The organism is Cohnella sp. OV330 (assembly GCF_900112065.1).
In the GTDB taxonomy this organism is placed as follows: domain Bacteria; phylum Bacillota; class Bacilli; order Paenibacillales; family Paenibacillaceae; genus Cohnella.
In genome coordinates this window covers 142,309-199,979 of sequence record NZ_FOKE01000012.1, presented here as the reverse complement: position 1 = coordinate 199,979, position 57,671 = coordinate 142,309, and the positions used below count along the sequence as shown (strand labels likewise).

At 61.1% G+C, this 57,671-nt stretch carries 52 protein-coding genes and 4 tRNA genes (1 of these 56 running past the window's edge); 49 read left to right on the top strand and 7 right to left on the bottom strand.

Annotated elements, in window-relative coordinates:
- Window positions 1-9: 9 nt before the first annotated feature.
- From msrA to BM235_RS25395, 3 genes are all read left to right on the top strand, one after another.
- On the top strand, window positions 10-639 hold the full coding sequence (gene msrA / locus BM235_RS25405; RefSeq protein ID WP_177244285.1) for a peptide-methionine (S)-S-oxide reductase MsrA: 630 nt from the start codon (window positions 10-12) through the stop codon (window positions 637-639).
- A gap of 69 nt (window positions 640-708) precedes the next feature.
- Window positions 709-2,157, top strand: coding sequence for a DEAD/DEAH box helicase (locus BM235_RS25400; RefSeq protein ID WP_090117046.1), 1,449 nt, complete (start codon window positions 709-711; stop codon window positions 2,155-2,157).
- Between the two features lie 167 nt (window positions 2,158-2,324).
- Window positions 2,325-3,170: a hypothetical protein gene (locus tag BM235_RS25395; RefSeq protein ID WP_090117045.1), complete on the top strand. Its 846-nt coding sequence runs from the start codon at window positions 2,325-2,327 to the stop codon at window positions 3,168-3,170.
- 21 nt (window positions 3,171-3,191) lie between these two features.
- Here the strand turns inward: BM235_RS25395 and BM235_RS25390 are convergent, their stop codons facing one another.
- The gene (locus tag BM235_RS25390; RefSeq protein WP_090117044.1) at window positions 3,192-4,037 is read right to left on the bottom strand and encodes a WYL domain-containing protein; all 846 of its coding nucleotides are present in this window, start codon (window positions 4,035-4,037) and stop codon (window positions 3,192-3,194) included.
- The gene (locus BM235_RS25385) at window positions 4,012-5,325 is read right to left on the bottom strand and encodes a helix-turn-helix transcriptional regulator (protein ID WP_090117043.1); all 1,314 of its coding nucleotides are present in this window, start codon (window positions 5,323-5,325) and stop codon (window positions 4,012-4,014) included. The genes BM235_RS25390 and BM235_RS25385 overlap by 26 nt, the downstream gene beginning before the upstream one ends.
- A gap of 795 nt (window positions 5,326-6,120) precedes the next feature.
- Between BM235_RS25385 and BM235_RS25375 the strand changes: the two genes are divergently transcribed.
- From BM235_RS25375 to BM235_RS25305, 16 genes are all read left to right on the top strand, one after another.
- Window positions 6,121-6,195 (top strand) — tRNA-His (locus BM235_RS25375).
- A gap of 5 nt (window positions 6,196-6,200) precedes the next feature.
- A tRNA-Gln gene (locus tag BM235_RS25370) sits at window positions 6,201-6,274 on the top strand.
- A 23-nt stretch (window positions 6,275-6,297) separates the two neighbouring features.
- Window positions 6,298-6,375: transfer RNA gene (locus BM235_RS25365), tRNA-Glu, on the top strand.
- Window positions 6,376-6,438: 63 nt separating this feature from the next.
- Complete coding sequence (locus BM235_RS25360) at window positions 6,439-7,035, top strand: ribonuclease H-like YkuK family protein (protein WP_090117041.1); 597 nt, start codon at window positions 6,439-6,441, stop codon at window positions 7,033-7,035.
- Between the two features lie 118 nt (window positions 7,036-7,153).
- Window positions 7,154-7,218 (top strand) — tRNA-OTHER (locus BM235_RS32175).
- Window positions 7,219-7,409: 191 nt separating this feature from the next.
- A complete protein-coding gene (locus BM235_RS25355; protein ID WP_090117040.1) occupies window positions 7,410-8,909 on the top strand; it encodes a TROVE domain-containing protein in 1,500 nt (499 codons plus the stop codon).
- A gap of 18 nt (window positions 8,910-8,927) precedes the next feature.
- Window positions 8,928-9,389, top strand: coding sequence for a DIP1984 family protein (locus BM235_RS25350; RefSeq protein ID WP_090117039.1), 462 nt, complete (start codon window positions 8,928-8,930; stop codon window positions 9,387-9,389).
- Window positions 9,390-9,662: 273 nt separating this feature from the next.
- Window positions 9,663-10,448, top strand: coding sequence for a nucleotidyltransferase domain-containing protein (locus tag BM235_RS25345; RefSeq protein WP_090117038.1), 786 nt, complete (start codon window positions 9,663-9,665; stop codon window positions 10,446-10,448).
- Window positions 10,449-10,488: 40 nt separating this feature from the next.
- Window positions 10,489-11,715 (top strand): RtcB family protein, encoded by a 1,227-nt coding sequence (locus tag BM235_RS25340; protein WP_090117037.1) that lies wholly within the window; start codon window positions 10,489-10,491, stop codon window positions 11,713-11,715.
- A gap of 44 nt (window positions 11,716-11,759) precedes the next feature.
- Entirely contained in the window at window positions 11,760-13,025 is a 1,266-nt protein-coding gene (locus tag BM235_RS25335; RefSeq protein ID WP_090117036.1) for a class I SAM-dependent methyltransferase, read from the top strand.
- Between the two features lie 3 nt (window positions 13,026-13,028).
- A complete protein-coding gene (locus BM235_RS25330) occupies window positions 13,029-15,617 on the top strand; it encodes a metallophosphoesterase (RefSeq protein WP_090117035.1) in 2,589 nt (862 codons plus the stop codon).
- 133 nt (window positions 15,618-15,750) lie between these two features.
- Window positions 15,751-16,686, top strand: a complete 936-nt coding sequence (locus tag BM235_RS25325; RefSeq protein WP_090117034.1) for a 5'-nucleotidase — start codon at window positions 15,751-15,753, stop codon at window positions 16,684-16,686.
- 23 nt (window positions 16,687-16,709) lie between these two features.
- Window positions 16,710-17,609 (top strand): glycoside hydrolase family 43 protein, encoded by a 900-nt coding sequence (locus BM235_RS25320; RefSeq protein WP_090117033.1) that lies wholly within the window; start codon window positions 16,710-16,712, stop codon window positions 17,607-17,609.
- Window positions 17,610-17,885: 276 nt separating this feature from the next.
- Entirely contained in the window at window positions 17,886-18,086 is a 201-nt protein-coding gene (locus BM235_RS25315) for a cold-shock protein (protein WP_090117032.1), read from the top strand.
- A 99-nt stretch (window positions 18,087-18,185) separates the two neighbouring features.
- The gene (locus tag BM235_RS25310; protein WP_090117031.1) at window positions 18,186-18,425 is read left to right on the top strand and encodes a cold-shock protein; all 240 of its coding nucleotides are present in this window, start codon (window positions 18,186-18,188) and stop codon (window positions 18,423-18,425) included.
- 151 nt (window positions 18,426-18,576) lie between these two features.
- Complete coding sequence (locus BM235_RS25305; protein ID WP_090117030.1) at window positions 18,577-19,965, top strand: MATE family efflux transporter; 1,389 nt, start codon at window positions 18,577-18,579, stop codon at window positions 19,963-19,965.
- Between the two features lie 472 nt (window positions 19,966-20,437).
- Here the strand turns inward: BM235_RS25305 and BM235_RS25300 are convergent, their stop codons facing one another.
- Entirely contained in the window at window positions 20,438-21,268 is an 831-nt protein-coding gene (locus BM235_RS25300) for a sugar phosphate isomerase/epimerase family protein (protein ID WP_090117029.1), read from the bottom strand.
- 215 nt (window positions 21,269-21,483) lie between these two features.
- Between BM235_RS25300 and BM235_RS25295 the strand changes: the two genes are divergently transcribed.
- The 6 genes from BM235_RS25295 to BM235_RS25270 all read left to right on the top strand — a co-directional run bounded on the left by BM235_RS25295 (window position 21,484) and on the right by BM235_RS25270 (window position 26,576).
- Window positions 21,484-21,996: an acyl-CoA thioesterase gene (locus BM235_RS25295; RefSeq protein WP_090117028.1), complete on the top strand. Its 513-nt coding sequence runs from the start codon at window positions 21,484-21,486 to the stop codon at window positions 21,994-21,996.
- 115 nt (window positions 21,997-22,111) lie between these two features.
- The gene (locus tag BM235_RS25290; protein ID WP_090117027.1) at window positions 22,112-22,516 is read left to right on the top strand and encodes a hypothetical protein; all 405 of its coding nucleotides are present in this window, start codon (window positions 22,112-22,114) and stop codon (window positions 22,514-22,516) included.
- A gap of 5 nt (window positions 22,517-22,521) precedes the next feature.
- Window positions 22,522-23,349 (top strand): ribose-phosphate pyrophosphokinase, encoded by an 828-nt coding sequence (locus BM235_RS25285; RefSeq protein WP_090117026.1) that lies wholly within the window; start codon window positions 22,522-22,524, stop codon window positions 23,347-23,349.
- Window positions 23,346-24,842 carry a nicotinate phosphoribosyltransferase gene (locus tag BM235_RS25280; protein ID WP_090117025.1) on the top strand — a complete coding sequence of 499 codons (1,497 nt, stop codon included), beginning with the start codon at window positions 23,346-23,348 and terminating at the stop codon, window positions 24,840-24,842. The genes BM235_RS25285 and BM235_RS25280 overlap by 4 nt, the downstream gene beginning before the upstream one ends.
- Before the next feature lie 25 nt (window positions 24,843-24,867).
- On the top strand, window positions 24,868-25,635 hold the full coding sequence (locus BM235_RS25275; protein ID WP_090117024.1) for an NUDIX hydrolase: 768 nt from the start codon (window positions 24,868-24,870) through the stop codon (window positions 25,633-25,635).
- A 17-nt stretch (window positions 25,636-25,652) separates the two neighbouring features.
- Window positions 25,653-26,576, top strand: coding sequence for an ADP-ribosylglycohydrolase family protein (locus tag BM235_RS25270; RefSeq protein WP_255374594.1), 924 nt, complete (start codon window positions 25,653-25,655; stop codon window positions 26,574-26,576).
- Here the strand turns inward: BM235_RS25270 and BM235_RS25265 are convergent.
- On the bottom strand, window positions 26,573-27,490 hold the full coding sequence (locus BM235_RS25265) for an ArsR/SmtB family transcription factor (RefSeq protein ID WP_090117023.1): 918 nt from the start codon (window positions 27,488-27,490) through the stop codon (window positions 26,573-26,575). The genes BM235_RS25270 and BM235_RS25265 overlap by 4 nt on opposite strands.
- A gap of 152 nt (window positions 27,491-27,642) precedes the next feature.
- Here BM235_RS25265 and BM235_RS25260 point away from each other — a divergent pair, with 152 nt between their 5' ends.
- Window positions 27,643-29,415 (top strand): glycoside hydrolase family 2 protein, encoded by a 1,773-nt coding sequence (locus BM235_RS25260; protein WP_090117022.1) that lies wholly within the window; start codon window positions 27,643-27,645, stop codon window positions 29,413-29,415.
- Window positions 29,416-29,491: 76 nt separating this feature from the next.
- Here the strand turns inward: BM235_RS25260 and BM235_RS25255 are convergent, their stop codons facing one another.
- A complete protein-coding gene (locus tag BM235_RS25255; RefSeq protein WP_158544087.1) occupies window positions 29,492-30,268 on the bottom strand; it encodes a DeoR/GlpR family DNA-binding transcription regulator in 777 nt (258 codons plus the stop codon).
- A gap of 305 nt (window positions 30,269-30,573) precedes the next feature.
- Here BM235_RS25255 and BM235_RS25250 point away from each other — a divergent pair, with 305 nt between their 5' ends.
- The 12 genes from BM235_RS25250 (at window position 30,574) to BM235_RS25195 (ending at window position 43,388) form a co-directional block, all read left to right on the top strand.
- Entirely contained in the window at window positions 30,574-31,425 is an 852-nt protein-coding gene (locus BM235_RS25250; protein ID WP_369803550.1) for a creatininase family protein, read from the top strand.
- A 56-nt stretch (window positions 31,426-31,481) separates the two neighbouring features.
- On the top strand, window positions 31,482-32,255 hold the full coding sequence (locus BM235_RS25245; RefSeq protein WP_090117019.1) for an ABC transporter ATP-binding protein: 774 nt from the start codon (window positions 31,482-31,484) through the stop codon (window positions 32,253-32,255).
- 36 nt (window positions 32,256-32,291) lie between these two features.
- A complete protein-coding gene (locus tag BM235_RS25240; RefSeq protein WP_090117018.1) occupies window positions 32,292-33,647 on the top strand; it encodes an FAD-binding oxidoreductase in 1,356 nt (451 codons plus the stop codon).
- Window positions 33,644-34,525, top strand: coding sequence for an ABC transporter permease (locus tag BM235_RS25235; RefSeq protein WP_090117017.1), 882 nt, complete (start codon window positions 33,644-33,646; stop codon window positions 34,523-34,525). The genes BM235_RS25240 and BM235_RS25235 overlap by 4 nt, the downstream gene beginning before the upstream one ends.
- A 40-nt stretch (window positions 34,526-34,565) precedes the next feature.
- Window positions 34,566-35,906, top strand: a complete 1,341-nt coding sequence (locus BM235_RS25230; RefSeq protein ID WP_255374593.1) for an amidohydrolase family protein — start codon at window positions 34,566-34,568, stop codon at window positions 35,904-35,906.
- A gap of 61 nt (window positions 35,907-35,967) precedes the next feature.
- Window positions 35,968-37,107, top strand: coding sequence for an ABC transporter substrate-binding protein (locus BM235_RS25225; protein ID WP_255374592.1), 1,140 nt, complete (start codon window positions 35,968-35,970; stop codon window positions 37,105-37,107).
- 100 nt (window positions 37,108-37,207) lie between these two features.
- Complete coding sequence (locus BM235_RS25220; protein ID WP_090117016.1) at window positions 37,208-37,903, top strand: NAD(P)H-dependent oxidoreductase; 696 nt, start codon at window positions 37,208-37,210, stop codon at window positions 37,901-37,903.
- 19 nt (window positions 37,904-37,922) lie between these two features.
- Window positions 37,923-39,257 (top strand): amidohydrolase family protein, encoded by a 1,335-nt coding sequence (locus BM235_RS25215; RefSeq protein ID WP_090117015.1) that lies wholly within the window; start codon window positions 37,923-37,925, stop codon window positions 39,255-39,257.
- A gap of 184 nt (window positions 39,258-39,441) precedes the next feature.
- Window positions 39,442-39,906: a beta/gamma crystallin-related protein gene (locus BM235_RS25210; RefSeq protein WP_090117014.1), complete on the top strand. Its 465-nt coding sequence runs from the start codon at window positions 39,442-39,444 to the stop codon at window positions 39,904-39,906.
- Between the two features lie 221 nt (window positions 39,907-40,127).
- On the top strand, window positions 40,128-41,126 hold the full coding sequence (locus BM235_RS25205; protein WP_090117013.1) for a cell wall hydrolase: 999 nt from the start codon (window positions 40,128-40,130) through the stop codon (window positions 41,124-41,126).
- A gap of 115 nt (window positions 41,127-41,241) precedes the next feature.
- The gene (locus tag BM235_RS25200) at window positions 41,242-42,141 is read left to right on the top strand and encodes an aldo/keto reductase (RefSeq protein ID WP_090117012.1); all 900 of its coding nucleotides are present in this window, start codon (window positions 41,242-41,244) and stop codon (window positions 42,139-42,141) included.
- A 209-nt stretch (window positions 42,142-42,350) separates the two neighbouring features.
- On the top strand, window positions 42,351-43,388 hold the full coding sequence (locus BM235_RS25195; protein WP_090117011.1) for an Rpn family recombination-promoting nuclease/putative transposase: 1,038 nt from the start codon (window positions 42,351-42,353) through the stop codon (window positions 43,386-43,388).
- 64 nt (window positions 43,389-43,452) lie between these two features.
- Here the strand turns inward: BM235_RS25195 and BM235_RS25190 are convergent, their stop codons facing one another.
- On the bottom strand, window positions 43,453-44,241 hold the full coding sequence (locus BM235_RS25190) for a YheC/YheD family protein (RefSeq protein ID WP_255374591.1): 789 nt from the start codon (window positions 44,239-44,241) through the stop codon (window positions 43,453-43,455).
- A 183-nt stretch (window positions 44,242-44,424) separates the two neighbouring features.
- Between BM235_RS25190 and BM235_RS25185 the strand changes: the two genes are divergently transcribed.
- From BM235_RS25185 to BM235_RS25135, 11 genes are all read left to right on the top strand, one after another.
- A complete protein-coding gene (locus BM235_RS25185) occupies window positions 44,425-45,639 on the top strand; it encodes a phenylacetate--CoA ligase family protein (protein WP_255374590.1) in 1,215 nt (404 codons plus the stop codon).
- Window positions 45,640-45,652: 13 nt separating this feature from the next.
- A complete protein-coding gene (sbnA, locus tag BM235_RS25180) occupies window positions 45,653-46,675 on the top strand; it encodes a 2,3-diaminopropionate biosynthesis protein SbnA (RefSeq protein ID WP_090117010.1) in 1,023 nt (340 codons plus the stop codon).
- A complete protein-coding gene (locus BM235_RS25175) occupies window positions 46,672-47,643 on the top strand; it encodes a 2,3-diaminopropionate biosynthesis protein SbnB (RefSeq protein WP_090117009.1) in 972 nt (323 codons plus the stop codon). The genes sbnA and BM235_RS25175 overlap by 4 nt, the downstream gene beginning before the upstream one ends.
- Window positions 47,644-47,868: 225 nt before the next feature.
- The gene (locus BM235_RS25170) at window positions 47,869-48,366 is read left to right on the top strand and encodes a chemotaxis protein CheX (protein WP_255374589.1); all 498 of its coding nucleotides are present in this window, start codon (window positions 47,869-47,871) and stop codon (window positions 48,364-48,366) included.
- Window positions 48,367-48,370: 4 nt separating this feature from the next.
- Window positions 48,371-48,751 carry a response regulator gene (locus BM235_RS25165; protein WP_090117008.1) on the top strand — a complete coding sequence of 127 codons (381 nt, stop codon included), beginning with the start codon at window positions 48,371-48,373 and terminating at the stop codon, window positions 48,749-48,751.
- Window positions 48,748-50,586, top strand: coding sequence for a methyl-accepting chemotaxis protein (locus tag BM235_RS25160; protein ID WP_090117007.1), 1,839 nt, complete (start codon window positions 48,748-48,750; stop codon window positions 50,584-50,586). Before BM235_RS25165 ends, BM235_RS25160 begins: the two co-directional genes overlap by 4 nt.
- Window positions 50,587-50,636: 50 nt before the next feature.
- A complete protein-coding gene (locus BM235_RS25155; RefSeq protein WP_090117006.1) occupies window positions 50,637-51,059 on the top strand; it encodes a chemotaxis protein CheW in 423 nt (140 codons plus the stop codon).
- Window positions 51,060-51,072: 13 nt separating this feature from the next.
- Entirely contained in the window at window positions 51,073-53,238 is a 2,166-nt protein-coding gene (locus tag BM235_RS25150; protein ID WP_090117005.1) for a chemotaxis protein CheA, read from the top strand.
- A gap of 29 nt (window positions 53,239-53,267) precedes the next feature.
- Window positions 53,268-54,866, top strand: coding sequence for a methyl-accepting chemotaxis protein (locus tag BM235_RS25145; protein ID WP_090117004.1), 1,599 nt, complete (start codon window positions 53,268-53,270; stop codon window positions 54,864-54,866).
- A gap of 17 nt (window positions 54,867-54,883) precedes the next feature.
- A complete protein-coding gene (locus BM235_RS25140; protein WP_304441421.1) occupies window positions 54,884-55,675 on the top strand; it encodes a CheR family methyltransferase in 792 nt (263 codons plus the stop codon).
- Between the two features lie 37 nt (window positions 55,676-55,712).
- On the top strand, window positions 55,713-56,786 hold the full coding sequence (locus BM235_RS25135) for a protein-glutamate methylesterase/protein-glutamine glutaminase (protein WP_090117003.1): 1,074 nt from the start codon (window positions 55,713-55,715) through the stop codon (window positions 56,784-56,786).
- 126 nt (window positions 56,787-56,912) lie between these two features.
- On the opposite strand, the gene BM235_RS25130 is transcribed toward BM235_RS25135, so the two are convergent.
- Window positions 56,913-57,671: the final stretch of a beta-N-acetylhexosaminidase gene (locus BM235_RS25130; protein ID WP_090117002.1), read on the bottom strand. 1,170 nt of this gene lie beyond the right edge of the window; only the last 759 of its 1,929 coding nucleotides appear in the window; the start codon falls outside the window, past its right edge; it ends in the stop codon at window positions 56,913-56,915.

The window sequence follows — 57,671 nt, the reverse complement described above, 5'->3', positions numbered from 1 at the left end:
GCGGGATTCATGCACGGGAAACAAACGATTACGCTCGGCATGGGCTGCTTCTGGTCGCCGGAAGCGCTGTTTGGCTCGTTGCGGGGCGTCGAGGAGACGCGCGTGGGATATGCGGGCGGCACGACCGAGCAGCCGACTTACCGCGAGATGGGGGATCACGCCGAGACGGTCGAGATCGGCTTCGACGCCGAGCTGATCTCTGTCGACCGACTGCTGGAGACGTTCTGGAATAACCATAACCCCGTTAATATTAACGGGTATAAAGGAAGACAGTATCAGTCTCTGCTGCTATACCGCGACGAGGCTCAGGCGGAGGCGTTTAACCGGGTTAAGCAGCGGATGGGGTCGGCTATGGGACATACGCTGGAGACGGAGATCGCGCCCTTCGCGGCGTTTTATCCGGCCGAATCCCGGCACCAGAAGTATTATCTGAAAAGATACCCGGACGCGATGGACAAGCTGAGCGGGCTGTACGGTTCGGAAGAAGCGCTTATGCGTTCGACGATCGCGGCAAGGCTCAACGGCATCGCTAAGGGCTTCACGAATCTGGCGCCCGTCCTTCTGGAGATTGAAGCATGGCCGATCGAACCGGGCGAGCGGAACGCCTTGATTGAACGGGTCCGGCAGATTCGATGGTAGATGGTAAAGCACGGGTAATTATCGTATCATGAAGAACCGACAATCGCGGATATACAAAGGGGAATCAGAATGAGCGAACCCAGCTTCAACGATTATCAATTAAGCGACGACATACGCCGGGCTTTGGACAGCATGGGTTACACTAAGCCGACGGAAGTGCAAAGCAAAGTCATTCCCGTCGCGCTTCAGAAGAAGGATATGACCGTCAAGTCCCACACGGGAAGCGGGAAGACGGCTGCATACGGAATCCCGATTTGCGAGCTGGTGGAATGGGAAGAGAACCGTCCGCAAGCCTTGATCCTGACGCCGACGCGCGAGCTGGCCGACCAGGTCAAGGAAGATATGATGAACATCGGCCGCTTTAAGCGAATCAAGGCAACCGCGATTTACGGCAAGCAGCCTTTTGCCAGGCAAAAGATTCAGTTGGCGCATAAAAACCATGTCGTCGTCGGTACGCCGGGTCGCGTCATGGATCACATCGAAAGAGAAACGATCGACCTCGAGCAAGTGAAATATCTGGTCATCGATGAAGCCGACGAGATGCTGAGCATGGGATTCATCGAGCAGGTGGAGAAGATTATCCGCGAACTGCCGAAGGATCGCGTGACTCTGCTGTTCTCGGCGACGCTGCCCAAAGATGTCGAACGCCTGTGCCACAAGTATATGAAGCAGCCGCTCGATATCGAGATTCAGACGGAGGGCAGAACGACAAGCCAGATCGAGCATGCGCTCTACACGGTGAAGGACGACGACAAGCTGAATGTGCTCAAGGACGTCGCCACGGTCGAAAATCCGGATAGCTGCATTATTTTTTGCCGGACGCAGGTCAGGGTTGACGTCGTATTCAAGGAACTGCACAAGCACGGATACCCCTGCGATCGCATCCACGGGGGCATGGAGCAGGACAACCGCTCCCAGGTGATGAACGAGTTCAAGCGAGGGGAATTCCGCTATCTGATCGCGACGGATGTCGCGGCCAGAGGGATCGATATCGACAATATTAGTCTTGTCATCAATTACGACTTTCCCCAGGAAAACGAAAGCTACGTGCATCGGACCGGCAGAACCGGACGAGCAGGCAACAGAGGGAAAGCGATCTCCTTCGCCACGCCGAACGAAGAGAAGTTCGTAATCAACGTGGAGCGGTATGTCGGCTTTGAAATTCCGCGGAGGAATAACCCCTCCAAAGACGCGGTGGCATATGCCCAAGCGTCCTTTGATGCGAAGATCAAGAGCAAGGCAGGCGTCAAAAAGGACAGGAGCTCGCGATTGGACGAGGAGATCCTGAAGCTCTACTTCAACGGCGGGAAGAAAAAGAAGATCCGGGCGGTAGACTTCGTCGGCACGATCGCCAAGATCGAAGGCGTAGCGGCGGAGGATATCGGGATCATCACGATCGAGGATAACGTGTCCTATGTGGATATTCTCAACGGCAAAGGCCGCCTGGTGTTGAACAAGATGCAGGAGACGACGATCAAAGGCAAGCTGCTGAAGGTACGCGTAGCGAACAAGAAATAGAAGGTCGTATCAGTCTCGCAGCCAACAAATTTTAGCTTTTCAAGCGCGGGCGAATATGGTTTAATGTACTTAATATTTCCAGCGGTGAAGCACACCCTGGCAGGACGTCCGCGGACGTCTTGTCGGGGTGTTTTGTTTTGCCGGGACATTTTAAGGAGGCGTGAGGCATGAAGCAGGCAAGATTGTACGATCAGCCGGAAGCGTTCGCGGAGATGATGAAGCGGCAGTTGGCGGAAAGTCTGCAGATCGACGTGAGAATGACGGAGGGCGAGCCGCTGCTGCTCGAGATGGACGACAAGATCGGTACGGCGCAGGTCAGTCTGCACGATACCTATCGGATGTATATGGCCGGAGGCGATCTGAATGCCGCGGTCGATTACCTGAACAACATCGTGCGCAATTCAAGGATTGCCGCCGAAAAGAAAGATGAGATCGAGAAGCTCGATCCGTTTTATATTTACCCTGCGCTGCGGGAGGAGGCTTACGCGGAGGCGCTGCGCAAGCAGGCGGGCGGATTGTCGGCGGATCGGCTGCCGGGCCTGCGCGAGATGTATCTCGAGATCAAGGACGGGCTCACGAAGGTGATCACGACGGGTATGCTGGAGATGAATCCGGACGTGCGGGAGGAAGAGCTAAGGAAGATCGCCTACCGGAATCTTCGGCGGGAGGGCTGGCAGGAGCCGCAGATGAGATTGCCCACGCTGCTGGGCAGTTGCAGGCTTGAGGTATACATGCATGATACGCACCCGGCCGAGTGCCAGTTTTTGGATCCGGAATTAAATAAGCATCTCGGACGCAATCCGTATCTGGTCGCGTTCACGAATCGCAAGACAGTGATGGTGCTGCGCGCGGACGAAGCGATGGAGACGCTCCGCCAGGCGCAGCGGCTGGCGGAGGAATCCGGCTTCCGGACGATGGCGAAGCGCAGCGTGGCGCTCATGCCGAGCCCGGTATCGGACCGCGTATATTGGGTGCGGGACGGCAAGGCGGGCCTGCTGCCGCCAAGCAAGTAACGCTGCCTGCCTCGGACAATGTCAGGATGCGGAGTCGGCCTCTTCTTGGGACGGGGCTGCGGGCTGCGGGTCAGGCGTTCTTTCGTATCTCGCCAGCGCCCAAGCCGCCGACTCCTGCATTCGCCTCTGGAGCTGTTCGCCCTCGACGATTCGAACCCGGCGTCCGAGGAACCGGATTTTGGACAGCAGGAACTCGCTCTCGTCGGCCAGGCAGGAGACGCGGATCCGGTATAAGTCCCGATTCTCTTCGTAGCTTACGGTTTTATCGAAGCAGGAGAAGGCATAGAGGATCCGGGAGAGCTCCGCATTGTATTCGCGGACGATCTCGATCACGGCGTGGGTCCGGCGTTCTTCGAGGATCGCGAACGCCCGGCTTCGCAGTGCTTCGGCGCGATCCGGCTGCAGCGCGATGGGCTCCGCGGAGACGATATGCCGCAGCTTGCTCGACATGAGGCCGCGCGCGCTGTACCAGAGCAGGTACCACTCTCGCTTGACCATATTGTATTCCAGCTTGACCGGCAGTCCATTCTGATTCGCTTGGATGCCTCCGTGTTTCAGCCTTGAAGTGAGCCGAATGCCGCGACCTTCCTGGATCATGCGGCGAAGGGGGCGGAGCAGGGGGTGATAAACCTGCCTTTCCCGGCTCTTGGCTTTTTCGGCGATGTATTCGCGGCTCTCGATGGAGATCTCGTCTTGCAGCAGGTCGCGAAGCAGGAACAGCGTCTCCGCGGCGAAGGCATCGGCGGACGCGGGATGCTCGAGCATCGTCTTGAGCCACGAACGCTCGTGTGCCGTGAGGGCGATCGAATCCGCTTCGTCCAGCCGCGATAGAATCTGATAGTTAAAGATCTTCTCGAACGGGTTCATAATAAGCCTGAATCTCCTTCCATTCGGCGACCAGCTCCCGGCGCAGCCATGCCGGCTCCAGCACTTCGCAGCTCGAGCCGAAGCTGCGCAGCCACGGCTTGATCTCGTAGATGCCGTTGACTTCGATCTCGTACAAGAAGGTCGTGTCGGATTCGTCCGTCACGACGCCCCATTGGCCTTGGGCCGCGACGCGTTCGCGCACGAAGTTCGCGCCTGCCCGTCCAGGATTGTAGAATCGCGCCCGTATCTTCACGCGCCTGTGGGTGTCCGTCACCCAACTGTGCTCGAGCTCCTGTTCGACGGCTTCAAGCCGCCGGTCGAAGGTTTCCGCGTCTACGGCATCCCCCAGCGCAATCTGGGTGACGCCCTCCATGCGATACTTCATCGTGCCGAGCCGGGGGCTGTGTCCGATCAGATACCAGCGGCCGTATTGATGGTCGTACACCGCGCGCAGCGGCAGCGTCGTCTCGACGCGGCCCTCCGTCTCGCGCTCGAACAGGGGGTTCGTGTTTTTGGACGCATAGTTCTTTCCCTTTTTGGGCGACAGGTAGAGGAAAGTTAATTTTCTACGCGCCCGAATCGCCTCGAATACCGTGTAGAGATGCGCCTCGTCGAGGATTCGCGTGTGATAGTGATATTTGTACAGGTGGACATCGAAGGTCTCGGGCCCGTATCCCCGCCTCGTCAGCGCCTTCTTCAGCGTATCTCTCAGCAGATAGCCCTGTACGGCGGGCACCTGCGTGTTCGCCATCACGTCGACATAGTCGTAAAGGTCGAGCAGCTCCTCGTCCGCCAGCCGATCGATCAGATCGATGTCGGCACGGTACTTGTACGGTCGTCCGCCGTCCAAGCGGCGAATGACGCCGACCTCTTCCAGATACTTAAGGTCCCCGCGCACGGTCTTCTCGTCGGGACAGGCATAGTCGGACGGCATGCTGTCGCTGCAGGCGTCCAGCAGTTCTTTGGCGGTCAGCGCTTCGCCCTGCAGCAAGCCGATCAGAACCGCGAGCCGGACGCTCTCCGAGTCCTTCAGCGACTTGGATCTGAAGAGGAAGAGCAGCAGCGGGTCCGCGGATTCGTAATGGTTGTAGCGCAGGCCTTCGGCAAGGTCGTCGGTTGCGTCCGAGGACAGCATCGTCCGCATGTCTTTGATGTAGCGCAGCGTCTTGTCGTACGTATGCACGGAGATGCCGAGCCGGTCGGCGAATTGCTGCCTGCTGTAGGCGCCGCCCGCCAGCGCGAGCATGCGAAGAAACTGAACCTCTTTATCGAAGCTTTCCCGTGCCATTCGCGCACCTCCTGCCAATCTTTGCTCCATTGTATCAAGAGAAAAGGCAGGGGAATATGGAAACTTTTTACGCGTTGCCATACTTTCGCCCTGTTCGATCGATGCGAATGCTGCGAAAATCAGGTTGTGAAGCCGAGCCGCAAGGCAGCGGGTTCACGGGATCATGGAGGCGCAAGGAAGGGTTACTTCGACCAAACGCTTTGGTTAGGCCCGATACCTAACCGCTTCGATCCAAACGAGATCGGAGTAACTAACCTTTCCAACCCATTTCCTCCATGATACTTATTCAAGCCGTTTATGGTTGACAGCGTTAAACGCTCGATGCTAGGATTACCAGCAACATACTGAATTGGAGAAAGGAGTGCGGCACATGCGCGACAGAAATTTTATCTATGAACGTCAGTACCATCGTAACCCAATGTCCCAGATTAAAGGCAGCCAGCGAGAGATAGGCTCGTTCAACACGCATGATCTGTATCTCCAATCTCATAAGGGCATTCTTTACAGGCGCAAACCCGCTTCGGTTCGTCGGTTGTTTCCTACAGCCTGACGCCTCCGGCGACGGCATACATATGCGTACCCGTAAAGACTGCTTGTAGCCGAGCGGTCTTTTTCTATGGCTGAATTCAGCCTTAGAGGAAGATCCGAGGGCGACAGGGGTCTTTTTTTTCATCCTTATGGACCCCTGCAAAGTACATACCGCGTCAAGCGATATTAAAAACGAGGAAAGGTAGCGGCGCGCTCCTGCCATAGGGCAGGGGCGGGGCCGACGGCAAAGAAGTGCTTTCTATTATGGAGACCATGGCGAAAAGGCGAACGCAGCGGACTGTGAATCCGCCAGTACCGGTTCGAGTCCGGTTGGTCTCCCCAAACGATGCCCGGTAGCCAAGCGGCAAGGCAGATGACTTTGAATCATCCACCGCAGGTTCGAATCCTGCCCGGGCAGCCACTCGATTTACATTGAACCGCCGCGGCGTGGTGGTGAAACTGGATGAACACACGGGCCTTTCACGTCCGGATCTGCGGGTTCGAGCCCCGTCCACGCCTCCAACTTCATGAACACAATTTTAAATCAGAAAGGAAGAAGCCTGCCTTGCGCTACAGGTGACACTTATGAAAAGACACGTATACCCCATGCTTCACGAACAAGTCTTCCGCAACCTCTCCGAGCAAAATCTGTCGCTGGACGATGTATTCGACCGCATTCAAAGCTTCATGGCTCGCGATCCGCGCGCGGCTTACCAGTTGGTCGTCGGAACGGACGCGCAGGTGCACGCCGGACATACGAAGTTCGTGACGTCCGTCGTGATCCACCGTCCGGGCCGGGGCGCCTGGTTCTGCTATCGCCAAGTGATCGTCCCGCGGGAACTGCGGTCGCTGCGGGAAAAGCTGAGCCTCGAAACGACATATAGCCAGGAGATCGCAGCCTTTTTCGATACCGGGAAGCGAGCGGCGCTAGAGGATATGCTTCTGCCCTATGCCTACCATGGCGCGAGCCTTGCGATGTTCGTCGACATCGACGCAGGCACCGACGCGAGGCGCAACCGGACGTCGGCGATGGTCGCGGAGCTGGTCGGAAGAATCGAAGCGATGGGGTTGTCGGCCAGAGTGAAACCGGAAGCGATCGCGGCTTCGTCCGTTTCCAATCGCTATACGAAAACCCCGTACAGAGGCGCTCTAGCTTCGAAAGCGGCTTCGAATTTCGGATAAATTTACAAGTCGTCATACTTGCGCCATGTTCGCGGCAGCGGATGTGCGCGATGATAAGAGCAAGCAAAGCAATAGCGAATGCAAGATGAAAGCTAAGTTTTCGACGTTCGTTCGTTGAGGCGCATGGAAGGGCTACTTCGACTTTTAATCGGCTTGTCGTTGGTTCGAGTCCAACTCCCGCCTGGCGGGATAGCTCAGATGGTAGAGCAGCATGCCTTTCCGACCTTTTCCTCAACGATTGTAATCAGCAGACGGAGCGAGGCGAACGAGAGGGATACTTCGATATAAGGGACGGACGTGGCCATACGCTGGCCTTCCGCGAACCTTCTCGGCCATGTTCCTCGCTCCGCTCTCTTTTAAGGAGGTTAATTCCCATGAGTTTCGCTAAAAAGCTGTTCTTGGCCGTCCGGCCGACGACGTTCAACCAGGATGGCTATCCCGCCTACGAACGCTCCGCCGAGGAGCGGTACGTGCAGACGCTGGTCACCAATACGATGGGCAACACGTTTTATGCGGACGGTCAGTCGCTGCTGGCCGAAGCCGAAGCGACTCACCGCGAGATGGCGCAGCGCGATCCGCAGTTCATGGCCAAGGCGCTCGTCTATGCGCGGGGCGAAGGCTACATGCGGCTTCAGCCGCTGTACGGCCTTGCGATCCTGTCGGCCTACCGGCCCGACTTGTTCGCGAAGATCTTCCTCAAGGTCGTGCAGATTCCGTCCGACCTGTCCGACTTCCTGACCCTCCTCCAGGGGATGGGCCGGGGCGAGGGCGGCCGGGCCGTGAAGCGGCAGGTTAACCGCTTCTTGGCGGGCGTGTCCGAATACTGGGCCGTCAAGTACAACGGCCGGGGCCGGGGTTACAGCCTCGGCGACGCGATCGCGACGGCGCACCCGAAGCCGGCGGACCTGAAGCAGCAGGCGCTCTACCGGTACCTGCGAAGCCAGGCAGCGAATCTGTCGCTGCTGCCGCAGGTTCATGCGCTGGAGCAGCTGAAGCAGGCGACGACCGAGACTGAGCGGCTGTACTGGATCGAGACGGGTAAGCTGCCGCACGAGGTCGTCACGGGTGCGGTGAAGCCGACCAAGGCGATCTGGGAAGCGCTGATCGGTCAGATGCCGACGTTCGCGCTTCTCCGGCATTTGAACGCGCTCGAGCGGGCCGGCGTGCTGGAGGATCGGCACAATTTGCAGGCGGTGACCGATCGGCTGACCGACCGGCGCGCGCTTGCAAAGGCGAGGATCCTGCCGTTCCGGTTCGCCAAGGCGTTCCGGCAGGTGGCGCATCCGGTTCTGCGGGACGCGCTGCGGGACGCGGCGGAGTATACGTTCGAGCATCTGCCGGATCTTGAGGGCCGCACGGCGATCTTCCTCGACATCTCGGGCTCGATGACCGGCGATTATTTGCAGATCGGCTCAGTGTTCGCGCTAGCCCTGTATAAGAAGACGGAAGGCGACTCGCTGTTCTGGCTATTCGACACCATCGCCGAGGATGCGAAGCCTTCGCGCAGAGACAGCATCCTGTCGCAGGCGGAGCGCATACGGGCGCGAGGCGGCACGGATACGGGCGCGCCGGTGCGCAAGCTGCTGGCGGAGCGCCGCAAGGTCGACCAGATCGTCATCGTCACGGACGAACAGCAGAATGCGGGCAGTCCGTTTTACGAGGCGCTGGCGAAGTACAGGGCTAAGGTCAACCCGGGCGTCAAGGCGTTTATCGTCGACGTCTCGCCTTACAGGGGGGCAATGGTGCCGCAGCAAGATCCCGGTACGTTCTATATCTACGGCTGGAGCGATACGGTGCTGAGCTACATCGCGCAGTCGGCCAAGGGCTACGCGTCCATGGTCGAACGGATCGGGGCATTCGATATCGATAACTAATAGAAGAGGTGCATCAAGATGAAGCTGGCGGAAGCGCTGGTCCGTAGGGCGGACAGCCAGAAAAAAATCGCGCAGCTGCGGCAGCGGCTGGAGCGCGTGGTGAAGGTGCAGGAGGGCGAAACGCCGGCGGAGGATCCGGCCGCGTTGATATCCGAGCTGGAGCAGACGCTCGCCGAGCAGACGGTCTGGGTTCGCCGGATTAACAAGACGAATGCGGCCACGCCGTTTAACGTCGAGTTGAGCATCTCGGACGCGTTGGCGGAGCGGGATCGGCTCATGCAGCATCGCAAGCTGCTCGCCGAGCTGCTCGAGCAGGCGTCGATCAAGCAGGACCGGTTCAGCCGTTCGGAGGTCAAGTTCGAGCGGACGGTGGACGTCGTGCAGATTCAGGCTAGCGTGGATGCGCTGTCCAAATCCTACCGGGAGATGGATTTTCGCATTCAGGAGATGAACTGGACGACGGAACTCATCGAGACGTAGCTGCGAAGGTAGTCCGGATCGGCCGAGGCGTGCACAAAACCCAGCCAACGGGGCAACGTTGGACTCGAACGGACGCGGGGCCATGTCCAACCCTATGAATTATGAGCCCAGCAATGTGACGAGCGTAATGTGCACCAATCAATGTAACCACCGCGTGCAGGTCGGCAGGATTCGGGCGAGGGCGGGAATGGGGAATTTCGCAGCGCAATATGACAGCAGGGCGGAGGCTTCGGCGTATCGGAGCCGCCGTTCTACATAGAGGTGATTTTTAACATGGAAACGATCAGAAAAACAATAGGCGAGCAATTGGAGCGATTGGAGCGGGAAGAGAACGTCCGCATCCTGTATGCATGCGAATCGGGCAGCCGGGCGTGGGGGTTCCCGTCGCAGGACAGCGACTACGACGTGCGGTTCGTTTACGTGCGCGAGCCGGATTGGTATCTGTCGATCTACGATAAAAGAGATGTTATTGAGCGGCCGATCAGCGACAGCCTGGACATCAGCGGCTGGGATCTGCGCAAGGCGCTTAACTTGTACCGCAAGTCCAACCCGCCGCTGCTCGAATGGCTGCAGTCGCCGATCAAGTATGCCGAGCGTTACACCGTGGCAGAGCAACTGCGCGCGATCTCGCCGCTCGCCTTTTCGCCCAAGTCCTGCATGTACCACTACCTGAACATGGCCCGCGGCAACTATCGGACGTACCTGCAGGGCGATCGGGTCAAAATCAAAAAGTACTTCTACGTGCTGCGCCCCGTGCTGGCCTGCGAATGGATCGAGCGGTACGGCGGCATGCCGCCGATGGCGTTCGACGTGCTGACGAACCGGCTTCTCCCGCGGGATGGCGAGCTGTGGCGTACGGTCCAGCAGCTGCTGGATCGCAAGAAGGCGGGCGAGGAGCTCGACTACGAACCGCGGCTCGCCGTCGTCAACGATTATTTGGAGGAGCGGCTGGATCATCTGGAGCGGAGCGCAACCTTGCAGTCTGCGGAGACCGAGCGTTTGGACGAACGGCTGGACGCGCTGTTCCGGTCGGCGCTGCGAGAGGTATGGGGCGCATAGCGGCATTTGCAAACTAAATAAAGGAGCGTAAAGATACAACATGACTTACCAAACGATAGACGGCGTGCGCGTCTGGGGGAAGCCCGACGAGAGCGCGCTGTCGCAAGCCAAAACCTGCGCGTTGCACGGCCACGTCGTTCAGGCGCTGCTGATGGCCGACCACCACAAGGGCTACAGCCAGCCGATCGGCGGCGTGGTCGCGTACGACGGCCAGATCTCGCCTTCCGGCGTGGGTTACGACATCGGCTGCGGCAACAAAGCCGTGCGCACGAATCTGATGGCGAGCGACGTGCTGCCTCACCTGACCGGCATCATGGACCGGATCGCGCGCAAGGTGTCCTTCGGCATCGGCCGCGCCAATAGCGAGCCGGTCGATCACGAGCTGTTCGACGATCCGGATTGGAGCGCGTATGCGGCGATCGGACGGCAGGAGCACGACAAGCTGAAGAAGCTCGCGCGCGATCAGCTCGGCACGGTCGGTAGCGGCAATCATTACGTAGACTTGTTCGTCGAACCCGCCACGGGCCGACTGTGGATCGGCAATCACTTCGGCAGCCGGGGCTTCGGCCATAAGACGGCCAGCGGCTTCCTTAACCTTGCGGCGGGACGCGAATTTCTGGGCAACGCACCCGGCGAAAAGATGGATCAGCCGCCGGTATTGTTTGATCTCGATAGCGAGCTCGGCGATTTGTACTACAGGGCGATGAAGCTGGCCGGCCGTTATGCGTATGCCGGGCGCGACTACGTGATCCGGCAAGTGCTGTCGATCGTGGGCGCGGAGGCGGACTTCGAGGTTCACAATCATCATAACTATGCGTGGCGCGAGACGCACGGCGGCAAGGATACGATCGTCGTTCGCAAAGGCGCTACCCCTTCGGCGCCGGGTCAGCTTGGGTTTATCGGCGGCAGCATGGGCGATATCTCGGTCATCGTGCGCGGGAAGGATACGGCGGAAAATCGCGATTCCTACTATAGCACGGTCCACGGTGCAGGCCGCGTGATGAGCCGCACGCAAGCTGCCGGTAAGATGAACTGGAAGACGCGCACCCGTTCGGGCGGACAAATCTCGCCGGAGCAAATGAAGCGGGCGGTCCGCGAATTCGGCGTCGAGCTGCGGGGCGCAGGGACGGACGAGAGTCCGTTCGTTTATCGCCGGCTGCAGGAGGTGCTGGACGCGCATGCCGAGACGATCCAAGTGCTGCACGTGCTGAAGCCGATCGGGGTGTGCATGGCGGGCGCGGACGAGTTCGATCCGTACAAGGATTAACCGATGCCTCGCCTTTTCGCGTCCCATAGAGAGGATGATTTTCATTGGCCATCGTTCAACTCAAGTCGAGCAACCCGCAGTTTACGTTTTTAATCCGGAAAAATCCCTCCACCGGCATGCAGCTTCGACAAGTACGCCAAGGCATGACCTATGGTTGGTACTCGGACGAGTCGACGTATAACGTTTATTTCAAGGATGCCGACAACGATATTTCTTATAAAAAGCAGGAAGACGAGAGCTTCGAGTACTTGAACGTCTCCAGGTACAATACGCCGCTCTTCCCGTTGAACGCGATCAACGATTACTTTGCGGCGCCGTTCAAAAAGCATGACGACCGGGACGCGGAAGGCTTCGAGCACGCTTTTTTCATCAACATGATTCATATCGACCGGCTGCGGTATATCGATTTTTTTGAAAAGCATCTGACCGAGTATTCCTTCACGCTGGAGCATCGGGCGCACAAAAGCTATGCTCTGACGATCGGCACGCGAAAGAGCCTGTATGGTCTGCTGCATGTCGCAAGCGTGCTGTGCCTGTTTCTGTCGATGTTCGGAGACGAGCAGATCGATATATCGGACGCTGTGCTGGACAAATACATTCCCAGCCTGAACGTCATCGATGCGCCTTTTTACATTCGGAGCTTGTTTGCGAGAAACTTCCTTCATTCGCGAGACCGGTTTAAGAAGTACAAGGCGGATGTGGAGCGGACGGACCGATACGCGATTGAACTGGGATTCGGCGGTACGGCCATGCAGCGGCGCAGCTACATCGCAGGCGTGCTGTCTTTCGACAAACCGATTCTCGACATCGGCTGCGGCGAGGGCTTTTACGCGATCCCTTTTGCGGGCAAGCTCGAGAGCGCTTATTATGCGGTGGACATCGACGAAGAACTGCTGGATACCGTCGCGAGAAAAGCGGCCGCCAAGGAGATCGATAATATCGCGACATACCCATCCCTCGATCGCTTCCTCGAAACGTACAACGACGAGAAGGTCGACGTGATCCTCACGGAAGTCATCGAGCATATGAGCTTGGAGGAGGCAGCAACGCTTATCCGGCAAATCGGGGCCAAGGTCGATTTTGACCGGTTGATCGTGACGACGCCAAACGCGGACTTTAACCGCTATTACGAGCTGGAAGGATTCCGGCATGAAGACCATGAGTGGGAGCTCGGCCAGACGGCGTTCCGGCAATGGTTCGCAGTTACGGTACAAGGGATGCCGCTTGATTGCGAATTCGTTGAAATCGGAGATCGGGTGGATGGCATTCATACGACACAGGGCGTCATCGTCCGGAGAGGGGAGGGATAGCGCATGGAGATGGAGACGCGCGTTCATACGGTATTTATGCTGGTCGGGTCAAGCGAGTGCGGCAAGACGACATTTGCAAAGGAAGTGATGATGCCGCAGCTGCGTCTGACGGATGAGGAGCGGGGCTTGCGCGCCAACGTGCAGTATTTGTCCTCGGACGGCATCCGACAGGAGCTGCTCGGCTACGCCTACGACAAATACGAGCAGCTGATGCTGGAGTCCAGCTCGCATGCGTTTCAGCTGCTATTTGAGCGCCTGAAGCTCGTCACTTCGTTTCCGATTAACGCCGAGTTCGTTATCGTCGATACGATCGGTCTGGCCGAAGATTTCCGCGCCAAGGTGCGGGAGATCGCCCGCGACAACCATTACAATCTCGAAGTCGTGCTGTTCGATTACCGGAAACGCGACGACTACTATGCTTCCGAGCGATCCAAGAAGCTGATCACCGCGCATTTGAACCGGCTTCGCAAGGACGTGCTGCCCGTGCTGTCGCGCGAAGGCTATGACAGGATCCACAAGGTGCGGGCCAAGGATTTCTACTTCCCCGAGGAACGGCGGGCCAACCCGGAATACCGGATCGCGGTGGAAAACTGGAACGCGTACGCGGCGTCGGTGCTGCCCAGGGATGCGGAATATATCGTCGTCGGAGACGTCCACGAGTGCGCCGAGGATTTGCAGGGACTTCTGCTGGAATTCGGCTATCGTATCGAGGACGGCCGCATGGTGCCGACGGATAAAGTAAGGGGCGCGAAGGTTATACTGGTCGGCGACTGGATCGACAAGGGCAAGGATACGCGAGAGATCGTCGAGTTCTTGCATCGCAACAGGGCGCATTTTCTGTTCGTGCTCGGCAACCATGAGAACTTCGTGCTGAAATATATAAACGGAGAGATTAAAGGCGCTGACGTGCAGTTGACGGATGCGTACTTCGACTCCATTCCGGCATTGCAGGCTGACGGGGCATTGTTCCGGAAATTCGCCGAGCTCGTTGAATCGTCCCGACCCTTCTATCGCTATGTCGGCGGCGACGGCAGATCTTCTTTTTATATCACGCATGCGCCTTGCCGCAACGTGCACATCGGCAAGCTCGACACGGACTCCCTGCGCCGACAGCGGAACTTCAGGCTTGACCGCGCGCTTCCTGCGGAGGATCAACTGAATTTTCTGCGAGAAGAAGCGACGGGTAACCATCCTTACCATCTGTTCGGACATGTCGCGGCGAAGAAGAATTTCCAGGTCAAAAACAAGATTCATCTCGATACCGGTTGCGCGCACGGCAATCTGCTTACAGGCGTCCGGATGTCGTATAAGCTGTTTTTCAAAAGCCGCAAATCGCAAACCGCCGCCTTTCACGAGGAGCTGCCGACGCTTTTCCGGGAGGAGAGGAGGGTCAAGCTGTTGGAGCTGGAAGTCGAGTCCGTACGCAGGCTTCGGTATTGCGCCCGCCATCGCATTAACTATATCTCTGGGACGATGTCGCCGGCGGATAAGGATATGGAAGCAGGAGAACTTGAGTCTCTGCGCAGGGGGCTCGAATACTTCGCGGAACGCGGCGTGGGCGAGGTCGTGCTGCAGCCGAAATACATGGGCTCCAGGTGCAATGTGTATCTGCACCGGAACCTCGACGAGTGCAGGGCGGTCAGCCGCAACGGCTATAAAGTCAAGGCCGTAGACATGCAGCCGATTTACGAGCAATTGCTCCGAAAGTTCGGTCCGTACATGTCAGAGCGTGGGATCGCCATGCTGGTTCTCGACGGGGAGCTGCTCCCGTGGAAGGCGCTGGGCGAAGGACTGATCGAACGACAGTTTAGGCCCATCGGGAAAGCGCTGGAGACGGAACTGGACTTCTTGAAACGGCACGGGTTCGAAAAGGCGCTAGGCGAGCTTGTGGAGACCTGGGAGAACAGCGGGTTCGAGCAGGATCAGCATCATGCGACCAAGGAAGCGTTGAACGGGAAATACGGCGCGCATCAGTATCAGACGTATAAGTTCGTCCGCGGCATCCGGGACACGCGCGTGCCCTTGGCGCAGCACGAAGAAGCCTTCGGCGTTTACGAGCGTCAACTTGAGCTGTATGCGGGAGATGCCGAGATCGTTTACAAGCCATTTGCGCTGCTCAAAGAGATCGGCGAGAACGGCGACGAGCGGCTGCCGGAGGGCAAAACTTCGGATAACTATCGCTTCGTGTCGGAGGACGACTATGTGGTGCTGAATCTCGAGCGCCCGGACGCCTATGCAGTCGCCGAACGGTTTTTCGCCAAGCTCACCGTAGAGAACGGCATGGAAGGCATCGTTATCAAGCCGGAGCTTGAGCATCCCGGCACTGTCCCGTATATGAAGGTGCGCAACGCCGGCTATCTGTCGATTATCTATGGCTACGACTACAAGTTCGCGCATAAGTACGGCAAGCTGGTCAAGCAGAAGAACATCGCGTCCAAGCTGCGGACCTCGATGAACGAATTCCGGCTGGGGCAGCAGATGCTCGCGATTAAGCTGTCGGACATCGAACCGGGGAACGAGCAGTTCAATCAGATTGCAGCCAACCTGCTGTTCGAGGTGGCGAAGGAAAAGGAGATTGATCCGCGGCTTTAACGCCGCGCGCGATTTTCAAAATCCGGCCCAGGGTCCTAAACGGGTGTATCGGGTTGTGCCGGCGAAAATTTGATTCTGTTCGATAAACTCGCATGTTTGTTAAACTAGAAGGGTCAAACTCCCGGAGGAACCCATGCCATTTCCCATTGAAGAAAAGTTCGTCGTCGCCGTCGCTTCCAGTGCGCTATTCGACTTGGAAGCGTCGGACAAGGTGTTTAAGGAAAAGGGAGAAGAAGAATACCGGCAGTACCAGCATGCGCACGAGGAGGAGGTGCTGCGTCCCGGCGTCGCCTTCCCGCTGATCAAGCGGTTGCTTATGATCAACGGCGAGGCGCCGGACGACCAGCCGGTCGAGGTCGTGCTGCTGTCGCGCAACGATCCGGATACGGGGCTGCGCGTGTTCAAGTCGATCCAGCATTACGGCCTGCCGATCACGCGCGCGGCGTTCGTCGCGGGACGCAATCCGTTTACGTATATGGACTCGTTTAATGCGTCGTTGTTCCTCTCGGCGGATCCCGACGACGTGCGTTCGGCGATCCGGATGGGGCTGCCTGCGGCGCAGGTGTTTCCGACCGGATTCGTCGACGACGACCGGGAGCAGGAGCTGCGCATCGCCTTCGACTTCGACGGCATTATCGCGGACGACTCCGCGGAAGGCATATTCCAAGCTCAAGGCATGCAAGGCTTCCATGACAGCGAGCGTTTGAACGCGGGAGAGGCGCTCCCGCCGGGACCGCTCTTCCGGTTTTTCAGCGAGGTTAGCCGGCTTCAGCGCCGGGAATGGGAGAAAAAGAAGGCGGACCCCGACTACTCGCCGCGCGTCCGGATCGCCATCGTGACGGCGAGGAACGCGCCGGCCCACGAGCGCGTCGTCACGACGCTGAGGGCCGCCGGCATTCGGGTCGACGACGCCTTCTTCCTCGGCGGCATCGAGAAGGCGCGCGTGCTCAAGGTGTTCCGGCCGCATATTTTCATCGACGATCAGGTCGGCCATATCGAAGGCGTGTCCGGCTATTATCCGACGGCGCACGTGCCGTTCGGGGCGATCAACAGCGTGGCGTCCGTTTAAAACAAGGAAGGAGTGTCTCCCCATTGAAAATGAATAATCCGATCGTACCCGGCTGGTATGCAGACCCCGAGGCCAGAACCTATGCAGGAAAACACTGGATTTTTGCGACGCGCTCCTTTACGGAATATACGATGCAGATGAACCTGGACGCGTTCAGCTCCGACGACCTGGTCCACTGGGACAAACACGAAGGCATTGTAGACATGGCGGATTTCCCATGGATATGGAGAGCGGTCTGGGCGCCGACGCATATCGAGCATCGGGGGCGATATTACCTCGTATTCGCGTCGAACGATATACAGTCGAACGAGGAAACCGGGGGCTTGGAGATCGCAGTAGCGGATCGTCCGGAAGGGCCGTATCGCGGTTACCTCGGGAGGCCGTTGGTGGACAAGTTCATTCATCAGGCGCAGCCGATCGATGCGCATCTGTTCAAGGACGACGATGGAACCGTCTATCTGTACTACGGCGGCTGGGGGCACTGCAACGTCGCGCGAATGAACGAAGAGATGACCGGATTCGTTTCCTTAATGGGCGAAAGCGATGAAGTATTCCGTTCCATTACGCCTGAGGGATATGTGGAAGGTCCTTGCATGATCAAAAAGGACGGGCTTTATTATCTGATGTGGTCCATGGGCGGCTGGACGAACGGCACGTATCGCGTCGCGTACGGCGTGAGCGACAATCCGCTTGGTCCGTTCGAGAATCAAGGCACGATCCTGGAAAGACAAGAGCCGATTGCGGAGGGCCCCGGCCACCACGGCTATCTGCATCTGCAGGAGACGGACGAATGGTTGATCGTATACCATCGCAGAACGATCGGAGACACGGAGCCGGGCAATCGCCGGTTATGCATCGATCGCATGCGGATCGGAGGCGGCACCATCGAACCGGTCGTCATGACCGATACGTGGGAGCGTTGATGTCGCGGTCTTGAACGCGAAGCTTGATGAGAACGAAAAGATGCCAGGTTTCCTCTATGGTTGCCGGGAGGCCTGGTGTCTTATGGATCGAAGCGGCGCCGGCTGCCCGAATTGCTTTTCCCCGTCCTTTATGTTATAGTTTGTTTATTGGGATTTTGACCTCAAATTCATCTATTGCAGAGGGTTATTATTTTGATGACTAACCTTGTGCAATATATGAATTTTTTATTTGGTACCTTAAAATGAGAAACTCATGTAAAATTTGGAGGTGTTTCTATGCAAACAGGAACAGTAAAATGGTTTAACGCAGAAAAAGGATTCGGTTTTATCGAGGTCGAGGGCGGCGAAGACGTATTCGTACACTTCAGCGCGATCACGGGCGAGGGCTTCAAGTCACTGGATGAAGGCCAACGCGTCGAATTCAACGTAGTCCAAGGCAATCGCGGCCAGCAAGCCGAGAACGTCGTAAAACTGTAAATGAAGATTTAAATCCCCGAACGTATCGTTTTGGGGATTTTTTAATGAAGAGGCTTTTGTACGTGGATAGTAGCACGTTCATCTAAGGGGGACGATCCATTGAATTATTCTTGGAATAAACCGTTGGAAAATTTGCCCGAAGAAATGACGACCATCTGGTCCTGCACCCAGGACGCCTGCAAGGGATGGATCCGGGACAACTTTTCGTTCGAGGACGTGCCTACGTGCATGATCTGCAAGTCGGTCATGGTCCGAAGCGAAAAGGTGCTGCCGATTCTGATCTCGTCGGACCACCAGCTCAAGCAGCATCGGAAAAACCAGCGGAAAGCGGCGCTGTAGGCCGTTCCTCGGCGCAAGAAGGCGCTTTTTCCCCATACGCGATCCCAGTCCGCAGCCTGCCGAGGTTGTGGATTTTTCTTTTTGCCACTAGAATAGGACCCGCAGGTATACGCTTGCAAGCATTCTATCATCCGGGAAAAGAAGTGATAAGGTGAGACCGCTTCAGCTCAAGGCGCGGACGCACGCTTATCTGGACAAGCGTTTGACCGGGTCGTCCATGGATTACCGCAAGGTGATCGCATTGTTCATCCCGATCCTGATCGACCAGGCTTTTATCGTAGGCCTCAATCTTGTGAACACTGCCATGATCAGCTCGTCCGGCGTCGCGGCGGTCGGCGCGGTCAGCACCGTCGATTCATTGAACATTTTCCTGATCAACGTCTTCGTCGCCGTAGCGACCGGGGGCACGGTCGTCGTCGCCCAGTACAAGGGCAGCGGCAACGACGGGATGATCTCCAAAGCCGCCGCGGGCACGGTCGCCTCGGTCGCGCTGCTGTCGCTGGGCATCGGTTTGTTGGTAGCCGCTTTGCACGCCCCAGTGCTGCAAGTGCTGTTCGGCAGGGCGTCGCCTGACGTGCTTGACCATGCCCGCGTGTATCTGATCGGCAGCTGCGCGTCCTACCTGGGCATCGGCGTCGTGCAGGCCGTATGCGGCGCGATGCGGGGCATCGGGCGATCACGGGTGTCGTTGATCCTGTCGCTCATTATGAACCTGCTGTACGTGGCGTTGAACTTCGTCTTTATCAACGCGCTCGACATGGGCGTGCTCGGCATGACGATCGCGGTCAACATCGCGCGCTATACGGCCGCCGTCTGCGCGTTGGTGTACATTTTGCGGATCGACAGGTCTCTGCGACTGCGCGTCGGGCAGTTGGTTCGCGTGCCGTGGGACATGCTGAAGAAGATCATGACGATCGGCGTGCCGTTCGCGGCGGAGCAAATGTTTTTTAACGGGGGCAAAATGCTCACCCAGGTGTTCATCGTCAGCATGGGCACCTACGCGCTCGCGGCGAACGCCATCAGCGGCACGATCGCCATGGTATATCAGATTCCGGCCGGCGCGATGTCGCTGACGATCGTCACGGTCGTGGGCCAATGCATCGGCGGCCGCAACGTCGGAGACGCCCGCAAGTTCATCAAGTCGTTTATCTGGCTCTCCTCCTGCTCGTTCGTGGTGATGACCGCCATCCTGATGCCGCTCTTCCATCCGCTGGTGAGCCTGTTCCACCCGCCGGCCGACATCGTGGACGATATCTTCTGGCTGACGCTCATCAATGCGATCGCGCAGATCCCGCTTTGGTCGATCAGTTTCATTCTGCCCGCGGGACTTCGTGCCGCCGGGGATGCGCGGTTCACCTCGATCGCGTCGATGCTGTCGATGTGGCTGTTCCGGATCGTGCTCGGCTACTTGCTGGGAATTACATTCGGACTCGGCATTATCGGGGTATGGCTCGCGATGAACTGCGAATGGGGCGTGCGGGGCATTTTATTCCTGAAGCGGTTCCGCGGGGACAAGTGGTACGCGCGAAAGTTGATATGAAGACTCTCCAAATAAAAAGGATGAGGCAGCGCTGGGCTGCTTCATCCTTTTTTTGCGGTAGAATTCGCGGTTGGCCCAGTGGGAGACCGGAGGCGAGCTGCCATACACTTTTTGCGCGGTAGATCCCAGAAGTCCACTGTTCTGGCCATATCTCCGACTTCTATCGCGCAAAAGTACACGATTGCGATCGCTATCATCTCGTCGTTCCGCCTATCGCGCAAAAGTGCAGGATTTCTCCCGAAACACATTAGATTTCGCCCAAAGAGGCCAGCTATCGTGCGCTTTTGCGCGATAGACCGGAAAAACCCGCCATATTAGCTTTGTATGATGTATTTTTGCACGATGGTATCAGGAACACCTGAATGCATCGCACGAACCGCAAGCCGGCCAGCGCTCAGCCCCGGCGCGCAACCCCAGCGCTCAGCCCCGGCGCGCAACCCCAGCGCTCAGCCCCGGCGCGCAACCCCAGCGCTCAGCCCCGGCGTGCCGTCTCCCGGCCCTCTCGCACAAAGCGCGCCGCGGCTTCCATCTGCGGCACCGCGACGGCTTCCAGCGTGACGAAGCCGTGGGGCTTCTGCGCTTCGAGCTTTTCCCAGAAGCGGGCATAATGCAACTGCCCAAGCCCGGCGGCCGTCTCCCGGACGCCGCCGTCCTCGGCCGGGACCAGATCCTTGGCATGGGCGCTGACGATTCGCGGCCCGAGCAGCCGGAACGCTTCGTCGACGACCCGGTCCTGATCGTCCAGCGTGCGCCCGTTCAGCAGGTTGCACGGATCGAGGACGACGCCGACGCACGACGAAGGGAACCGTTCGATCGCGGCCGCGAGCGTCTCCGGCGTATCGATCAAGTGGCCCTGCGCCGCTTCCAGTCCAATGACGGCGCCCCAGCGCTCGGCTTCCTCGACGAGCTCCTCGAGCGCGCGGTCGAGCAGCGCAGCGTGCTGCGCAAGGCGGCTCGGATCCTGGGGCACGCCGACTTCGGTCGCGACGACGGGCGCGCCGAAGTGTCGCGCGTGACGTAGATGTTCCTTGAACCGGTCCACGTTATAGCGATAGTTGTCCTCATTCAAGTCGATAAGGCTGGCGTAGCAGCCGAGCACGGCGATCCGGACGCCACGGTCCGCGAACGCGCCGCCGATCTCGCTTGCCAGTCCGGGACTAAGCTTGCCGAGAGAAAAGTCGATATCGGAGATGGCCTTGGACAGCGCCAGCTGCACGTACGAGAACCGATGCTCGGCCACCTTCTCGGCCAGCTGCGCATAAGGCAGCGTACCGAGCAGATGCGCCAATATTCCAACCGTCATGGGCTTGCTCCTTTCCTGCGCGCGATGAGCGCGCTTCGCCGTTCATGGCGTTAATCCTAATTCGACGCCGGGCCGCCGCTTCCTCCCTCGCCTCTACGCTCTGCTTTCTTTCTCGATGCTCCGTATTCTCCGCCTTCTCTCTGGCATAACGATCGCCCGGCTGGGGACAATGAGCGAATGCAGACCATACATAGGACGAAGGAGCGTAAGCCGAATTGGAAAAGAAGTTCGTCAAAGAAACCCGCTGCGTCAAAACCTCCAGAGTATTCCCCACCGACGTCAATAATCACGAGACGCTGTTCGGCGGCAGGCTGATGTCCCATATCGACGACATCGCGTCCATCTCCGCCTCCAAGCTGTGCCGGGTCACCGCAGTCACGGCCTCCACGGACTCGGTCGACTTTCTGCTCCCGATCCGGCAGACGGATTCGGTGTCGCTCGAAGCCTTCGTATCGTGGACGGGCAAGCGGTCGATGGAGGTATTCGTCAAAGTGATCCGCGAGGATCTTCGGACGGGCGAGCGCAGGATCGCGGCGACTTCGTTCCTCACGTTCGTGGGACTCGGCGACGACAATAAGCCTGTCTACGTGCCGCAGGTCATTCCGGAGACGGACGAGGAGAAGAAGCTGTTCGAGACCGCGGAGCACCGCAAGGAGATGCGAGCCATTCGGCGGGAACAGAGCAAGGCGTTCGCGGATTTTCTGCTGGCGAAGTATCCTTGGGAATGAGGCGCGCGCCGGTTTTGGCGCTTTTTTTGTTTTTGCGGGCGAACGATCCCTTGACATCTTTTAATATTGTCATTATGATAATATAAAAATGACAGTATAAAGAGGGGCGATCCCGATGGACTTCTATCTGGAAGACGAACACGTCGTTTCCCGGCTGGTGACGGAATGGCGCAAGTACGGCCGGCTCGTCGTGGCGTACGACTACGACAATACCGTGTTCGATTATCATCGCGCAGGCCTCTCGTTCGACGACGTGCCGCGGCTGCTCAGGGAATGTCGGGCGCAAGGCGCCTACCTGGTCGTCTTCACGGCTTGCGGCGAGAGACAGTACCCGGAGATCGCGTCCTACTTGACGGACAACGGCATTCCGTTCGACGCCATCAACGAAGATGCGCCGTTCGTGCCTTCCTCGGGCGGCAGGAAGATCTATTTCAACATTCTGCTCGACGATCGGGCGGGACTGGGCTCGGCCTACCGGTGCCTGCAGGCGGCACTGAACATCATGAAGCGGGGAGCGTGAACGACATGATTCGGCTAAACGGACAGACGCTGGACTTCGAGACTTATCCGAACGGGGAGACGCGGGTGAACGGGGAGCAGATCGGCGCGTTGGCTCTCGCAGAGGACGGCAATCGGATCGCTTTCAAATACGAGACGGACGCGGATCTCATCAAGCTGATGTTCGTCAAAAGCTACCTGGATGACCACGGGCTCGGCCAAGAGGCGGCGCTGGACATCTACTACATGCCGTACAGCCGGATGGACCGGGCGGAGGGGGCGTCGGCGTTTACGCTAAGGTACGCGTCGCGAATGATTAACGCCATGAACTTCGCGCGCGTGACGGTCGTCGAGCCGCATTCGGACGTCACCCTGGCGCTGCTCGACCGCAGCGGCGCGGTGTACCCGACGCTTGATCTGCTGGACCGGGTGACGGCGGAGACCGGATTCGATCCGGCGGCTGATTATCTTTTCTTCCCGGATGCCGGGGCGCAGAAGCGATACGGCCAGATTGAAGGCTTCAGGCAACTGGTCGGCCACAAGGAGAGGGACTTCCGTACGGGGCGCATTCAGAAACTGGATGTCGCAGGCAGCGTCGATCGAACAGGGTTCAAGGCCATCATCATCGACGATCTCTGCTCGTACGGCGGTACGTTCCTGCTAAGCGCAGAGCGGCTTCGCGAACTGGGAGCTTCGCAGATTTACCTGCTCGTGACGCATTGCGAAAACGCGATCCATCAGGGTAAACTGCCGGCTTCGGGATTAATCGAACGCGTATATACGACGGATACGATTTTGGACGGACCAAGCACGGACTTTATTCACATTTATCCGATTGGAGGCATGCTGCCATGACCGCCGCTAACAAAAACTACGTTTACCCGGCCACGCTGCTGTGCGACTTTTACAAAGTGAGTCACAAAAATCAATATCCGCAAGGCACGGAGCTTGTCTACTCGACATGGACGGCGCGCGCGAGCCGGATCGCCGAGATCGACCGAATCGTGGCTTTCGGCTTCCAGGCCTTTATTCAGGAATACCTGATCGATTACTTCAATGAACATTTCTTCGGCAGAGCCAAGGCGGAAGTAGCGGACGAGTACAAGCGCGTCATCCGCTATGCGCTCGGCGAGGCGAATCCCGACGCCGCTCACGTCGAGGCGCTGCACGATCTCGGCTACCTGCCGATCAAGATTAAGGCCGTTAAGGAAGGCAGCCTCGTTCCGGTCAAGGTGCCGATGCTGACGATCGAGAACACGCAGCCCGCGTTTTTCTGGCTCACGAATTACCTGGAGACGCTCATGTCGTGCCAGCTGTGGCTGCCGGCGACGAGCGCGACGCTCGCCTTCGAATACCGCAAGCTGCTCGAGGACTTCGCGCTTCGGACGAACGGCGACGCTTCGGGCGTACCGTTCCAGGGACACGACTTCTCGATGCGGGGCATGGGCTCGCTCGAGGCGGCCAAGGCCAGCGGCGCGGGGCATCTGCTCTCGTTCACCGGCACGGATACGATTCCTGCGATTCTGTATCTCGAGGACCACTACGGCGCCGATATGGAAAAGGAGCTGATCGGCACGTCGATTCCCGCGACCGAGCATAGCGTCATGTGCGCGCACGGCCGGGACGAGGCCGCATCGTACCGTTACCTGATCAAGGACGTGTATCCGAGCGGGTTCGTGTCGATCGTGTCGGATACGTGGGATCTGTGGACCGTCCTCGACGTCGTCATCCGCGGGCTGAAGGACGATATTCTAAGCCGGGACGGCAAGGTCGTCATCCGTCCGGACAGCGGCGATCCGGTCAAGATCATCTGCGGCGATCCCGACGCGGTGGACCCGCTCGCGCGGCGGGGCGTCATCGAGATTTTGTGGGATATTTTCGGCGGCACGACGACCGAACGCGGCTACAAGCAGCTCGACAGCCATATCGGCGCCATCTACGGGGACGCGATCACGATCGCGCGCTGCCGGGAGATCTGCGAGCGGCTCGCGGCCAAGGGCTTCGCGTCGACCAACATGGTGTTCGGCATCGGCTCGTTCACGTACCAGTACAACACGCGAGACACTTTCGGCTACGCGCTCAAGTCGACGTACGCGGTCGTGGACGGCGAGGAGCGGAAGATCTACAAGGATCCGAAGACGGACGCGGGCAAAGTCAAAAAGTCGCAAACGGGGCTCGTGCGCGTCGTCCCGCAGGACGGGGCGATGGTCTGTATTGATAATCTGAACAAGGAAGAATACGATCAATACAACGGGATCGATCTCTTGGAGGACGTGTTCGTCGACGGGCGCCTCGTGCGCGAGCAGACGCTCGGCGACATCAGGGCCAGGCTCCTCGGGAACCTGTAGGACGAAGCGATAGGGGCAAATATAGATGAACGATCAGAGTGCCGGGCATTACTCGGCCGCGGGGTTTCGCACGCCCGACGGCGCGCCGACGGACATCGTGGTGTTCACGATCACGAGGACCGAGCGGACGGGCGCGAAGAAGGCGCTGCCGCTCCGTCGGCTGGAGGTCATGCTCATCAAGCGGAAGCAGTGGCCGTGCGAAGGCTTGTGGGCGCTGCCGGGTGGCTTCACCCGCGAGGGCGAGACCGTCGAGGCGTGCGCGCGGCGGGAGCTGCTGGAGGAGACGGGCGTAGCGGACGTGCGCCTGGCGTACTTCAATGTCTATAGCGCGCCGGACCGCGATCCGCGCGGCTGGATGATCTCCCACGCGTTTGTCGCGCTCGTCGAGGAGCGGTACGTGGCGAGCCGCAGGACGTCGGACGAAGCGTCGGACGTGCGGCTGTGGCCGGTCGAGGAGGCGCTCGCGATGGAGCTGGCGTTCGACCACCGTTCGATCGTGCAGGACGCCCTGGAGCGGATTCGCCGGGAGATGCTGACGACGACGATCGCCAGGGAGTTTTTGCCGGAGACGTTCACGATCAGCGAGCTGTACCAGGTGATCACGACCGTCGTGCCGACCTTCGAGGAGAAAAACTTCATCCGCAAGGTCACCTCTACGCAGAGCCGCAGAGGCATTCTGGAGGAGGCGCGGGACGCGGAAGGTCGGCCGATGATGTCCAACCGGTACTCGCAGCGGCCGGCGCAGCTGTACCGGTTCGCCGACTATGCGCCGGAACTGTCGATCTACGGCTAGGGAAGACGGGCAGCAAAATGAAAGATAACGGGGAGACGGAGGCGGAGGAAATGGAACTGGCGGAACGGATACGGGGCGGGCTGTACGGCGTTGCGGTCGGGGATGCGCTGGGCGGTACGACGGAGTTCATGTCCCCGCGGGAGATCGCGGCGCGCCACGGCTATCTGACGGAGATCGTCGGGGGCGGCGTGTGGCGCCTTGAACCGGGCGAGGTGACCGACGACACGATGATGACGCTGTGCGTAGCGGACGGGATATTGGCGGCGCCGGACGATCCGAAGGAGGCGATCGGCGAGCGATTTTTGCGCTGGTATGCTTCCGGTCCCAAAGATATTGGGAATATCATTAGGACCGTGCTCGCCACGTATGAGGGCAACTGGTTCCAGGCGGCGATGCTCGCGGATCTTGATCTCGGGCAAAGCGCGGGCAACGGCTCCTTGATGCGATGCCTGCCCGCGGCGCTGTGCTACCTGGCTTGGGCGGACGTGTCGCGCGTGTCGCGCGCGCAATCGAAGATGACGCATTACGACGAGCTGTGCAACGAGGCTTGCGAGATTTATAACCGGATCGCGTTCGACATGCTGGACGGCGAGGTGCCGCTCCGCGAAGCGATCGCCGGTGCCGTCGCGGGCACCGCGTACGAATCGATGCCCGCGTCGAAGCCGGACTGCGAGACCAGCGGCTATGTCGTGCACACGTTCCGCTGGGTGCTGCACCTGCTGCTGACGTCGAACTCTTTTGAAGAGGTCGTACAGCGGGCGGCGAATCAGGGCGGGGACTCGGACACGATCGGCGCGATCGCCGGCGGCCTGGCAGGCGTGCATTGGGGCTATAAGGGCATCCCGGAGCGCTATGCAGCCCGCATCCTCATTCGGGATCGGCTGGACGCGACCGTCGAGCGGGTCCTGGGGCTGCGGCAATCCCTGGCGTCCGGCTTCTAATAGCCGACGGTCACTTCGATATCGTGCGCGTAATTGCCGAACCGGCTCCCGTACAGGCTGACGCCGCCCGGATAGCGGGCGTCCTCGGCGGATAAGATGCGCAGCCGGATATCGCTTCCGGACGTCAGTCCCAGCGCCTCCGCCGTCGTATCCGACATTCGGACGCCGTCGATGTAGCTTCCCTCTTCGTTGACCAGCAGCGTCTTTAGCACGCCGTGCTGCGAGTGCTCGGCTCCCCACCAATCCGGATTGAGGAGGCCGCGCTGGCTGCCGAAGTCGCCCGGACATGTCCATGCGCCAAGCGGTATGCCGTTCAGGGAAAAGGAGATATCCGAAGGCCAATCCTCCTTGTACCCCGGCGCCTCCGCGCCGATCTCCATCGCGATGCGGATCTCTTTGACCCGCGCGTCGCCGACCAGGTAGTTCGGGACCTGGTACTCCACGTATCCGCTCGCGAACCAGAGGTGGTGCGCCTCTACGTGCTCGGGCTCGGCGAAGTAGCGGGGATCGTCCAGCAGGCCGATCAGCTTGCGCGGCGACGCAAGGCCGCAGGAGGGCTTGACCTGATAACGCGTGTAGTGGCCGACCGGAATGGAGACCGAATAGCTGGACGGGTGTCGCGGCTCTTCGTTCGTCCGATCGGCGGCACGGAAGCGCAGGACCAGTTGCTCCAGGCTGAGCGTGCACACCTTCTGCTTGCCGCGGCTCCCGGCGGCGAGCCGGGTCGACACGATGCCTGCCGATTCCAGCTTCTGAATATGTTTGGTTACGATCGCGGACGAGAGCGCCAGCTCGTCCGCGATTTCTTTGACGTACATAGGGCGTTCCCGCAGCATTTCGATGATGCGCACCCGCGTTTCCGACGACAGGCATTCAAGCAGCGGCATGTGGCGGGTGCCGACTTCGATGTTCATTTGGCTTCCCTCGGTTTCTATGGTTAATCGTGAAGTTAATTATACTATACGAGAGTTGACAATCAAGCCGAATCGGGATACGATGTGATCGAATTGGGTTGCATTTGTATTAATTATTAACTTAAATGTTAACCAATGAGGAGGAACATCGAATGGCTGAAGTTCAACCGAATACGCACAGGCCGGATTATCCAAGGCCGCAGTTCGTCCGCGACAGCTGGGTGAACCTGAACGGAGAATGGGCGTTTGAATTCGACGACGCGGACGTCGGCCTCGGGCAAAAGTGGCAGGAGGGGGCGGGCGGTTGGAGCCGCCGCATCCAAGTGCCGTTTGCTTTTCAGAGCAAGCTGAGTGGCATCGGCGATCCCGAATTCCACGATATCGTCTGGTACCGCCGCTCCCTCTCCCTGCCGGAAGGCTTCAAGGACAAGCGCGTCGTCCTGCATTTCGGAGCCGTCGATTACGAAGCTTCCGTGTGGGTCAACGGCACGCTGGTCGCGACGCACGAGGGCGGGCATACGCCGTTTCATGCCGACATCACGGACGCGCTCCGTCCGGCGGGGGAGGACGACATGCTCGTCGTCCGCGCGGTCGACTACAGCCGCGACGTCACGCTGCCGCGGGGCAAGCAGTACTGGCTGCCCGATTCCGCGAGCATCTTTTACACCCGCACGACGGGCATATGGCAGACGGTATGGGCGGAGGCCGTATCTCTCGCGCATCTGGCCTCGGTCCGCTGGACGCCGGATATCGACCGCAACGACATCGGGCTGCGGCTGGCGGTGGCGGGATGGACCGATCAGGCGAACCTGAAGGTCAAGGTGGACGTCTCGTTCGAAGGCGAGCCGGTATCCGGCGACATCTACTCGATCCGGTCCGCGAGCGAAGCCCGCACGATTCATCTTCAGGAGCTGAACGATCACGGCCAGGGACGGTGGTGGACGCCGGAGAAGCCCAATTTGTACGACGTTCGGCTCACGTTGTACGACGGAGATTCGGCGATCGACGAGGTGTCCAGCTATTTCGGCATGCGCAAGGTGTCGATCGAAGCGGGCAAATTCAACTTAAACAACCGGCCTTATTTTCAGAAGCTCGTCCTCGACCAGGGCTACTTCCCCGACGGCAACCTGACGCCGCCGAGCGACGAGGCGGTCCGCAGGGACGTCGAGCTGACCAAAGCGATGGGCTTCAACGGCGCGCGCAAGCACCAGAAGCTGGAGGACCCGCGCTATCTCTATTGGTGCGACCGTCTCGGGCTCCTCGTATGGAGCGAGGCGGCTAACGCCTATCAGTTTTCGGACGCCTACGTGCGCCGCTTCGTCAGCGAGTGGCAGGCTTCCGTCGAGCGCGATTACAACCATCCCTGCATCGTCGTCTGGGTGCCGCTCAACGAGAGCTGGGGCGTGCCGAACATCCAGATCGACGAGCGGCAGCAGCACCATGCGTTAACGATGTATCATCTGACCAAATCGCTCGACGCGACGCGCCCGGTCGTCTCCAACGACGGTTGGGAAATGGTGAAGACGGACCTGCTCAACATCCACGACTACGAGTATCGGCGCGAGGTGCTGGAGGAGCGCTATGCCGAGGCGGAGCGGGCCGCGAACGGCATGCCGTGCGGACGTCGCCTGTCCGTCGGCGGCTATGCGTACGAAGGCCAGCCGATCCTCGTGACCGAGTTCGGAGGCATCGCCTACAAGAAGAGCGACTGGGAGGGCTGGGGATACTCCGGCGCGGAAGACGACGAGGACTTCGCCGCGCGGCTGCGCGCCGTCATCCAGCCGCTGCTCCGCTCGGGCGCCGTCCAGGGCTACTGCTACACGCAGCTGACCGACGTCGAGCAGGAGATCAACGGACTGCTGACGTACGATCGCGTACCGAAGCTGCCGCTCGAGGCGATCAAGGCGATCAACGAGGGGAAATAACCGATAGAAGGACCGCGATACCGCTTCGATGCGGCGCTGCGGTCTTTTTTAGTTGCCGGACGGACGGGGGCACCGTTCAGATCGGCTCCGCGACGCGCAGCGGGTATCCGGCCTCGCGATAGACTCCGGCCGCGTCCTCGTCGAGCCGGCTGTCCGTGATGATCTCGTCGAACGCGTCCAAGCTGGCGAAGATGGCGAGCGAGTTGTAGCCGAACTTCGTGGAGTCGGCGAGCAGGACGCTTTTGCCCGCGGCATCCATGGCGGTCTGCCTGGCTCCGACGAGGACGGGCGACCAGGCCATGGCGCCTTTGGCGCCGGAGACGGCCTCGCACGTCAGGAAGGCGATGTCCACGGTCAGCGAGCCGAGCATCTTCTCCGCATAGATGCCGTCGAGGGCATAGGCCCACTTGCTGACCCGGCCTCCGGTGCAGTAAACGTCAAAGCTGCCGAAGCGTTCTTCGTTCGAGAGCAGCAGCGCCGTGTGCAGATCGCGCGTGATGATCTTGAGCCCCTTGAACCGCTCGAGGCCGTCGACCATGGCCGCCACCGTCGTCCCCGCGTCGAGAATGATGCTCATGCCGTCCTGAACGTGCTTTATCGCTTCCCGTGCGATCGCGAGCTTCTCCGCCTTGTGCTCGCTCGCCCGTTGGTCGTAGCCCGCGCCCATGAACCGCTTCACCTTGACGGCGCCGCCGTGGGACCGTTGAATCCTCCCTTCGGATTGCAGTTGGTCCAGATCGCGGCGGATCGTCATCTGCGAGACGCCGAACGTATCGGCCAATTCGGCGATGGTGATCTGCTCTTTCCTGTCCAGCAAATTTAAGATCTCGTGCTGCCTCGTTCCCATCAGCATAGCCGCGCGTCCTCCCGTGATCCGATGCCGCCCTGAAGGGGCGTTTTTTCGTTCAAGCGTTTTCATTCTCATTATATGCTCAAGCGGATCTGCACACCAGAGAAATTAACATCAAAATGTTCGTTTGATGTGAAAAATATCTGTACAGACTTTCGTTCATGTGATATAAGTGGAATACGGAACAAATATGTTATGTTTATGTCGTTAAATCTAACAAATACTCTTTCGAATAATCAAAAAGGAAACGGAATTCGGTAATATGCGGAATAATGTGTTATATAAAGTAACATAAAATGAATCGCGAGGTGAGCGGATTGGGATTCCGATACGAAGGCAACGCCTACGACCGCCGTTTTCTGCCCAGACTGACGACCGGAGAGATCGCCGCCATGCCGAAGGACGACGCGCTTATCGTCCTCCCTGTCGGCGCCGTCGAGCAGCACGGTCCTCACATGCCGGTCTTTACGGACACGCTGATCGGAGAAGCGCTCATGGCCGAGGCGTTCGAGCACCTGCCCGCGGACGCGCCGATCTGGCTGCTGCCGTCGGTCGGCTACGGCAAGAGCACCGAGCATGCGGAGCACCCCGGCACGATCACGCTGTCCGCCCGCACGCTCATGGCTGTGCTGGAGGACATCGCCGCCTCGTTGGCGCGAAGCGGGTTCAAGAAGCTGCTGCTGTTCAACACGCACGGCGGCAACGCCGACCTGCTGGGCATGATGGCGCGCGAGATCCGGATCGCGACAGGGATGGCGGTCTACCGGCTGGATCCGGGCGCGGTCGGCTATAGCGAATCGTTCACCGACGACGAGGAGAAGGCTTCGGGCATCCATGCCGGCGACGTGGAGACCTCGCTTGTCATGGCGGTATGCCCGGACTGGGTCCATCCGGAGCGGGCGGTCCGCGAGATGCCGAACTTCCCGCGGTCCCCGTCGTTTTCCTTTCGCGCCAAGTCGTTCGCCTGGACGATGAAGGACATCTCCGCAAGCGGAATCGCCGGCGACGCGACCAAGGCGAATCCGGCGAGGGGGCGGGCGATGCTGGATCGGGCGGGCCCGCTGCTGGCCGGGGCGCTGCTGGAGATCGCCGCGTTCGACATGGGCTCGCTCAAGGAATCTCCGCTTAGGGAACCGTCGTACAAGGCGTCGTCAGTCTAGATAGCCCGCTCAAGGCAGCATCGCTCAAGGACGAAGCGAAGGGAGCGTGATCGCGGATGGAAGCGATGGCGAACGTGAAGGAACGGGTCAGAATGGAGCGGCTGTCCAAGGTATACCCGAACGGTACGGTGGCCGTGCAGGACGTGAATCTCTCCATACGTGAAGGGGAATTTCTCAGTTTCGTAGGACCGTCGGGGTGCGGCAAGTCGACGATTTTCAAAATGATCACGGGGTTGTCGGGCGCGACCGGCGGCAAGCTCGAGGTCATGGGCACGTCCCCGAAGCAGGCGCGCAAGCAAAGCGATACGGCGTTCGTCTTCCAGGACCACACGCTGCTCCCCTGGAGCTCGGTCCTAGACAACGTGGCCCTGCCGCTGGCGCTCCGGGGCGTCTCCCGCCAGGAGCGGACGCGCGAGGCCGAGCGCGCGATCGAGCTCGTCGGGCTGAAGGAGCACGCGAGGTCGATGCCCCGCCAGCTGTCCGGGGGCATGAAGATGCGGGCCTCCATCGCCCGCGCCCTCGTGTCGAGGCCGAAGCTGCTCCTCATGGATGAGCCGTTCGGCGCGCTCGACGAGATCACCCGGCAGACGCTTCAGCTCGAGCTGCTCGACATTTGGAGCCGCGATCGGGAAATGACCGTGCTGTTCGTGACGCACAACGTGTTCGAGGCCGTTTTTCTATCCACCCGGATCGCCGTCATGACGCCGAGGCCAGGCAAGGTCGCCTCGCTGATCGACGTGCCGGTTCCTTTTCCCCGGGACGATTCATTCCGCAGCGCCCCGGAGTTCGGACGGATCGTCCGCTCCGTATCGGACGCCCTCAAGCATTGACCTCATACAGGAGCGAATGAAGGGAGGACCCAAACCATGGCGATAGATTGGACGAAAGACATGGCCGATGCCGTCGGCGAGGAGAGGCTGCTTCTCGGCTTCGAGCAGCGCGAGAAACTCTCCAAGGATTATTACTGGTACTCGCCGGTGCTGGAGCCGCTGCTTCGCGACAAGCGGGCGGACGGCATCGTCATCCCCGAATCGGAGGCGCAGGCGAAGGCCGCGCTGGCGCTGGCGTACCGCGAGCGGATCCCCGTCACGACGCGCGGGGCCGGCACGGGAAACTACGGCCAGGCGGTGCCGCTTGAGGGCGGCATCGTGCTGGACCTCAGCCGGCTGGACGCGGTGCTGGAGGTGGCGGACGAATACGTCCGCGTGCAGGCGGGCGTCCGGCTCGGCGCGCTCGAGAAGCTGCTGCGCGAGCAAGGCAAGGAGCTGCGCATCTACCCGAGTACCTACGTGAAGGCGACGGCGGGCGGGTTCGTATGCGGAGGCTCGGGCGGCATCGGATCGATCCACTGGGGCAACCTGTGGGACGGCAACGTGCTGGAGGCGGTCGTCCTCACCCTCGAGGAGGAGCCCCGCCGGCTGTCCGTCGGCGAAGCGGAGCTTGGCGCATACATCCACAACTACGGCACGACCGGCATCCTCGTCGAGCTGAAGCTCCCGATCGCACCGCGCACGGCGTGGCGGCAGACGGTCGCGCAGTTCGACGACTTCGAGTCGGCGGCGAGGTTCGCCCACGCGGTCTCTCTCGACGACGCCGTGCGCAAGCGGCTCGTCGCGCCGGTCGAATGGCCGATCCCCTCCTACTTCAGGCCGATCGCGAAGCGGCTCGAGCCCGGCGCGAGCGCCGTGCTGCTGGAGACCGCGGACGGTAGCGAGGACGCCCTTGCGGCTCACGCCGCCGATTTCGGCGGACGCATCGGCTACACGATCCCCTCCGACCAATACCGCAAGACGATCGGTTTGTCCGATTTTACCTGGAACCACACCACGCTCTGGGCGCTCAAGACCGACCCCTCGCTGACCTATCTGCAAAGCGGATTCCATCCGACGGACTTCATGCGGCAGATTAACCTCATTAAAGAGACGTACGGCGACGAAGTGCTGATGCATCTCGAGTTTATGCGTTCGGCGGGCGTCGTCGTCCCCGCGGCGCTTCCCATCGTCCGCTATTCGACGCGAGAGCGGCTGTACGAGATCATCGATTACTTCCGTTCGATCGGCGTCAGCGTCAACGATCCGCATACGTACGCCTTGGAACTGGGCGGACGAGGCCAGCTGGAGGCGATGACCGCGGCCAAGCGCGCGAACGATCCGCGGCGGTTGCTAAACCCCGGCAAGCTGCACATCCCCGTCGAACAAGCGATAAGGAGCGATGACAGATGAGGAGCGATATCGCTACGGAGTCCGCCGGCACGGCCTTGCCGTCCCTTCCGTCGGCGCGGCCGGCGAAGGCGGCAGGGAAGCCGTCCAGATGGTTGTCTTGGAGGAAAAAGGTTCTGCCGCCGTCCATTGCGTTCGTCGTGTTCGTCGGCGGCTGGGAGCTGTTCTGCAGGCTGGCGGACATAAAGCCTTATTTGCTGCCGAAGCCGTCCGACATCGTCCGGGCCGCCTCGGAGAACGCTTCGAACCTGTGGACGTCGGTCTACACGACCATCACCGAGGCGGTGCTCGGATTCCTGCTGAGCATCTTGCTCGGCGTCGGGATGGCGATCGTGCTCGCGGCCTCCAAGCTCGTCGAGCGCAGCGTGTACCCGTACGCCATCATCCTGCAGACGATCCCCATCGTCGCGGTCGCGCCGATCATCGTCATCTGGTTCGGCGCCGGCATCAACGCCATCGTCATCATCGCCTTTCTCATCGGATTTTTCCCCATGCTGTCCAACACGCTCATCGGCCTCAACTCCACCGATCACAACATGAAAAACCTCTTTTACCTCTACAACGCCTCGCCGCTTCAGACGATGTTCCGCCTCCGCCTGCCCGCGGCGCTGCCGTATATCGTCGCAGGGCTCAAGATCTCCTGCACGCTCGCCGTCATCGGCGCCATCGTGGGCGAGTATATCGCCGGCATCGGCGGCGGCCAGGGCGGACTCGGCTACGCGATCACCGTCGCCGCGTCCCGGCTCAAGACCGCGTACCTGTTCGCCTGCGGCTTTTCCGCTTCGCTGCTCGGCATCGCGTTTTTCCTGCTCGTGAACGCTTTTTCCAAATGGATGCTCAGCTCCTGGCACGAATCCGAAATGAACTCGCACGAAGGGTGACGCTCCGAGAGACGATCATGCGAAAGGGGAGATGTCCGATATGCCCATGAGACCGGCCGATCTGGAGCTCGTCAACGCCAAGCTGCCGCTGGCGGAGGACGGGCGCCTGCATACCTTGAAAATCGGAGACGGCCGCTGGCTGTCCGTCGAGCCGCAGGAAGGGCCTGCGGATGTCGGCAGGCATGCGCCGATCGCGCAGCTGGGGCTGGAGGCGCTCGGCGAAGCCCGCTCCGTCGATCTGCAAGGGCGAGTGCTGCTGCCCGGCTTCGTCGACCTTCATATGCATCTGGATAAGGCCTACTCGATCGGCCGCGTCCGCAACGTCTCCGGCACGCTGCTCGAGGCGATCGACAACTACCGCGCCGCCGCGCCCGAATTCTCCAAGGAGACGATCCGGGAGCGGATCGTCCGGGGCGCGCGCGAGGCGTCGTCGTACGGCAGCCTCACCCTGCGAAGTCATCTCGACATGCCGCTGCAGCACGGCCGCGACGTCGCGATGCGCACCGTCGAGGCCGCGCTGGAGGCGAGAGAGGCGGTGAAGGACCTGATCGACATCCAGTACTTCCCGATGTTCTTCTACGATCCGGCGCTAGACCGGGAGCTGACTGAATTCGCCGAAGAGGCGCTGCGCATGGGGATCGACGGCGTCGGCGGCGCGCCGCATCTGGCGCCAGATCCCGGCGCGGGCATCCGCTGGGCGATCGGTCTCGCCGCCAAGCACGGCAAGCCGATCGACCTGCACTGCGACGAGACGGACGATCCGTCGATGAAGACGATCGGCCTCTACTGCGACGAGGTGATCCGATACGGCTACGCGGGCCTGGCGACAGCCGGCCATCTCTGCTCGCTGTCCGCGATGCCGCAGGACGAAGCGGACCGGCTGATCGCCAAGATGGCCGAGGCCGGCGTGGGCGCGGTCACGCTGCCCGCGGTCAACCTGTACTTGCAGGGCCGCGGCGACCGGGGCAACGTGCGGCGCGGCGTGACGCGCGTGCGGGAGCTGCTCGGCGCCGGCATCCCCGTCGCGGCGGCCTCCGACAACATCCAAGATCCGTTCCACCCTTTCGGCCGCGGCGACCTACTCCAGATCGGGCTCGTGACCGCCTATGCCGCGCATATGGCCCGCGAAGAAGACATCGTCTCGCTGCTGCGGATGATGACCGAATATCCCGCGGCGCTCGCCGGCAAGACCGACTACGGCGTCGCGCCGGGACGCCCGGCCTCCTTCGCCGTGCTGGACGCGGGCTCCGGGGAGGCGCTGTTCCAGGAGCTGCCCGCCTCTCGCTGGGCGTACAACAAATCGAGCTGGATCGGCGCCTCCGTGCAGCGCCGCCAGGTGGCGGAGCCCCGGCGGTTCGCTTCGGAGAACGCGCCTGCTTGAAGAGGGCAACAAGGCGAGACCCATAGAGAAAATTCGAATCGGATAGGGGAGGAAACAAGATATGAAAACGTCAACGACTCCAACGGCATCATCTAAGGCAGGCCGCAAGATCAGATTCGGTTCGCTCTCGGTCGCCGCGGCGACGATCGTGGCGCTGTCGGCATGCGGGGGAGGCAACAACAACAACGGAGGCGCTTCTTCGTCGGCCGCGCCGAGCGCTTCGGCCTCCGCTTCATCATCGGCTTCGGCGTCCCCTTCGCCCTCCGCTTCCGCTTCCGCATCCGCGTCTTCCGCTTCGGCCTCGGCGCCCGCCAAGACGACCAAAGTCACGCAGGTGACGAACTGGTTCGCGGAGCCGGAGCACGGGGGTCAGTATGCGGCGGAAGCCAAAGGCTTTTACAAGGAAGCGGGACTGGACATGACGATCCAGTCGGGCGGTCCGGGCGTCTCCGCCACGCAGATCGTCGCTTCGGGCAAGGCCGAGTTCGGCATGGGGCAGTCCGACGAGATCCTGATGGCGCGCGAGAACGGCATCAAGCTGGTGGCGCTCGCGGCCATTTTTCAGAAAAATCCCCAAGGCATCATGTACCATAAAGGCAAGTACAAGGACCTCTCGGAGCTGAACGGGCACAAAGTGTACGTCGGCAGCGGTTCCGCCTTCTGGGAATACCTGAAGAAAGCCTACAAGCTCGACAAGGTGCAGGAGATGAAGTACAGCGGCTCGCTCGCCAATTTCGTCGAAGACGACGCCAGCGCCACGCAGATCTATATCACCTCGGAGCCGTTCACCATGCAGCAGCAGGGCGTGGACGTCGATTATTTCCTCAATTACGACCTCGGCTACAAGCAATACGGCAACATTCTCTATACCACCGAAGAATATATGAAGAAGCATCCGGACATCGTCAAGGCTTACGTGGAGGCGTCGATCAAGGGCTGGACCTACTACAAGGACAACACGGAAGAGATCAACAAGGTCATGAACGAGAAGAACCCGGATCTGAAGCTGGAGTCGATGGCCTACGGCGCCCAGGCGCAGGAGCCGCTGATCTACGGCGGGGACGCGGAGGCGAACGGCGTCGGTTACATGAGCAAAGAGCTCTGGGAGGGGTTGCAGAAGCAGCTTGTGGACATCGGCATCCTCAAGAGCGCGGAGCCGATCGACGGGGTGTTCACGAACGAATTTTTGCCGGGGAAATAAAGCGTCGGCGGCGGAGCGGGCTGCGGTCCGGTCGAACGGAAGCGCGAGCGGTCAGGTTCGCGGGACGCCGCGCTCTGTCGGCCGGAAGGGGGCGCCGCTGATGGCGAAGGTACTGGTCGTATACTTCAGCGCGTACGGGCACATGCACAAGATGGCGTTGGCAGCCCTTCGGGGAGCCGCCGACGAAGGGCACGAGGCGCGGCTCGCGCGCATCCCGGAGTTCAGGTCCCCGGACAACGTGACGGCGCTGCTCGACCGTCCGGGACGCGAGAGCGGACGGGAGGACCGCGGATTGTCGGGGACGTTCCGCACGGGCGCGAGATGGGAAAAGTACGAAGCTGCCCTGGAGGCGCAGAAGGGCGTGCCGGAAGCGACGGCGGACGACCTGCGCTGGGCGGACGGCATCGTTTGGGGATTTCCGACTTATTACGGCTCGATGCCGGCGCAGGTCAAATCGTTCCTCGACCTGTCGGGCAGCCTCTGCGCGGGCGGGGAGCTCGAGGGCAAGCCGACCGGCGTCATGACGAGCGCGGGGTCGATCCATACCGGACACGAAGCGACGATTCTCACGTCGATCGTGCCGCTGCTGCACTTCGGCCTGGTCTACGTCGGACTGCCGTATTCGCAAAATCCGGAGTACCTGACGGCTGACGCGATCGGAGGCTCGCCTTACGGGCCTTCGACGCTGGCCGGGCCGGACAGCGGCAGAACGCCCGACGAGCGGGAGCTGACGATGGCGGGCAGGCTGGGCGCCCGCGTGGCGCGATTCGCCGAAGCGACGAAGGGCATACGATGAGGGCGGGGGCGGATCCAAAATGACAACCTTGTACGATATGATCGTCCGCCATGTCCGGACGGGCGAAGCCGGCGGGACGGCGGACATCGGCATCGTCGACGGGACCGTGGCCGCGATGGGCGCTCTCGGGGACGCGGCCGCGGCGGAGACGCTGGACGCGGGAGGCCTGCTGCTGACGCCGCCCTTCGTCGAGCCGCACGTTCACCTCGATACGGTGCTGACTGCGGGCGATCCGACGTGGAACGAGAGCGGCACCTTGGCGGAGGGCATTCGGATCTGGTCCGACCGCAAGCGTTCGCTTACCGAGGCGGACGTGCTCGCCCGTGCCGAGGCGGCGCTCCGGCTATACGTCGGATACGGCGTCCTTCATTTGCGCGCGATGGTCGACATCGGCGATCCCGCGCTGACGGCGCTCCGGACCGTGCTGGCGCTCCGGTCGCGCTTGCGCGGCTTGGTCGACATCCAGGTGACGGCGTTTCCCCAGGACGGCATCGTGGCGTGCCCGGCGAACGCGGCCCGCATGGAGGAGGCGCTGCGGATGGGCGCGGACGGGGTATCCGCCGTCCCTCATCTGGAGCGCACCCGCGAGGACGGCATACAGTCGCTGCGGATCGCCTTCGACATGGCCCGGCGAAGCGGCGCTTACGTGCACGTGTTTTGCGACGAGACCGACGACGCGGGCTCCCGCTACCTGGAGGTGTGCGCCGCGCTCGCGCTGGAGACGGGGCTAGGCCCGCGGGTGACGGCGGCCCACGCGAACGCGGCGGCGTACTACAACGAGCCGTATTTTCGCAAGGTCGCCGGGTTAGTTCGCAGCTCGGGCATCTCAATCGTCGCCTGCCCGCTCATCAACAGCGTCATGCAGGGCCGCTACGACGCCTATCCGAAGGGAAGGGGCATCACGCGCATCAAGGAATTGCTGGACGCGGGCGTCAACGTCGCGCTCGCGCACGATGACATCCGCACGCCGTTCTATCCGCTCGGGACGGGCAATCCGCTGGACGCGGCCCACATGGGAGCGCATCTGGCGCATATGAGCGGGCGGGCCGAGCTGCGCAGCCTGATCGGGACGATCACGGAGGGCGGGGCCGCCGCGATGAATCTCGGCGACGCTTACGGCTGGCGAGCGGGCGTCTTGAAAATCGGAGCGCCGGCGTCGTTCCTGCTCTTCGACGCGGAGGACGCCGCCGACCTCGTGCGCGGCAGGCCTGCGCCGAGGTACGTATTCAGCGCCGGCCGGATCGTCGCGGAGACGCTGCCGGCGGTCACGCGTCTTCGGGGCGGCGGGCTGGAGGCGGCATCGCCGGCCCTCCGGGAGACGAAGCTGCCGGTTCCGGCGCTGCGCGAGCCTTAAACGGGATACAGAAGCCTTCATCGTCGCGACCGGCGCGGCGATGAAGGCTTTTCTAGCGTTCGGCCTATCAGGCGCTTCAAAAAAATAGGTTCGATAAATAGACGCGCCGTAGGTCAAACGGACAATCCCTCCCATGCTCGTCTCCATAGATTGGAGGTATCACCGATCGAGGAGGGATTTGTAGATGATCAACAAGAAAAAGCCGGTCGCAAAAGCGGCGCCCAAGCGAGTGAAAGCCAAGGTGCTAACCCCGCTGCTGGAGGTATACTCGGGGACCAACTTTTCGGGTACGTCCAAGCGGTTTCGCGGCAATATCGGCGTACAGCGTCTGTCGTCGGTCAACCTGAACGACGATCTCGAAAGCCTGAAGTTCTCGTCTCCGACAAATAGCGGCACCGTGGTGCTGTTCGAGAACAACAACTACAAGGGCGAATACGTGAAGTTCAGCACCGGCAACATCGACGATCTGGCGGACTTCAACTTCGAAAACCGGGCGTCTTCGCTCGTGGCCACGACGTTGACGTTGTCCGATGCCGACATTACAGAGATTCAGCAGAACGGACTCAAGAACAACTTCGGCGAAATTTTGAAAATCGTGCTGGCGGCCAGAATCCGCCGCGCGGCCAAGCGCAGAAGCGGCAAGAAATAAGGATATCGAAGACCGCGCCCGGTTCGGGTGCGGTTTTTGGACATGCATCCGCTCGCCGTCGCTTCAGCCTAAATAAAGCCATTGATCGCTATTTTCGAAGGATTTTGGACAAGCAAACGCTTTCCCAGGATGAAAAATCACTCATATTTAAATTTTTCCTTTTTAATGTCTGTATAATAGCGAACAGTGCTGATCATGGATTTCATTCCGCTAAAAAGGAGATGAAGCTCATTCAACGGCTGACTAGAATCGCGATCCTGGCTCTGACGCTTTTGCTGGCGCTAGGCGCAGGCGCGGCATTCGCAAGCACGAATAGCACGAATAGCACCCTATACATAGCAGACGTAAAGGTCGACCTGAACCAAAGCTTATGGACGGTCGGCGGGTGGACTTACGCTCCGGTCAAGGAACTCGTCGCTCTCATGGGCTGGACGCTCGAATACGACGGGGAGTCCGGACGCACCACGATTCGCAACGATCTGGGAGACGCGCTCGCTTTCAAGGCGGGATCGTCCGATGTCGCGCTGAACGGCCGCACCTATGACATCGGCGGCACGGTCCGGTTAAAGGACGGCGTCACTTACGCGCCGCTGCGCGTCGTCGCCGAATCGATGCACGCCAGCGTCGGCTGGAAGGATCAGGAGAAGGTCGCCGTCCTTCAACAAGAAGCGCTGTATACGGTCGTCGCGGGCGACACGCTCTGGCGCATCGCCGAGGCGCACGATACGACCGCGACCGCGCTGAAGGTTCGCAACGGGTTGGCGAGCGAAGCGCTCGCCGTCGGTCAGCAGCTCAAGGTGGTCGCGCCCGAATTCCTCGATCCGGACGTCTCCGAGCAGAAGGCGACCGCCGCTGCCGCGGAAGCGATCGATCCCGCCGAGCTGACGCTGCTCGCGAAGCTGGTGGAGGCCGAAGCGGGCAGCGAGCCGTACGAGGGCAAGCTCGCCGTCGCGAGCGTCGTTATGAACCGTCTGCACAACGACAGGTATGCCGACACCTTGCGGGGCGTTATTTACGCGCCTGGCCAGTTTTCGCCGGCCGGCAACGGCAGCCTGGAGCGGGAGACGCCTTCCAAGGACAGCCTCAAAGCGGCCAAGGCCGCCCTGTCCGGCGAGAACAACGTACCTGGCGCCTACTCTTTCTTTAATCCGCAGCTCGAGCCCGCCAAGGCCAAGCGGCTCAAGGCGATCAAAAAAATCGGCCATCACGTGTTTGTTTAACGATCGAATGTGGGTCGAGTGGGAGCGGGGCCGAGGCCCCGCTCTTTGCCGTATCGGGACATGCGCGCATGATTGGGTAAACTGATAATAGATTCTATGGAAAGAGGCGAATGTCATGGAGAGAAGATCGTACGGCAAGACGGGCATGCAAGTAAGCGTACTTGGATTCGGCGGCGCGGAGATCGGGTTCGGCGGCTCCGATCAGCGGGACGTGGACAGGCTGCTCGGCAGCGCGCTGGACGCGGGGCTCAACCTGATCGATACGGCGGAGTGCTATAAAAACAGCGAAGAACTCATCGGCCGTGCCGTCGCGGACAGGCGGGGCGATTATTTCCTGTTCACCAAATGCGGGCATGCCGCCGGCCTTGATCTGCCGGACTGGGATCCCCGCATGCTGGCGCAGAGCATCGACCGCAGCCTCGAACGGCTGAAGACGGACTATGTCGACGTGATCCATCTCCACAGCTGCTCCGAGGAGGTGCTGAGGCAGGGCGACGTGATCGACGTGCTGAAGCGGGCCAAGGAGCAAGGCAAGACGCGGTTCATCGGCTACAGCGGCGATCACGCGAACGCGCTGTACGCCGTACGCACTGGAGCGTTCGATTCGCTCATGACCTCTTTGAACATCGCGGACCAGGAAGCTGCGGACCTCACCTTAAAGGAAGCGGCCGAGCGGGACATGGGCGTCGTCATTAAGCGCCCCGTCGCGAACGTGGCGTGGCGGTATGCGCAAGCGCCGGATCCGAAGGCCTATGAGTACCCGTACTGGCAGCGGCTGCAAAAGCTGAAATACGACTTCCTGCAAGGCGACTTGGAAGAATCGGTCGGCAAGGCGCTGCGCTTCACGCTGTCGACGCCCGGCGTACACTCGGCGATCGTCGGCACCGCGAACCCGGACCGCTGGACGACCAACGCCAGGCTGCTGGCTCAAGGCGCGCTGCCGGCGGCTGAGTACGAGGCGATCCGCGAGCGTTGGCGCTCGGTCGCCGAGGCCGATTGGATCGGATTGGAATAAACTTCACGAACATGTATTCCCTTTTCGCTGCGGATGTGGTTTAATAAGAGCAATACGTTAGCGGTGAAGCACACCCCGACGGTCGTCCACGACGGCTTGGTCGGGGTTTTTGCTTTTCCGGGGCGGAGGGGGACCAAGGTGAGCATGAGCATGCTTTTGCGGCGGAGAGCCGTGCATTATAATGGAGTTATTATAGCGGGCGAACGGGTATGAGCGGCGGGGAGAAGAACGCGGGCCTCTCCTTTCCGCACGATACCTCTTACCGTTACCTGTTATCGAGCAAAAAGCTGTTCGTCGAGCTGATCCGCTCGTTCGTGGCCCGCGAATGGGCGGATCAGCTCGACGAGTCCGATTTGGAAGCGATCGATCACTCGTTCGTTTTGCCGGATTTCGGCCGGAGAGAAGCGGATTTGGTGTATCGGCTCCGTATGAAGGGCAGGGAGATTATTTTCTACCTGCTGCTGGAGCTTCAGTCAACCGTGGATATGGCCATGCCGTACCGGCTGCTTCAGTACCAGGTGGAGATCTGGCGTTATCTGCTCCGCAACCGGCCGGCTGCGGATGGCGGCCGCTTCGGGCTCCCCGCGATCGTGCCGATCGTGCTGTACAACGGCCAGCGTCCCTGGACGGCGCCGAAGCAGTTTCGCGCGTTGATGGAGGGACAGGATGCCTTTGGCGAGGAGCTATTGGACTTCGAATATGTGCTGATCGACGTGGAGCGATATACCGAGAAAGAACTGCTGGAGCTGTCGAATACGATTGGCGCCGTGTTCTTGCTCGATCAGACGGCGGACCGGCAGCAGCTGCACGATCGGCTAGCGAAGCTGATGGGCACGGTGCGGGCGATGCCCGAAGAATTAAAAAACCAATTTCTGAACTGGCTGGCGAATATGGTCGCCAAGCAGTTGCCGGAGCCGCGCGAAGCGTTCGACGAATTGATTCGTCATTTTAACGAGAGGGGAGACGGGACCATGGGACTGCAGCAGAATCTGGAGGCAATCCGGAACAGCGGTTTGGAAGAAGGACGCGAGCAAGGCTTGAGAAAAGGTCTTGAACAAGGTCTTGAGCAAGGTCTTGAGCAAGGTCTTGAACAAGGTCTTGAGAAAGGTTTAGAGCAAGGTCTGGAACAGGGACTTGAGCAAGCGGCGTCTCGCATGCTCAGGCTGGGTCTTGACCTTGAGGTCATCGGCGAGGCTACCGGTTTTTCTAGAGAAAAGCTGCAGAAGCTTCGCGAGCGATTGAGATAGATTTCAGGTTCTCTGCGGCGCTAAGCCGAGCCCAGGCCGCAGAGGACGACGCTGGTTTTAGCTGTTACGTTCCCGATTTAGCTTTCCCGCACCTCAAGCAATATCGCCTTCCATACCTGCGGCCGTAGCGCACGATCCTGCGTATCGCCGTCCTGTCTTCTAGCTTGGCGAAGGGGCAAGGGTCCGGGCGGGTATTGACCTCCAGAATCCAGGGCTTCAGCCTGCGGTCGACGGCGATGTCGATGCCGAGCTCGTTCATGGCCGGGTATTCGCGTCCGAAGCGCCCCGCAGCCAGCAGCGCCAGCCTTCGCATGCGACCGATTATTCGGGCTGTCCCCGTGCGGCCCGCGGCGGGCCGGAGCAGCCGCCCGGCTTCGTAAATCGTGCCGCCCTGGCTGCCGTTCGAGACGATCTTGCCCGGATGCGCGACGCGGCCCGCGATGCCGGTGTCGATCCAACGGCCCGCCGCGTTTTTCTGCGTCATGATTCGAAAGTCGAAAGGCCGGCCTTCGTGCCTCAGCACGCGTACGCCCTGTTGAATCAAGTGGCGTCTCTGAATCGTCCAGCGCCTCATGGACCTGTACATCTCCTCATAAGAGCCGAATTCATGCCGTTCGGTGCCGATCTGATAACGATATAGGCTATTCGGCGTCCGTTCGACGCGCATGATGCCTATGCCCTGCGACCCCGAGTCGGGCTTCACGTAGACCATCCCGCGCTTCCCCAACATGCTCCGCAGCCGATCCCGAGTGAACGGCACGGTGAGCGGCACGTGTTTTCCCAGTTTGCCGCCGCGAAGCAGCTCCGTCTTGATCAGCTTGCTGGATACGGTCTGCTTCAAACGATCTATCACGGCGCATCACCCTCCCGCAATTGGCTCTTATCATCATACGAACGAGAAAAGGCGTTTGCGATTATCCTGCGCGGCCCAATGCCACAGCATTCTACGCGTTCCTCGAACGTCGGACCTCCGATCGACATATGGTGATAGCAACCCGGATTAGGCTTCGACCTCGACGGGCAAGGAGTGGATCGAATGTCCGAGCCTACGGGCCGAAAGGCGCTCGCCGAGCGGACGGCGCAGCGATTTCCTTGGTACCGCGGACTCCCGGGCTGGGATGCGGCGCCGCCGGAGCCGTTGCCCCTGATCACAGCTTCCGTGCTGGAGGCTTTTTATTATACGGGAGACAATCCGCTCGCGCTCCGCAGCGATCTATACTGCTATCGAACCTCGGGTACGAGCTCCGGGCTGCGCAAGACGATCTACTATACCGAGCGGGACGAAGCGGAATATTTGCGCATCAAGCAGGACGTCTTCCGCGACATTCTCGGAGACCGCGGCTATCGGACCGCGGCATCGGACATGGGGACGGGACATGCGGAAGCGACGGCCTCGAGCGTCTTCCGAAGCCTGGGCATGGCGGTCGATACGCTGTCGTACCGGGAGCCGATCGAGCGGCACGTCGAGCAGTTGGAGCGCATCCGTCCCGAGGTGCTCTACACGATGCCTTCGATTCTGGACCGGATCCTGCTCGCGGCGGACGATCCGCAATCCTTTGGCATACGGCAAGTCATCCTGGTGGGAGAGATCGCGGCGCCCGGCTGGATACGGCACGCTGCCGGCAGACTCGGCATCGGGCCGGACGCGATCGCCGACACGTACGGCTCGATCGAGATCGGCACCATCGCTTATTACGACAATCGGTACGGACGGTACTTGCTGACCGAAGGACTCGAGGCGGAAGGGGTCGGCGCAGAGGCGCTCGGCGAAGCGTATGAGCAGCTGCCGGCAGGCGAGCAGGTGCTCGTGCTCACGTCGGCCGTCCGAGAGGCTTTTCCGGCGCTTCGCTACGTCACGTACGACGTCGTCCGCGACCTGCGGCCGATCTTCGCGGACGGCGTGCGCAGGCAGAGCTTTCACAGCATCGTGAAGCGCATCGGCCCTGACCTTAAGCACGGGGAAAAAATCAGCATTTACGATATCGAAAACGCGGTTTACCGGCACATCCGCGACGCGGGCGTCCGCGTCAACGTGGCGGGCAACGCCTTGCGCGTCCATCTGCACGGGGCATCGAATGCAGACCAAGCGCTGCTCGACCGGGTGCGCGCGGAGCTGCAGGACCGCATTCCGGAGATCGGCGCCATGATCCGCGGCGGGATGCTGGCCGGCATCGAGGTCGTCGCCGAAGCCGGATATGACGACGAGCAAAGCCGCGGCGCCGTCAAAAACAAAAAAATATTTTATACGTAAAGGTCGGGGTCGCATGAGGCTCGAAGGAGGCATTGCGGAAGCGATCGGGCGCACGCCGCTGATTCGGCTCGGACGGCTGTACGCCGGCGAACCGTTCGAGGTGCACGGCAAGCTGGAGTGGATGAATCCCGGGGGCAGCGCCAAAGACCGCCCGGCCCTGCATATGCTGCGCGAAGCGATCGGGCGCGGCGAGGTGTCCGAAGGCAGCGTGATCGTCGAGTCCAGCTCCGGCAATCTCGGCATCAGCCTCGCGCAGCTGTGCGCTTATCTTGGACTTCGGTTCATCTGCGTGGCGGATCCCCGGACGACGCGGCGGCATCTGCAGATCATCCGGAGCTTCGGCGGCGAGATCGAGCTCGTGACCGAGCCGGACGCGCGCACGGGCGAATACCTGCCTGCGCGCATTCGGCGGGTGCAGGAATTGGTAAGCGAGATTCCGGGGGCTTATTGGACCAATCAATACGGCAACCCGGATAACGCGCTGGCGCATGCGGAGACGACGATGCGCGAGATCGGGGAGCGGCTGGGAGCGGTCGATTATTTGTTCTGCGGCGTGAGCTCGTGCGGCACGATCCGCGGCTGCCGCGATTATATCCGCAGCCGCGAATGGCCGACGAAGATCGTGGCCGTCGACGCCGAGGGCAGCGCGCTGTTCGGCGGGTCCGAAGGCAAGCGGAGATTTCCCGGGCTCGGCGCCGCGCAGTTGCCGGGCCTGCACGAGGAGTCGCTGGCGGACCTCGTCGTGCGCGTATCGGACGCCGAGTGCGTACGGGGGTGCCGGGCGCTCGTGCGGCGCGAAGCCATACTCGCCGGGGCGTCTGCGGGGGGCGTCGTCGCGGCGATCGGCCGGATGCGCCGAGACATACCCGCCGGCGCTGTTTGCGTCGCGATCTTGCCGGACCGGGGCGAGCGGTACATGGACACGGTATACGACGACGAATGGGTTCGTCGGGAGCTCGGCCTGGAGCCGGTGACCGGGCCGGAATCGGAGCCGGGGACTTCCGCCCGGACGGAGAACGAAGGTGGCGGCCGATGATCTATTTGCACGACGGGCATATCCGCACGCTCGGCATCGATTGGCGCCGGTTGATCGGCATCGTCGAGGCGGTCGTTCGCGAACGGGACCTCGGCGCGTGCGTAAGTCCGGTCAAAACGTATTTGCGCTACGGGGACATGCGCAACCGCATCATCGCGATGCCGGCCTACGTCGGCGGGCCGTTCGACCTGGCCGGCATCAAGTGGGTGGCGGGATTCCCCGGCAACATCCTTCGAGGCCTGCCGCGCGCGAGCAACGCGATCGTGCTCAACGACGCGCGGACGGGCATCCCTTTCGCCTTCATCCGGAGCGCGCTGCTGAACGGCCTGCGCGCGGCCGCGGTCAGCGGCCTTATGCTGCAGGCGTATCTGGAGGCGCGGCAGCTTGAGGAAGTGCGGCTCGGCATCGTCGGCTGGGGTCCGATCGGGCGCCTTCATCTCGACATGTGCGCGGCGCTGCTCGGCGATCGGCTGAAGCGTGCGGCGCTTTTCGATCTGCGGCCGATCGATCCGGAGACGATTCCCGTTAGCCTGCGAGGCGTCGTCGACGTCGCGGACGATTGGCGCGAAGTTTACGGCGCATCGAACGTATTCGCCACGTGCACCGTTGCCGCGGAGCGATACGTCGACGAGACGCCGCCGCCCGGCGCGCTGCTGCTCAACGTCTCGCTGCGCGATTACGAGCCCGGCAGCGTGTTCGGGAAGGCGATGCCGGTCGTGGACGACTGGTCCGAGGTGTGCCGGGAAAACACGGATATCGAGCGGCTCCACGCAGCATGCGGACTTGGCGAGGCGGATGCGCGCACGCTCGCGGACGTGGTAACAAGGGATGCGCTGCTCGCCATTCCGGCAGGCATGCCGGTCTTCTTCAATCCGATGGGATTGGGCGTCTTCGATATCGCGATCGCGGGCGATTACGCGAGGCGCGCGGCGGAGCGCGGGATCGGAATTCCGCTGGATGAGGATTAAACAGAATAGGTCCTAAGACAGGGTGGTCGGCGCCGGATTTTTCAGGGCGTCGGCCTTTTTCGTTGGATTAAATGCGTATCTTCTGCCGCTCCGTTGCGCGTGCCCGCAAAAAAACTTGCTATAGACCGCGAATATTTGCGGAACCGCGCAATGGATTTTCGGTTACAGGCAAAAGGTGGGACTTTATGATTAATGTAGTTCGAAATAACCGGTCAGGAGGCCATCATGAACATAGACGCGAACACGTCGGCAATCGAGAGGGACGGGAAGAGCGAACGGTCGGACGAGCTGCTGCAGGATATTTTGCAGGCGCTGCGCCAGGTCGTTCCGCTGTCCCTCGGCGTAATGGACCCTCGCTCGGAGGATGAAGAATGGCAGGATGAATGGGGCGTTCTAATCGGCGTTACGGGGGACATGTACGGACGCATCGTCATCTTGGGCGAGGGCGACGTGTTCGGCAGGCTCGGGGAATCGATGTTCGGCATGCTGCTCGAGGGGGATATGCTGCATTCATTCGTCGGGGAGCTGGCCAATATGGTCACGGGACAGGCAGCGACGCTCGTTTCCGGCAGAGGCTATAGGATCGACATCACGCCGCCCACCGTCATCACCGGCCGCATGCATTTTTTCGGATTAAAAAACGTCGTCAAGATGTCGGTCGCGTTCGAGCGCGCGGGAGAACTTCATTTCATCATATCCAGAGATACCGAAGGGAAGGTGTGACGCCATGGCAACGATATTGGTCGTAGACGATGCGGCGTTCATGCGGATGATGCTCAAATCGATTTTGTTAAAGAGCGGGCACGAGGTCGTCGGCGAAGCGGAGAACGGCGCGGTCGCGGTGGAGAAATACGCCATGCTGAAGCCGGATCTCGTGACGATGGACATCACGATGCCGGTCATGGAAGGGATCGAAGCGGTTCGATCGATCAGGGCGAACCATTCGGACGCGAGGATCATCATGTGCTCGGCGATGGGCCAGCAGGGCATGATCATCCAGGCCATTCAGGCCGGCGCGAAGGACTTCATCGTCAAGCCGTTCCAGGAGGATCGCGTCATCGAGTCGGTCAACAAGCTGCTCAAAGCGGAAGGGAGGCCGGTCTCATGATGAATCTTTCCGTCAAAAATCGTCTGGCGATCGTACTGCTTCTAATCCTGCTGCTGCCGAGCTCGGCGATCGGCTTCTTTTCCTACCGCAGCGCGGCGGGCGAGATCAAGTCACAGATTCAAGGCGCCGCAAGGGAGAGCGTGCAGGCTGCGGACAGGAAAATTCAGGACGAAATCTCGTCCGGCATGCAGGACGTCGATTATCTGGCGGGCCTCATGAGCGCCAAGCTGTTCGCGGATGGCGATTCGGCTAAAGCGGAGGCGCTGCTCGCGCCCTTCCAAACCGCCAAGCACAATTACGATAATGTGATATTCGGAACGACGGAAGGGAAGACGGCGGCCGTGCCGCCCTCCGACCTGGCCGCGGATTACGACCCGCGCGAGCGGGACTGGTACAAGCAGGCGATGGCGCATCCGGGAACCGCGATCGTCTCCAATCCGATCGTATCGGCAGCGAACGGCGAGATGATCGTCGTCATCGCCAAGACCGTCGCAGACGGCACCGGTGTCGTAGGCGCGGTCGTAGGGCTGAACGGGCTTAGCGAGCAGATGAAGCAATTCACGGTCGGCGCGCGCGGCTACGTGTTCGTCCTCGACGGGAACCACAACTACATCGCCCACCCGACGAAAAAACCGGGGGCGCAGAACACCAACGGCTATATCGAGCAAGTATACGGCACCGACAGCGGCGTCGTGGATTATACGCTGGAAGGCGTGAAAAAGGAAGCGGCCTACGCGACGAACAAGCTCACCGGGTGGAAGATCATGGGCACGATCGAGCTGAGCGAGGTTTCGGATGCGTCGCGCGGCATTTTGTATACGACGGTCATCGTTATCGCGGGTACCGCCATCGTCGGTCTGCTGCTGGCGTATTGGCTGATCCGTTCGATCGGCACGCCGATGAAGCGTCTGATGCAGGCGACGGAACGGATCGCGGACGGCGATCTGACGGAGGAGGTGCCGGTTCGGAGCAAGGACGAGTTCGGCCAGCTCTCGGCGGCGGTCAATCGCATGATCGTCAAGCTCAGGACGCTGATCGGCGAAGTGGTTCGTTCCTCCGAGAGCGTCGCGGCTTCGTCGGAGCAGATCTCGGCGAGCACCCAGGAGATCGCCAGCGGCACGAACGTGCAGTCCGAAGCGGCCGTAGACATTCGCGAACGCTTCAGCGAGCTGTCGGCCGCCATCGCGGCCGTTGCCGAAGGCGCGGAAGCGGCTGCGCTGCTGGCGTCGCAGACGTCGGCGATCGCCCGGGATGGCGGCGTCGTCGTCAACCGGTCCGTGGCCAGCATGGGACAGGTCAGCAACCAGGTCGCGCATCTGGCCGAGGACAGCGCCAAGATCGGCGAGATCCTCGAAGTCATCGGCGACATCGCCGAGCAGACGAACCTGCTGGCGTTGAACGCGGCGATCGAAGCGGCACGCGCGGGCGACCAGGGACGCGGCTTCGCCGTCGTCGCCGACGAAGTCCGCAAGCTCGCGGAGCGCAGCGGCGAAGCGACCAAGCAAATCTCCGCGATCATCAAGGAGATGCAGCGCAACACCGAGCGCAGCGTAGAGGCTGTCGCCGAAGGCGTGAATCATTCCAGGGAAACGGGCGAAGCGTTCGAGCGCATCCTCTCCATGGTCTCCGCCACGGAGGACAAGGTCGGCGAGATCGCGGCCGCCAGCGAGGAGCAGGCCGCGCAGTCCGACGAAGTCAGGCGCTCCATCGAGAGCATCTCCGCCGCCAGCGAGGAGGCCGCCGCAGCGTCGGAGGAGACCGCGTCGACGTCCCAATCGCTCGCGGAGCTCGCGGAGCGGCTCCACGAGTCCGCGTCCGTTTTCAAGGTCGACTGACCGATACCGCCGCGTCCGGCGGAAGCCATGACAAGAGGGGAGCGTCCGCCATGACGGCGCAAGAACAGTACGTGGAGTTCGGCATCGAGCGAGAGCAGTATGCGATCCGCATACAGGACATCCACGAGATCATCAAGATGCAGGACATCACGCATATTCCCGGCGTCTTGCCATACGTCAAAGGGGTCATCAACCTCCGGGGCAAAATCGTGCCGGTGCTTAGCCTGCGCGATCTGTTCGGGATGGAGGAGCAGCCCTATACGAAGCAGACCCGCATCGTCGTGGTGAACCATGCCGTCGATACGGTCGGCATCATCGTGGACCGCGTCAGCAAAGTGACGACGTTCAACGACATTCAGGCGCCGCAGGGTCGCTTCGGCGGCCTCGACGGCCGGCTGTTCACGGGGATCGGGCTGACGGGCGGCGGGCTGGTCGGCATCCTGCAGCTGGAGGAAGTTTTGCTTCAAGACTAGGGGGATACCGAATATGCTGTCGGAATACAAAGAGGTGTTTCTGGAAGAACTCGACGAGCAGCTTCAGCTGATGGACGAGGTGATCATGCAGCTGGAGCGTAACTGCGAGTCCGGCGAGGTGATCCAGAGTCTCTTCCGAGCGGCGCATACGCTCAAGGGCTCGTCGGCCGCCATGGGCTTCGAGGAGATGAAGCGCCTGACTCACCGGATGGAGCATCTGCTCGATCTGGTCCGGTCCAAGGAAAGAACGGTCACGCCTTCGATGATCGAACTGCTGTTTCGTTCGCTCGACAGCCTGAAGCTGATGAAGGAGGACATCCTGTCGCAGGATTGCATCACCGTGGACGTGTCCGCGTGCTTGCAGGCGCTCGAGCGGTTCGACTCGGAGGAAGAAGGCGCGGCTGCTCCAGGCCCGCAAACGGGGAACCCCGATGCGGAGGGGACGCCGGCCGGCAGCGTCGGGTCCGGCGCAGCGCGTCCGGAGCTGTCGCTGTCGATCCGCCTCCACATGACGAGCGCGCTCGAGCAGGGACTTCGTCTGTCCTGGGTGTCCGTCCGCCTCTCGCCCAATTGCTTCATCCAGGGCGCCAGAGCTTACGTCATACAGACGATGCTCGCGGAGTGGGGCGAAGTGCTGCTGGCTTCTCCGGACTACGAGAGCATCGGCGAGACCGGCGTGGATGGGCTAGAGCTGACGTATCTGTACGCGGGTACGCAGGAACCGGCGGAGCTGGCCGCGATGACGGCGGGATTGGCCGACGTCGCGAGCGCGCATGCCGAGCCTGTCCTTCTCGAAGAGACCGAGATGGATTATCGCGCCGCGGCGTCCGTCTCTACCGACGCAGCGCAAGCGCGGGAGCATCAGGACCATCGGGGCCATCAGGATCATCAGGACGCCTCGTCGGCGGCGGTGGCGGTCTCGCCCAGGCAGCCCGCGTCGCCTCCATCCGCGTCGCCTCCATCCGCGCCGCAGCCTTCCGCGGCCGTCAAGCCTAAAGCGCAGACGATCCGCGTCAGCGTCGAGCGCCTTGACGACCTGATGAACCTCGTCGGCGAGCTCGTTATCGACCAGACCCGCATCCAGCAGGTCGCGCGCACGCAGCGCCGCCGCTTCCAGGACGACTCGGTCGGCGAGCTCGGACATATCGCGGACCATCTCTCGCGGATCATCGGCGATCTGCAGGAGAGCGTCATGAAGGCCAGGATGCTGCCGATCGAGCAACTGATGGGCCGCTTCCCGCGGATGATCCGGGACCTCTCCCGGGATCTGGGCAAGGAGCTCGAGCTCGTCATGGAAGGGCAGGACACGGAGCTGGACCGCACCCTCATCGAGGAGATCGCCGATCCGCTCATCCATCTCATCCGCAATGCCGTCGACCACGGCCTGGAGCTGCCCGAGGTCCGGGAGCGGGCGGGCAAGCCCCGCCAGGGCATCCTGCGCATCAAAGCCGCGCACGAAGACAATCAGGTCGTCATCTACGTCGAGGACGACGGAGCGGGAATCGATCCGGCGAAGATGCGTTCTTCGGCGGTACGCAAAGGCATCATCACGCAGGAGGAAGCGGACGCCCTGGGAGACCGGGAGGCGATCGACCTGATCTTCCGCCCTGGCTTTTCTACGGCGCAGCAGGTGAGCGACGTGTCCGGACGAGGAGTCGGGATGGACATCGTAGCGAGCCATCTCGAAAAGCTGAACGGCATGATCGATATTCGTTCGGAGCTGGGCCGGGGGACGACGTTCAAGATCAAGCTGCCGCTGACGCTGGCGATCATCGTCGGGCTGCTGGTCAAATGCAACGGCCAGACCCTGATCATTCCGATGAGCAATATCGCGGAGATCGTGCGGGTTCCCGCTGAAGAGATCCGCACCGTCCGCGGCCAGCCTGTCGTGCTGATCCGCAATCAGGTCATTCCGGTCGCGGACATCCGCGACAAGTTCGGCATCCCGGGAGCGGACGACGGCCGGAAGCAGATCCCGCTCGTCATTATCGGCTCCGCCGAGAAGCGCCTCGCTCTGACGGTGGACGAGCTCATCGGCAACCAGGAGATCGTCATCAAGTCGCTCGGCTCCTACATCGGCAAGGTGGAAGGAATCGCGGGCGCGACGATCCTGGGCGACGGCAGCGTGGCCCTGATTCTCGAGATATCGGCCCTGTTCGGCAGGATGGCGGTTCGATGAACGGTTAACGACAAACGGAGGGAACGCCTATGAGATGGTTCGGACATTTGAAAATATCCTTCAAGCTAGGCATCGCGTTCGCGCTGATGGCCGTGCTGTTAGTCTTCATCGGAACGACGGGGCTTCGGCAGCTCGGCAAAATGAACGACGCGCTGGGCGACTTGTACGATAACAACCTGATCCCGGTATCAAGCATGTCGGAGGCGCAGACGCAGTACGAGCTCATTCGGGTCAATCTCCGCGACTACAATGCGTTCGGCGAAAGCGCGGCGCAAAAGCGGGATTACGAAAACCGGGTGAAAGCGGCGGAGGCGGAGCTGATTCGACAGGTGGATATCTACCGCCCGACCGAAAAGACGCCTCCGGAGATCGAGCAGCTCGCGCAGTTCGACAATGCTTGGAAGGAATACGATGCGACGCTGCAGAAGGCGCTTCAGTTCGCCGGGAACGACGATCACGACGCGGTCGTGAAGCTGCTGCAAGGGGACTTGAAAGCCAAAGGAGACGCCGTGTCCAAAGCGCTCGACGACCTTGTGGCGCTTAACGTCAAGATCGCCGACGAAACGAGCGACAACGGCGACCGCATGTATGCGACGGCCCGCGGAACGACATTCGCCGTTATCGCGGCAGCGCTGCTGCTCAGCGTGGCGCTCGGTTTTTACATCTCCAGGCATATCTCCCGCCCGCTCCGCCGCACGGTCGAGCTTGTCGGCCGCGTGGCGCAGGGCGACCTAAGAGAGACCTCGGACATCGACACGCGGGACGAAGTCGGCAGTCTGGCGGCCTCTGTCAATCGCATGATCGAGGATCTGCGGGGGACGGTCGCGCGCATTCAGTTTTCCGCCGAAAACGTATCCTCCGCCACGCAGCAAATATCGGCGAGCACGGAAGAAATCGCGGGCGGCAGCTCCAACCAGGCGAACTCCGCGCAGACGATGACCGAGTTGTTCAAGGAGCTGTCGGAGGCGATCGGATCGGTCGCCAGAAGCGCGGAGCACGCCTCGGATCTGTCGAACGCGGCGATGGAGATCGCGCAGGACGGCAGCCGGGTCGTGGAGGCTTCGATTAAAGGCATGAACGAAGTGAACGCGCAGATGTCGCGGCTGGCGCAGGACTCGGAGCAGGTCGGCGAGATCGTATCGGTCATCGACGACATCGCGGAGCAGACGAATTTGCTCGCGCTGAACGCGGCGATCGAAGCCGCTCGCGCCGGGGATCAAGGGCGCGGCTTCGCCGTCGTGGCCGACGAGGTGCGCAAGCTCGCCGAGCGAAGCGGAGAGGCGACCAAGCAGATCGCGCAGATCGTCAAGGGCATGCAGGCGAACACGCGGCGCAGCGTGGAGGCCGTGGCGAGCGGACTGGCAGGCTCGCAGCGCACGGGCGAAGCGTTCGGCGGCATCCTCGCCAAGGTGAGCGAGTCGGCGGGCCGGGTCGCGGAGATCGCGGCGGCGAGCGAGCAGCAAGCGGCGCAGTCGTCGGACATGATGGCATCGATCGAGAGCATCTCCGCCGCGGCCGAGGAAGCGGCCGCCAGCAGCCAAGAGACCGCGGCGACCGCGCAGACGCTCGCAGGCCTTGCGGACGAGCTGAATTCGTCGGTGGCGATGTTCCGCACGCGCAAAGCATAGAGAAGGCGGGATGAACGATGATGGCAGCGAAAGCCGACGATCTTGATTTTGCGCAGTTCGTCGCGAAGCTAAAGGGCAAGACGAGCATTGACCTGCTGCAGTACAAAGAAGACCAGATGCGCAGGCGGCTCGCCACGTTCAGGGACCGGCGGGGCTATCGCACGTTTTGCGAGCTGTTCGAGGGCATGCTGCGCGACGCCGATCTGTACGAGGAATTTTTGGACCGCATGACGATCAACGTATCCGAGTTTTACCGCAACGCCAAGCGCTGGGAGACGCTGGAGAAAAAAATCATTCCCGATCTGGCCGCAAACCGCGGCAAGCTCCGCTGCTGGAGCGCCGCTTGCTCGACCGGCGACGAGCCGTACACGCTGTCGATCGTGCTCTCCGGCCTGCTTAAGCGGCATGAATACGAGCTTCTGGCCACGGACATCGACAAGACGGCGATCAAGAAGGCGCGGGAAGGCCTGTACGGGTCTTCTTCGGTCCGGGAGGTGCCGAAGCCGATCCTGAGCCGGCATTTCAAAGTGACGGGGGAAACGTACGCGATATCCGAGGAGATCAAGCGGAGCGTTACGTTCAAGCAGCACAATTTGCTCTCCGATCCGTACGAGCAGGGCTTCGACCTCATCGTATGCCGCAACGTGCTCATTTATTTTACCGACGCCGCCAAGGAAAGCGTGTTCAGGAACTTCGCCAAGTCGCTGAACAAAGGCGGGTACTTATTTATCGGGGGGACCGAGCAGGTCTTCCAACCGGAGCGGTACGGGCTGGAGACGACAGACGCTTTTTTCTACCGCAAGATATGAGGACCGCATAGGCGGTCAACGAAAGGAGAGGGACGCGATGGCTGCGATTCGGGTGCTGGTGGTCGACGACTCGATCTTCATGCGCAAGCTGATCAAGCGCCTGCTCGAGGAGGATCCGGCGCTGACCGTGCCGGGGGTGGCGACGAACGGCGCCGAAGCGGTGACCATGGCCCAGGAGCTCAAGCCGGACGTCATCACGATGGACGTCGAGATGCCCGGCATGAACGGCCTGGACGCGGTATCCGCCATCATGAGGTCGCGTCCGGTGCCGATCGTCATGCTGAGCTCGCAGACGCAGGAGGGCGCGGTCGCGACTATAGACGCGCTGCGGCGGGGCGCCGTGGACTTCGTCGGCAAGCCCTCGGGCTCTACCTCCTTCGACTTGTACAAGGTGAGGACGGAGCTGGTCGCGAAGGTCAAAGCGGCGTCCAAAACGCAAAAGGCGGCGCTGAAGCCGCCGCCCGAGGCGAACCCCGCCGCCAAGCGCGCCGTCCCCGGCGCGGGACGCGAGGATTCGCCGGGCTTCAGGACGTTCGGCCAGGTCGTCGCGATCGGCACGTCCACCGGGGGGCCGCGCGCGCTGGATGCCGTCCTGTCGGCGCTCCCGCCGGGATTCCCTTACCCGGTACTGGTCGTGCAGCATATGCCTCCGCGTTTCACCAGGTCGCTCGCCGAACGGCTGGACACGATCTGCGAGGTGCGCGTATCCGAAGCGGAGGACGGAGAGGCCTTGCGGGGCGGCCGCGTCTATATCGCGCCCGGCGATCGGCATCTGACCGTCGCGGAGAAAAACGGCGAGTATCTCGTGAAGCTCACGGAGGACCCGCTGCGGAGCGGCCACCGTCCTTCCGTGGACGCGCTGTTCGAATCGGTGGCCCGCCTGTCCAAGCTGAAGCGCCATTACGTCATCATGACGGGCATGGGACAGGACGGCGCGAAGGGCATGCTGCTGGCCAAGGAGCTCGGCGCCGCTTCGACGATCGCGGAGTCGCAGGAGACTTGCGTCGTCTACGGCATGCCGCGGTCCGCGATCGAGCTTGGCTGCGTGGAGCACGTCGTGCCGCTCGGGCGCATCGCCGACAAGCTCGTTCAACTCACGGGAAAAGGCTGATGGGCGGCAAGCCAGAGCTTTAGGCGGATTATGTCCAACGGGGCGGTTCGCGATAAGGGCAGTGCGCGTCATGCGAAAATGACGCCGCACCGCCCTTTTTGCGTATTTATGCACTTCGCGCCGGCTTCAGAACGGATTCAGCACATGATAGAATACGTTCGGCGTCGCCATTCGGTAGTAGAAGCTGCTCCAGCCTACGCCGCCGTTGTTGAACCGGTTCGCGCCGCTGTAAACGAGCCGCTCCTGCTCCAGCTCCTCGATTCGCGGGAGACGGCCGTCCGCATAAGCGATCAACCGCCTTGCGGCCGTGTCGAGCCGGTTGGTCACGCCGCCGTAGCGGATGTCGAGCACCTCCCAGCCGAACGGCTTGAACATGCCGTGCCACTGGTCGCGGTGCGCGGCGCGGAGCGCTTGCACGGCGTCCGCGATCGCCGGCAGCTCCTTCTCCGCGATCTGACGCAGCCGCCGGCGGTCGCCCGCGTCGTATGCCTGCTTCAGCGCGATGCCGATTTCGCTTTTCAGCTTCAATACGGCGCACAGGCGCTGAGGCACCTCGAATAAATAATCCAGCTCCGCCGCGGCATCGCGACCCTCGGCGATCGCCTTCTCCAGCTCCGCGTAGTGCGCGGACATCGGCAGCCCTTCGATCTGCCGGTCGAACAGGCCGAGCAGCACGTCCTGATAAAGCAAAAATTTCGACGGATTGCTTTGCTTCCGGTTGTCCGGCTCCGAGCCGGGCGTCTCGTCGAGATAGCGCAGCCGCAGAAAGGCATCCGCGTCGATGCCGGTGACGAATTTGACGCGCTCGGCGACGCGTTGCCACTCGGGGCTGCCGTCCGCATACGCATGCTCCGCGTAGTACTGGAGGCCGAGCAGCGCGAGGAA

What these genes read in the sequence shown, in the direction of transcription:
- msrA (WP_177244285.1), top strand. Translation starts at nt 10, where the DNA reads ATGCACGGGAAACAAACGATTACGCTCGGCATGGGCTGCTTCTGGTCG.
- BM235_RS25400 (WP_090117046.1), top strand. Translation starts at nt 709, where the DNA reads ATGAGCGAACCCAGCTTCAACGATTATCAATTAAGCGACGACATACGC.
- BM235_RS25395 (WP_090117045.1), top strand. Translation starts at nt 2,325, where the DNA reads ATGAAGCAGGCAAGATTGTACGATCAGCCGGAAGCGTTCGCGGAGATG.
- BM235_RS25390 (WP_090117044.1), bottom strand. Translation starts at nt 4,037, where the DNA reads ATGAACCCGTTCGAGAAGATCTTTAACTATCAGATTCTATCGCGGCTG.
- BM235_RS25385 (WP_090117043.1), bottom strand. Translation starts at nt 5,325, where the DNA reads ATGGCACGGGAAAGCTTCGATAAAGAGGTTCAGTTTCTTCGCATGCTC.
- BM235_RS25360 (WP_090117041.1), top strand. Translation starts at nt 6,439, where the DNA reads ATGAAAAGACACGTATACCCCATGCTTCACGAACAAGTCTTCCGCAAC.
- BM235_RS25355 (WP_090117040.1), top strand. Translation starts at nt 7,410, where the DNA reads ATGAGTTTCGCTAAAAAGCTGTTCTTGGCCGTCCGGCCGACGACGTTC.
- BM235_RS25350 (WP_090117039.1), top strand. Translation starts at nt 8,928, where the DNA reads ATGAAGCTGGCGGAAGCGCTGGTCCGTAGGGCGGACAGCCAGAAAAAA.
- BM235_RS25345 (WP_090117038.1), top strand. Translation starts at nt 9,663, where the DNA reads ATGGAAACGATCAGAAAAACAATAGGCGAGCAATTGGAGCGATTGGAG.
- BM235_RS25340 (WP_090117037.1), top strand. Translation starts at nt 10,489, where the DNA reads ATGACTTACCAAACGATAGACGGCGTGCGCGTCTGGGGGAAGCCCGAC.
- BM235_RS25330 (WP_090117035.1), top strand. Translation starts at nt 13,029, where the DNA reads ATGGAGATGGAGACGCGCGTTCATACGGTATTTATGCTGGTCGGGTCA.
- BM235_RS25325 (WP_090117034.1), top strand. Translation starts at nt 15,751, where the DNA reads ATGCCATTTCCCATTGAAGAAAAGTTCGTCGTCGCCGTCGCTTCCAGT.
- BM235_RS25315 (WP_090117032.1), top strand. Translation starts at nt 17,886, where the DNA reads ATGCAAACAGGAACAGTAAAATGGTTTAACGCAGAAAAAGGATTCGGT.
- BM235_RS25300 (WP_090117029.1), bottom strand. Translation starts at nt 21,268, where the DNA reads ATGACGGTTGGAATATTGGCGCATCTGCTCGGTACGCTGCCTTATGCG.
- BM235_RS25290 (WP_090117027.1), top strand. Translation starts at nt 22,112, where the DNA reads ATGGACTTCTATCTGGAAGACGAACACGTCGTTTCCCGGCTGGTGACG.
- BM235_RS25285 (WP_090117026.1), top strand. Translation starts at nt 22,522, where the DNA reads ATGATTCGGCTAAACGGACAGACGCTGGACTTCGAGACTTATCCGAAC.
- BM235_RS25280 (WP_090117025.1), top strand. Translation starts at nt 23,346, where the DNA reads ATGACCGCCGCTAACAAAAACTACGTTTACCCGGCCACGCTGCTGTGC.
- BM235_RS25275 (WP_090117024.1), top strand. Translation starts at nt 24,868, where the DNA reads ATGAACGATCAGAGTGCCGGGCATTACTCGGCCGCGGGGTTTCGCACG.
- BM235_RS25270 (WP_255374594.1), top strand. Translation starts at nt 25,653, where the DNA reads ATGAAAGATAACGGGGAGACGGAGGCGGAGGAAATGGAACTGGCGGAA.
- BM235_RS25265 (WP_090117023.1), bottom strand. Translation starts at nt 27,490, where the DNA reads ATGAACATCGAAGTCGGCACCCGCCACATGCCGCTGCTTGAATGCCTG.
- BM235_RS25260 (WP_090117022.1), top strand. Translation starts at nt 27,643, where the DNA reads ATGGCTGAAGTTCAACCGAATACGCACAGGCCGGATTATCCAAGGCCG.
- BM235_RS25255 (WP_158544087.1), bottom strand. Translation starts at nt 30,268, where the DNA reads ATGCTGATGGGAACGAGGCAGCACGAGATCTTAAATTTGCTGGACAGG.
- BM235_RS25245 (WP_090117019.1), top strand. Translation starts at nt 31,482, where the DNA reads ATGGAAGCGATGGCGAACGTGAAGGAACGGGTCAGAATGGAGCGGCTG.
- BM235_RS25240 (WP_090117018.1), top strand. Translation starts at nt 32,292, where the DNA reads ATGGCGATAGATTGGACGAAAGACATGGCCGATGCCGTCGGCGAGGAG.
- BM235_RS25235 (WP_090117017.1), top strand. Translation starts at nt 33,644, where the DNA reads ATGAGGAGCGATATCGCTACGGAGTCCGCCGGCACGGCCTTGCCGTCC.
- BM235_RS25230 (WP_255374593.1), top strand. Translation starts at nt 34,566, where the DNA reads ATGCCCATGAGACCGGCCGATCTGGAGCTCGTCAACGCCAAGCTGCCG.
- BM235_RS25225 (WP_255374592.1), top strand. Translation starts at nt 35,968, where the DNA reads ATGAAAACGTCAACGACTCCAACGGCATCATCTAAGGCAGGCCGCAAG.
- BM235_RS25220 (WP_090117016.1), top strand. Translation starts at nt 37,208, where the DNA reads ATGGCGAAGGTACTGGTCGTATACTTCAGCGCGTACGGGCACATGCAC.
- BM235_RS25215 (WP_090117015.1), top strand. Translation starts at nt 37,923, where the DNA reads ATGACAACCTTGTACGATATGATCGTCCGCCATGTCCGGACGGGCGAA.
- BM235_RS25210 (WP_090117014.1), top strand. Translation starts at nt 39,442, where the DNA reads ATGATCAACAAGAAAAAGCCGGTCGCAAAAGCGGCGCCCAAGCGAGTG.
- BM235_RS25205 (WP_090117013.1), top strand. Translation starts at nt 40,128, where the DNA reads ATGAAGCTCATTCAACGGCTGACTAGAATCGCGATCCTGGCTCTGACG.
- BM235_RS25200 (WP_090117012.1), top strand. Translation starts at nt 41,242, where the DNA reads ATGGAGAGAAGATCGTACGGCAAGACGGGCATGCAAGTAAGCGTACTT.
- BM235_RS25195 (WP_090117011.1), top strand. Translation starts at nt 42,351, where the DNA reads ATGAGCGGCGGGGAGAAGAACGCGGGCCTCTCCTTTCCGCACGATACC.
- BM235_RS25185 (WP_255374590.1), top strand. Translation starts at nt 44,425, where the DNA reads ATGTCCGAGCCTACGGGCCGAAAGGCGCTCGCCGAGCGGACGGCGCAG.
- sbnA (WP_090117010.1), top strand. Translation starts at nt 45,653, where the DNA reads ATGAGGCTCGAAGGAGGCATTGCGGAAGCGATCGGGCGCACGCCGCTG.
- BM235_RS25175 (WP_090117009.1), top strand. Translation starts at nt 46,672, where the DNA reads ATGATCTATTTGCACGACGGGCATATCCGCACGCTCGGCATCGATTGG.
- BM235_RS25170 (WP_255374589.1), top strand. Translation starts at nt 47,869, where the DNA reads ATGAACATAGACGCGAACACGTCGGCAATCGAGAGGGACGGGAAGAGC.
- BM235_RS25165 (WP_090117008.1), top strand. Translation starts at nt 48,371, where the DNA reads ATGGCAACGATATTGGTCGTAGACGATGCGGCGTTCATGCGGATGATG.
- BM235_RS25160 (WP_090117007.1), top strand. Translation starts at nt 48,748, where the DNA reads ATGATGAATCTTTCCGTCAAAAATCGTCTGGCGATCGTACTGCTTCTA.
- BM235_RS25155 (WP_090117006.1), top strand. Translation starts at nt 50,637, where the DNA reads ATGACGGCGCAAGAACAGTACGTGGAGTTCGGCATCGAGCGAGAGCAG.
- BM235_RS25150 (WP_090117005.1), top strand. Translation starts at nt 51,073, where the DNA reads ATGCTGTCGGAATACAAAGAGGTGTTTCTGGAAGAACTCGACGAGCAG.
- BM235_RS25145 (WP_090117004.1), top strand. Translation starts at nt 53,268, where the DNA reads ATGAGATGGTTCGGACATTTGAAAATATCCTTCAAGCTAGGCATCGCG.
- BM235_RS25140 (WP_304441421.1), top strand. Translation starts at nt 54,884, where the DNA reads ATGATGGCAGCGAAAGCCGACGATCTTGATTTTGCGCAGTTCGTCGCG.
- BM235_RS25135 (WP_090117003.1), top strand. Translation starts at nt 55,713, where the DNA reads ATGGCTGCGATTCGGGTGCTGGTGGTCGACGACTCGATCTTCATGCGC.